Genomic DNA, 57671 nt, shown 5'->3' on the forward strand with positions numbered 1-57671 from the left:
CAGGCATGGCCCTTGGTAACACGCCCCCGCGCACACGGCAACGAAGCCCCACCCGTGAAGGGTGGGGCTTCGTCGATCTCGTTCCTAGGGCAGGAACTCGTAGTACGGGCCGTCAGGCGCGCGGTTGCGAGAACACAACGTCACGTCCCTCCCCTTGAGATAGGCCAGCAGCCACTCGCTGAACGTCATCTCGTAGAGAGTCCAGGACGGACTGTCCATTTCCTGGACGACGACGCGCCAGGGCGACGAGGATTCGTCGGGGACGCGAAGGAAAACCATTTCCCCGGTCGTGGCCGTCGCCACCGGCATCAACTCACCGGGGTTCGCCCCTGCCGCACTGGGCAGGAACTCGGCCATGTCCTCCTCGCGCCAGAACTCGAGATCCTCTCGGATGTTCTTTCCCAGGCTGTGCAGAAGATGGCCGGCGGGATGCTTCAGATACAACTGCCCGTTGATCGAGATCGAACCGTAGGCGTCCACGCACTCACGGAAGTCCGCAGGGAATTCGATTCCGAGTTCCTGCTCCAGTTCGATCCATGGAGCCGGATCCGACCAGTTGAACCGGGGTTCACCCAACAGGGCTCGTATCTCTGCAAGCGTTGCCACCACTAGGCCCCTTCTAGCACGTCGAACCGATGCCGGTACGGGAGTTGATCACAGTGCACGAGTAGGTCTCCTGGATGTCGCCCTGAGGTCCGTATGCGGTCATTCCCACCTGGACGGTGGTGGGAACAGCCGAATGTGGATCTCCGTAGACGGGAACGACCGACATGAACAGTTTGTTGTTCCCGGTCAAGTGCTTCCACCCGAAGGATTCGACCTTGCTGGCCATCCTTGCATTCGCCCTGCCATGCAAAGCCACCAGGTTCTTGACATCCTGGCCGGTGCCCTTCCCCCAGTAACCTATCAGGTGGCCTGCCTGCGGGTTCCCGCCTCCTGCCGCGATTTCACCCATTCCCTCCGGCTGCACGGACGGTTCGCATTCGGGGCACTTGGGCAGCCCGCCCGCCCCGGTGCGCGACCTGCGGTCGTCCTTGGTGAGGAACGCCCAGGCACCGATCGACCTGCAGCCCTTGTTCCCCTGGTGATCCGTGTATTCCTCGAGGCCGCCGTAGACCCGTCCTCCGTCGATCAGAGGCATCGGGTCGCACGAGGGGTTGTTGGTGTCGGTGGTCCGCGGCGCGGGCCTGGGCTGGGGGCCCGGCGACGGCTGGGGGGTGGGACCCGGACGCGGTTCGTCGGACGAATCGCTGGAACTGGTCGAGTCCGCGGACGGCATCAGCATGCTGCCCAGGGCCGTCCCCGCGTCCGCCAGGTTCTGCTGGCCCTCCGGAGTCGCCGCGTACAGGGCGGTGACGAGTGCTGCCCCCGCCCAGTAGATGGCCGGGATCGCGAAGACGAAGTGGCCGTCCAGCTCGACGAGGCTGGTGGGGTTGCCGCCGGTGAAGGCGTAGCGGTTGCTGGTGTACGGGTCCGCGCCCAGCTTCATGTCGGCGAGGGCGCCGTTGTACATGTCCCGGCTGGTGAAGCGGTTGAGGCCCGGGTTGTAGTCCCGGAAGCCCATGTCGTACGTGCCGGACTGGGCATCCCAGCGCTTGGCGTTGAAGCGGTACGGGTTGTACTCCTCCTTGTCCGGCTGGCCGGCCTCGGGCTTGTCGATGCCGGTGAACTCGGTGGCGTCGTTGTTGCCGTAGGCGGTGTAGCCGTAGGTGGCCTTGGCGTCGCCGTTCTTGTCGGTCAGCGTCTCGACGTCGGTGTGGCTGTTGTAGCCGTAGTAGCCGTCCTCGGTCGTGCCGTCCGTGTTGTGCTTGCTCTGCGACAGTCGCTCGCCCCACGGGCTGTACTGGAACGACTTGGTGAGCGCGCCGGCGACCTTCTCGTCGAGGACCTCGCCGGACAGGCCCAGGTACTCGAAGTCGGTGGTCTTGCCGTCCGACGTCTTCGACGCGGTGCGGTCCAGCGGGTCGAAGGTGTACGTCGTCGACTTCATCGCGCCGCCGGCGCCCGTCTTCTGGGCCTCCACGACGTGGTCGAAGCCGTCGTAGACGGTCCGTTCGATGACCTTGCCGCCGGAGCTGACCGACTGCTGACGCCCGAAGGGGTCGTAGGCGTAGCTTGCGCCGACGCCCCCCGTCGTCGCGGTCAGCAGCCTGTTCCGGTCGTACTGGAACGTGGTGCCGACACCCTTGACGGTCTGGCTGATGACGTTGGCGTTGTCGTCGTGGGTGTACGTCTCCGTGCCTGCGCCGTTGCCCGTCTTGACCGACTTGGTCAGCCGGTCGGCCGGGTCGTATGTGAAGTCGGTCGTGGAGTCGAGGTACGCCGAGCGGTTGTCGGCGTTCATCTTCTTCGCGGCGTCCTGCGCCTTGTTGCCGTTGGCGTCGTAGGCGTAGGTGTGGGAGGCGACGAGCGTGGTGCCGTCCGCCTTCTTCTCCGTCGTCGACTTCAGTGCGCCGTCGAGGTAGTAGGTGTAGTCGACGGTGTTGCCGTTGGCCTTGGTCTCCTTCAGCTTCTGGGCACGGTCCGTGTACGTGTACGACGTGACCTTGGGCGAGCCGTCCGTCGCGGACTTGCCGACGGACACCGTCCTGACCTTCTCGCGGAGGTCGTAGGTGTACGTGGAGAACTGGCTGGGGTGGGTGACCGTCTCCGCCTGGCCGTTGGCGTCGTACGTGTACGACGTCGCCTTCTTCTCCGTGCCGGACAGGGACTCCGTCACCTTCCGGACCTGGTTGAGGCCGGTGTAGGTGATGGCGTAGCCGTCGATCTTCGCCCCGGACGACGTGTCGCCGATCGACGTCAGGTTGCCGTTGACGTCGTAGGCGTAGTCGAAGGTCCGCTTCTCGGTGTCGGTCTCCGCGGAGTTGTCACGGACCAGCTTGACCCCGTCCGCGACCACGACTCCGGCGCTGTTCTGATCCAGCTTCAGCTTGGTGTCCTCGCCCTGCTTGAGGGCGTAGTTGCCGAGGCTGACCCAGGTACCGCTGCCGGCGTTCTGGTCCTTGGTGATCGCCGGTTCGGTGGTCGTGCCATGGCTGAGCGTGTACTTCGCGGTGGTCGCGGCACCCGTCACCTTCGGGTACTTCACGTACGCGGTGTACGTGCCGTCCTTGGGGATGTCGAGCGTCCACGTGAAGGCGTCCGTGCCCGCGCCGGCCGCGTGGGTGCGGTGGTCGTAGCCCTGCTGCCCGGTGATGTTCCCGGTGGCCCAGGTGCCCGTGGAGGAGGTGTGCTGGGTGTCGGAGTTGTCCACCAGGACCACCGACCTGCCCACCGGAACACCGTCGTCGGAGCGGGACCTGACCTTGCCGTCGGGGTAGAACGACCACGTCATCGTGCGGTTGGAGGAGCCGCCCGCCGACGTCAGGGTCCTGGCCGTCTGCTGGCCCGCGTCGTTGTAGTCGTAGGTGGTGGCGATGTCCCACGGATCCGTGGAGCTCTTCGTCCAGCCGTTGTCGAAGTACGCGAAGACGGCGTCGTTCCGGACCGTCTGGCCCTCCGAGGGCGGCATGGAGGTCTTGGCGACCCGGCCCACGGCGTCGTACACGGTCTCGGTGTAGACGTCGGGGTCGTTGTGGCGGGCGTCCGCCGGGTCGTACGGCTGGTACTGGCGCTTGGGCCGGTTCAGCGCGTCGTACTCGGTGCGGGCGGTGAACGCCGTGGTCGTCCCCGCCTCGACGGCACGCGGGGTGATGACCTTGGTCGTGTTGCCGACCTGGTCGTACTCGTACCGGGTGGTGCGGTAGGTGATCGGCGAGGTGCCGCTGCGCGGGATCCTGACCTCGGTCTGCTTGCCGCGCTCGTCGTAGCTGACGAGGGTGGTGTTGTTCTCGGCGTCCGTCGTGGAGACGACCAGGGAGTCCTTGTCGTAGGCCTTCCTGGAGGTCTTGCTGGCGGCGTCCGTGGCCGTGGTGACCCGGTGGTTCAGGTCGTAGGCGGACAGGGAGCTGTAGTCGGAAGTGTCGGCCGTGGCGTTCTTCTTCGGGTCGACGACCTTGGTGGTGTTGCCGACGTTGTCGTACTCGTAGCTGACCCTGTCGCCGTTCGCGTTGGTGACGGAGGTGAGCTGGTAGATCTCGTTGTAGTAGTTGGTCGTGACGAAGTCCGTCGCGTCCGCCGTGGTCAGTGTGCCCTTCGGCTCGGTCGTCGTCCTGAGGTTGCCGACCTTGTCGTAGGTGTAGGTGGTCCGCCGCTCGTCCGACGACGTGGTGTACTTCGGCGCGGTCGCCGAGGTCATCTGGTCGGTCGCGTCGTACACCGCGGTGGACACCGCGCCGGTGGGCGCCGTCGACGTGGTGACGTTGTCGTTGGCGTCGTACACGGGCGCCGGAGCGGAGATCAGGTCACCGGTGGCCTGGTCCTTGGGCTCGGTCTTGACCAGCGGACGGCCGAAGGTGTCGTACGTCTGCGTGATCTTCTTGCCCAGCGCGTCGGTCACCTCGGTGACCTGGCCGCGCTCGTCGTAGACGAACGTCGACGACTTGTTCAGCGCGTCCGTCATCGTCCTCGGGAAGCCCGTGGGCCCGAAGTCGCTGTTCGTGTCCGCGTTGCCGTTGGCGTCGGTCGCCCTGGTCAGCTGGCCGTACGCGTCGTACTCGTACGAGGTGGTGTAGTCACCGGCGACGGTGGTGGTGGCGACGCCCTTGGGGTCGGTGACGGTCTTCAGGTTGCCGAAGGTGTCGTAGCCGAACTGCCACTTCCGGCCCTCGGGAGAGCTCTTGGTGAAGAGATCGGCCGAGTAGCCGTCGGCACGGGTCTGGTACACGTACCGGGAGGAGTTCGCCGGGTAGACGCCCGGGGCGCAGTCCGAAGTGGGCGGCACACCCGCCTTGTTGTTCTCCGCGTCGCGCTTCCAGAGCGGGTGGCCCGTCTTCTGGTCGTAGCAGTACGCGGTCTTGGCGCCGTTGTTCTCCTCCGAGTACGTGACGTTGTTGTCCGCGTCCCACGACAGCTTCATCGACTGCGACTTGGCGTTCGTCGACTGGACGGCGCGGCCGAAGTCGTCGGTCACGTAGTCGGTGGCACGCGACTCCGCGTCGGTGACCCTGGTGTCGGTGAACTTGGGGTTGCCGGCGTTCACGGCGTACGTGAAGCCCGTGGCGCCCTGGAGACGGTCGGTGATCGTCTTCGTCCACCAGTGGTACTTCGGGTCGTCCCCGGTCTGCGGGAAGTTGTACACGAGCGACGTGGCGTTGCCGCGCGGGTCGGTGGCCTTGACGAGCTTGACGTTCTTGTTGCCCTGGGTGGCGTCGTACTCGAAGCCGAAGACCTTCGGCTGGGTGGACCCGGCGCCGTCGGTGATCTTGGTGAGCAGGCCCTTGTCGGAGTACTCGAAGGTGACCTTGCGGCCCGAGATGTCGGTCAGCGACTTGATGTGGTCGATGATCTTCGGGTTGTTGCCGTCGGCCTTGGAGTAGTACTCGACCGTCAGCGACTGGCGGCCCGCCGGGTCGGTGATGTACCTGAGGAACTTGGTCGGCTTGTTGTTGGACTTGCGTTCCTCGTACGTGTACGTCTGCGTGTTGCCGTTCTTCTCGACCAGCGACGTCATGTAGCCGTCACAGCCGAACACGAAGCGCGTGCCGTCCGGACGCGTCATCGTCCAGGCGTCGGGGACCGGGTCCTTCAGTGGCGTGCAGTCCAGACCGGGCTTGGCCGTCAGCTTGTAGTGGACGCCCGCCGGGGCCTTCCAGGAGCCGTCGGCCTGCTCACGGAAGACATGGGTCGTGCCGTCGCCGTCCGGGAGCTTGATCTCGGTCGGGTGCGGCTTGGGGTGGAACTCCAGCGGCGCGCCGAGCCGGACGGGTCCGGCGGCCTGGAAGGACCAGCCGGGCCCGGAGACCGTGTCCGAGGTGTCCAGGCTGTTGTAGGCGAACCGGGCGAAGGTGGTGACGCCGCGGCCCGGGTTGGTGAACGCGTTGTACTGCCAGACGGTGTTGCCGGACGCCAGGTTGTTCATGACGTTCGAGCCGGCACCGGTGTTCTTGCCCGTGTAGACGTAGAACTTCTCCATGCCGAGCTGGTTGGAGGTCGGGTCCTCCACCGCCACGTTCTGCTTCAGGCCGGGGATGCCCGCGGTGCCCGAGGCCCATGTGCCGGCCGTCTTGTTGTAGACGTCCCAGGTCAGGACGTAGTCGGTGCGCTTGTTGCCGTTGTCCGAGTTGATCGGCGTCTTCACCGTCGCCTGCAGGCCGACCGAGCCACCGGGCGCGACGTTCGACGGCAGCGCGGTCCGGACCTGGTTGCCGCCGTTGGTGACGTCGGTGCCGTCCGGCAGGGCCCACGTGTAGGTGAGGACCTGGTCGGCGGCGTTCCACGTCGACGCGGTGGTGTTGCTGAGGGTGAAGTCGACGGTGTAGTCGGTGTTCGGGGTCATCCGCGCCGGCGTCTGCGGCGCGTAGTAGGTCGACTCGGTGGTGGAGTCGATGTACGTGACGACGATCCTCGGGCGGAGGCGCTGCTCGGTGCCCTCGGAGGACAGGAACAGGGTCCGCTCCTGCGCGGCGGTCTCGTCGGCCATCCTGATGGCCACGCCCTGCTGGGAGGCGGGGGTGGTCACCCAGGACTGGGCCAGCGAGGTGACGTTCCAGTCGTGCCGGGCCGGGTCGTTGGTCTTCACCCCGGTGTCGGCCGCCACCGCTCCGAGGTCACCACCCGCGGTGGTCCAGTTCGTGGTGGCGGTCGCCTTGACCCAGGTCGCCGTGGACTCGTCGAAGTCGCGTGTCAGCGGCCGCAGTTCGTAGATGGCCCCGCCGGTGTCCTGCGCGGTCTGGGTGCTCCAGAGCCGCACGTTCGCGTCCAGCACCCGCGCCGTGGCGGGGATGCCGAGGGCCGGGAACTTCAGCAGCGCGCGGGTGTCGCCGTACGTCGCCGAGTTGTTGCCGACGCTGAGCCAGTTCTTCGGGCCGCCGTCGTCGATCGTGTCGTGCGTGAGCGTCGTACGGGCCGAGGACAGGGTGGTGTCCTGCGTCGCGTCGAGGACCTTCGTCGTACGGCCGGCCTTCGGCAGCCGTACGAGCTGGGTCGGGGCGGCGACGACCTGCCCGTCCTTCGTCTTGACCGCGACCATGTAGTAGTACGCGCGCCCGAACGGATCGGGGTCGTCGGCCTTCGTCGGGACACCCGTGGTGTCCGTGAACGACGTCACCGTCGACGCGACGGGCGAGACGAGCGTGACCGCGGACGGCGTGAACGTCTGGTTGATGGACCGGTGGACCTGGTACTCGACGATGTCGTCGCCGGTGCCGATCGGGTCCTTCTCCTGGTACGCCGACCAGGAGAGCTCCGCACCCGTGTCGTGGATCACCGTCGGGGCCGCCAGGTCCACGCCCTGACGGCCGAACGTCATGACCAGACGCGGGTAGTTGGCGGTCTCACCGCCGTACCCGAACTCGCTGCCCTCGTACCGCGGGCCGCCCTTGGGGCCGTTGGCGCTCTCGTCGCCGGCCTTGATGACGAAACCGTGGTTGCTGTTCGCGCCGTCGATCCAGGACTGGACGGTCTTGGTCACCGGGAAGGTGTGCCAGGTGTTCAGCTCGCCCGGCTGCTTGGTGACGACGCCGCCCTTGGTGAAGCGAACCGCGTCCGCGATCACCGACGTGGCCGTCGACGCGGGACCGTCCCCCAGGACGATCTTGCCCAGGGTGCCCGCCTTGAACGGGTGGGACCCCAGCGTCTTCCACACACCGGCCGTACCGGCCTGCTGGTCGACGGTGTACGCCTTGCTGCCACCGTCGTACGTGATGGTGTACGGGGCGTTCGTGGCACGGTCCGAGGCCGGGATGTTGTGCGCCTCGACCTGGTACGTGCCGTCCTCGGGGAGGTTCGGCTGCCAGGTGTACGTGTCACCGGCGACCGAGTCCTTGTTGTACAGGTAGTCCTGGTTCACCGCGTACTGCGTGTACGCCGTGTTCCCCGAGGCCGGCCAGGCACCGACGGCGGCCGTCCGTCCGGCGTCGCCGTCGTCCACCACGACCGCCGTGCCCGAGAGCTCGCCGGTGATCGCGTCGGCACTGTTCCACGTGGCCTGTTCCTCGGTCCAGGCCTGCGTGGCGCGGTGCGCCTCCAACTGGACCTCGGTGTCACCCGTGGTGTGCGTCTGGTCGTAGTACAGCTTCAGATCGGCCGAGTCCAGCTTGGTGCCGGCCGGGACGCCGGTCAGCGGGAACCGCAGCAGGGCACGGGAGGTGCCGGTGCTGGTGTTGCCGACCGAAAGACGCCAGTTGTCGTTGTAGTTCGTCGTCGGACCGTCCGACGAGATCATCACGTCCTGCGCCGTCGTCGGCGTAGGGGCGATCGAGATCGTCGGGTCGACGGTGACCGGGTACTGCCGCTCGGGCGCGGCCAGCCATGCCGCGTCCGGGGTGACGGTCAGCTTCCAGCCCTTGCCGGCCCTGGTCAGCTTCTGGGTGACCTTGTCGCTGTACGCGAGTCCGTACGGCGAGCGGGCGTCCTTCTTCGCGTCCGTCATGAACGCGGCCGGGATCACCAGGACCGGATCCGCGCCCTCACCGTAGAAGAGGACCGAGCCGTCCTTGCCGGACTTCGGCGTCAGGCCGCCCGCGTCCAGGGTGAACGTGAAGGAGACCGGGCCCGCGGGCTTCCGGTCGAGGACGATGTTCTCCTTCACCCGCCCCGGACCCACCTGGTACGACAGGTCGGCGCCGTGGACTGCGTCCTTGTAGGTCACGGTGTCGCCCTGGGCCACCGGGGCGAGCCCGGCAGCGCCCTGGAGGCCGAGCGTCACCGCGTGACCGCCGGCCTCGAAGCGAAGGAGGCCGCTCGGGTCAGTGCCGAACCAACTGCGGGCCGCGTTGGTCGCGTTGGTGAACGCGAAGCCCTTGGCGTCGGTCGGGGTGACCGTCGGGTCGATGTCCTTCCAGGACTTCCCCGCCCGGTAGCCCGTCGGTACGGCCGACACCTCGGCCTGCACCCGGCCGTCGGACAGCTGCCAGTACCGGGCGTTGGCCGTGCGCCTGCTCGTCAGCTCCCCGACGCGCTTCGGCTTCGCGGCCGCCTTGCCCTTCGGCAGCCTCTCCCGGCTCGGAAGCACCGGAGTACCACCGGTCGAGGGCTGTTCCGGTCCTTCGGGTTCGTCTTCCGAGAACCAGCCGGCGAAGGCATCGACAATGCCCTCGCCGTCATCAGGTGAAACCGGCGCCGCATAAGCGACTTGTGGCAGCATGGAGCCGGCGACAGCCGAAACCACGAGGCAGGCTATCGCCCGCCCGTACCTGAATTTCACGCGAATCCCTTCCTCTGCTCCCCTCGCGCGCGTACGCGGAGTGGAGCTCACCAACGCGCCGACGGGGGAGGATCCCTCGTCGGTCGCGGTGGACCCGACCTCGACCGGAGCACCTCGGGGCATGACAAACCAGGCCACGTCCCTGCACGGGGGAAGCGACCTCACAAGAGGTGTGCCGATCAAGGCGGGGGTGATTCTTATTCACAGACATGATGCTCCGTCAAGCGTTCGCTCATATAGGGCATTTCAGAGTTCACCTGACAGCGCCCCCTGCAACTTGCCTGATTTGTCGGCGGCCTGGCATTCGTCGATTCCGATGGTGTATAACCCAGGCGAATTTGCGTCTACAGAAAGCGCGGACATGCCGACGACCGAAGAAGCGGCAGCACCGGAAGGGCCCGGAATTCCGGGCACCACAGGGGTTCCGGGGAGCCCGGCCGACCGCCGTATCGACCGCAGCGGCATCGCCGTCGCCACTGTCCTGCTGCTCGCGTGCGGCGCGTTCGTGGGCTACGGCGTCCTCGGCTCCGAGGACGCCCCGGCGAACGTGCGGGCGACGGTGCCCACCGCCGAGGTGACCTACGAGGTGCTCGGCGAGGGCGCGGCCGACATCTCCTACCGGGGGGCCGGCGGCGAGGCACAGGTGGTCGTCGCGCATGTCGGCCTGCCGTGGCGGAAGACGGTGAGCCTTCCGTCCGGAGCGTCCCCGTCCGTCGGCGTCACCCTCGGCGAGAAGGGCGGTACGGCGAGCTGCACCCTGGTCGTACGGGGCAAGCACGTCCAACGCGCCACCGTCACCGGCGCCTTCGGCCGGACGACCTGCAGCAGTGAACTCCCCGCGCCCGAAGCCGTGACACCCGTCGAAGGAGCCGAATGACTCCACCCCGTTGACGTGATGCCGTCGGGGTTTCTGGGCATCGCCCCGCACGCTCTCCATGCGGAGCCGGGTGATCCAGGGGCGGGATCAAGCCCTTCACGGGGCGCGGCGCATGTCCCGGTGGGCGGTGGGGCACCGATGCCCGCGTGCCCAACTCAGACGAGACACATCGCTTCACCGCCCTCTCGGCGCGGCTGACCGGCTTCGACAGAGCGGACCTGGACGCCACCGGGCTGACCGAGGTGTACCGCGCGGTGGCCGCGGAGCGGCTCGGCACCCGAAGGTACGCCCGCCTCCTGCAGGAGACGGGCGAGGACGAGGGCGGCGCCCTGGAGGGCGACCTGCGGACGGCTGCCCGGGCGGTGACGTACCTCTGGTACACGGGCAGTTGGCCGGGCCCATCGCCGTTCGTGGTGTCCCCGCGCGCCTACGCCGAGGGCCTGATGTGGAAGGCGGCCGGTCTCAGGGCGCCCGCCACCGGGCCCGGAGGGTACGGAAGTTGGGCCGAGGCGCACGACCGGTCCGGCCCGGGCAGCGCGGTAGACCGGTCCGGCCCGGGCGGCGCGGTATCGCGGTCCGGCCCGGGCGGCGCGGCGGACCGGTCCGGCCCGGGCGGCGCGGTCGAATGGAGCGGCCCGTGACGCGCTACGACGTGATCGTCGTCGGCGCCGGTGTCGCGGGCTCGCTCGTCGCCCACCGGCTCGGCGGGCACGGCCGACGGGTCCTGGTCCTGGAGGCGGGCACGGCGGACCCCGGCGACACACCTGCCGACGATCCGCTCACCACCTACCTGGCGGCCTCGGCCAAGGTGCCCGGCTCACCCTTCCGGCCCCATCCCGCAGCCCCTTGGCCCGAGGTGACGGACCTCGCCGGCACGGTTGGGACTCCGGGGTACCGGGCGGCCGGCCATCTCCAGCAGGACGGCCCGCTCCCGTACGCCAGCGGCTACGTCCGCGCGAACGGCGGCACCGGCAACGTCTGGACCGGCCTCGCGCCGCGCATGCTCCCGGAGGACTTCGACACCGAGTCCTTCGGGTACGGGCGGCGGTGGCCGCTCACGTACGACGAGCTGGAACCCCACTACCGTGCCGCCGAGGAGGAGTTGGGGGTGGCCGCCGACACCGACGAGCAGCGCGAGCACGTGGGGCTGCCCTTCCCCGACGACTACGTGTTCCCCATGCGGCCGCTGCCGGCCGCGCGTCTGGACCGCGTCCTCGCCGCCCGCCTCGACGGGCGGCGCGTGAAGGATCCCGTGGCCCGGCGCGAGGTCGAGCTGAGGGTGGTCGGCACCCCGCACGCGCGCAACGGCGTCCCGGACCCCCGCTACGACGCCGGTCGTGGCTTCGTGCCGCGCGGCCGGCACGGGCGGCCGGACCCGGAGAGCCGGTGCGTGGGCAACGCGAGCTGCATCCCGCACTGCCCCTCGTACGCGAAGTACACTCCGCTCAAGACGCAGGGACGGTGGAGCACGACCGTCACCCTCCGGGACCGGTCGGTGGTGAGCCGCGTCCTCGTCGACGCGAGCGGTCGTGCCACGGGCGTGGAGTACCGCTCGTACGACGGGACGCGGTCCGTCGCGCACGCCGATGTCGTGGTCCTCGCCGCGCACGCCGTGGAGAACGCCCGGCTGCTGCTCCTCTCCGGGCTCGCCGAGGGAAGCGGCCAGGTCGGGCGCAACCTGATGGACCATCCCGTCCTGCTGACCTGGGGCCTGCTGCCCGAGGACACCGGGCCGTACCGGGGTCCCGGTTCGGTCTCCGGTTTCGAGGGCTTCCGCGCGGGCCCGGCGCGTCGGCTCCGGGCTCCCTTCCGCGTCGAGTTCGGGACGTGGGGCTGGGTCTGGGCGAAGGGACCCGTCGACACGGACGTGCAGCACTTCCTCGACGAACGGGGCCTCCTCGGAGCCGAGTTGAGGCGGGCGGTCGGCGACCGGATCCGCCGCCAGTTCACCCTCCAGTTCGAGATGGAGCAGAGCGCCGACCCCGCGAACCGCGTCAGCCTCCACCCGTACGAGCGCGACCCGCTGGGGCTGCCCCGCCCCCTCGTCACATACGACCTCGACGAGCACGTGAAGGAGGGAATGGCGGCGGCCCGGGCGGTCTCGGACCAGATCTTCGGGCTCCTCGGCGCCGAGGACCACACCGACTACGCCCCGGCGGCGGCCTGGCCCGGCCGCTTCGAGCACGGGGGCCGTACGTACGGCTACCGCGGGGCCGGCCATGCCGCCGGCACCCACATCATGGGCGATTCCCCGGCCACGTCGGTGGTGGACGCCTGGCAGCGCTGCTGGGACCACCCCGGCCTGTACGCGGTCGGCTGCGGCAGCATGCCCTCGGTGGCCACCTCCAACCCGACGCTGACCATGGCCGCGCTCGCCCTGCGCAGCGCGGAGCGCGTCGAGGCGGACCTGGCGTCCCGCGACCGGCCCGCGTCCCTCGGTTCGCCCCCGTCGTCCCCCGCGAGCAGCGAGACATCACCGACCCGAGGAGCCTCCGCATGACCGCCCCCCTGCCCCTTCCGCCTGTTCCCGAGCCGTTTCGACTCCCCTTCCACTACGGGTCGTTGCACCAGGTCGGCATCGACTGGCTGGTCGAGTCCGGACCGGTCCGCGAGCTGCTCGCCAAGCATCACCCGGATCTGACCGCGGCCGAGTTCGAGGACGGACGAGCGCTGGTATCGCTCAACTACCAGCTGTACTTCGCGCAGTACGCCTTCGGTGGCGGCGTCACCCAGGAGATCGAGTTCAACGTCATCGCGTTCCCGACGGCCGCGGAGGGGCGGCTGCCACGGCTGACCTACGCCCAGTACGCGCAGGGCTGGGATCAGACGAAGCTGCTCGGCATCGCGCGCCTCCACGTCGTCTGCGACAACCCGTTCGCGATCAGGGCCGGGCGCGAGCTCTACGCCGAACCCAAGTACCCGGGCCGGTTCGAGGTCGGACTGCCGTCGCTCAACGGGCCCGAGGGCGACACCTGGAACGTACGGTGCAGGGCGGCCACGGTCGGCCCGGACGACACGCTGGAGAAGGACCTCGGCCCGCTGCTCGACATCACGGCGGAGCTCGACGGCCTCACCCCCGTCGCCGCGAATTCCGCCCCGATCACCGGCTACGGCACCGACAGCGAGGGGCGCCTGCTCGCCGGCCCCATGAACGTCTACCAGCCTTACCGCTGGTACGACCTGGCCGCCCCCGAACACTCCGAGCGCACACGACTGGCGGTACACGCTCCCAACGACGACCTCGGCCGCGACATCCTCACCCTGCTGGGCACCGGGCCACAGGCCGCCGGCGCCTGGACGCACCAGTCGCCCCCGGTGGCCGCCCACAACCGCCCGTACTACGTACCGACGGAGCCACGCCTCTGACCGACGCCCGGGCATTGTGCAGGACCGGCCGCCTTCGGCCGGCTCGACGGCCGTAGACGGTCCTGCACGGACCGAACCGGTCGAGCGGGTCACGCCGCTGCGCTCGTGCCGTCGCCGTAAGGGCACGGCACGGCGACGGCGACGGCCCGGCAGCGGGATTACGCCTGTCGTGTGGACGTCATGCGTGGCGGGGAAGCGGTACGGGCGGGGCGCCGGTGGGGACCGTAGTCTCGGGCCGCCCCTACGGCGTACGCCCACCCCGGGGGCCCGCCCGCCACGGGCTACGCCTGCCTGGGAGTGGACGCCCCGCCCACACACATGAGGATCCGTCATGACCGCACAGGACACCTCCCCGCCCCTGCTCACACTCGACCGGCTCGACGAGGTCGAGGGATGGTTCTTCGACGCCGACCGGTTCGTCTTCGACTGGCTCCTGACCCACCAGCGCGACCACGGCATCCGCGGTGACCTGCTGGAACTCGGCGTCTACAAGGGCAAGAGCGCCATCGCCATCGGCTACCACGCCTCCGACGGCGAGCAGTTCACCGTCTGTGACCTGTTCGACGCGGGCGAAGCCCCCGACGACTCCACGGCCACCGAGATGCGGGTGTACTACCCGACCCTGACCCGTCAGGTGTTCGAGGCCAACTATCTGCGCTTCCACGGCCGGCTGCCCACCGTGATCCAAGGGTCCTCCTCCGAGGTCACCGGCCATGTGCCCGCCCGCAGCTGCCGCTTCGTGCACATCGACGCCTCGCACCTGTACCACCACGTCCGCGCGGACATCGCCGCTGCGCGCGAGCTGCTGACCGAGGACGGAGTGGTCTCCCTCGACGACTTCCGCAGCCCCCACACCCCCGGGGTCGCGGCGGCCACCTGGGAGGCGGTCCTCACCGCCGGCCTCAAGCCGGTGGTGCTCACCGAGAGCAAGCTGTACGGAACCTGGGGCTCCGCCGACGTCCTGCGCGACGCCCTCGCCGACCGCGTGACCACCCACCCCACCCTCTGGGGCGTCACCGAAGACGTGGCCGGCCACACCCTGCTACGGCTCCACTCCCGCTGACTCCACCGCCCCCACCGCCGGTCCAGGGGGACCCGGGTGGGAGTCCGGCCGGGGGAAGACGGCCGGACTCCGGCCGACGAGACGGTCGAGCGGGACGTCCCCCACGCGAAGGCCTGGGCTCGTCATCCTCGATGACGAGCCCAGGCCTTGTCCGAACTCCGTGATCCGCCTCGTCCGACGGCCCGGACGGCTCAGACGCCCAGTTGTGCGCGGACGAGCGAGTCGAGTCGCCGCCATGCCGGGGACGAGGCGGTGACCGTGCCCTGGATGAGGGCGGGAATCTCGGAGCCTGTGTCCAACTGGGGCACGTCGGCGGTTCCGTAGCGTTCCCGGGTTGCCTCGGTGATCCGGCGCGCGAGGTCGTCGATACGGGGGTCGCCGGGGTCGAGGTCGTGCGCCTGGTCGTAGTCGAGGAAGAGCCGCCGTAGCGCCGGGTCGGCCAGGCTCTCGGCCTGGTCGTGGAACAGGACGGTCGCCCGGTCCGGGTGGGTGGCGAACACGAGGATCCACAGGTCGCGTTGCAGGTCCACCCATCGCGGTGTGAATCCCCAGCGGGCGAGGTTCTCCAGGTGTTCGCCGACCTCGGTGGGCAGCGGGGACAGCTGACCGGCGGCGAGTCGGCGCAGGCGCCCCTGTGTCGCCCGTAGACCGTGGATGCGGGCGGTCATCTCGTCGTCGATCCCCCGCAGCGCCTGCTGGAACTCCTCGTCGGTCGCCGATCTCAGCTCCCGGATACGGGCCAGGGGGACGCCTGCTTCGGCGAGCGTCCGGATCTTGATCAGGTCGATGGCGTCCTGCGCGCCGTACCGCCGGTAGCCGGATGCGTCGCGGTCGGGCTCGGGGAGCAGCCCCTTGTCGTGGTAGACGCGGATGGTCTTGATCGACACACCGACGTGCCTGGCCAGCTGCCCGATGGTGATCATCCGGCCGTCCTTCCACTTGACCTTGCCCCTGGGGCAGGGTCGCACGATGGCGTCATGGAACACAGGAACGTGAATGTGGATCGTCAGACACTGCGCGAACTCGCCGACGAAGGTAACGAGACCGCTCTGGACCGGCTGTCCGACCTCGCCGACGCGGATGGCGACCTCGGCGGGCTGAGCGAACTGCTGGACGAGGGATCGATGCATGCCGGGTTCCTGCTCACTCGACGCGCGGTCGCGGCCGGTGACCTGCGTGAACTGCAGCGGATCTCCGACGCGGGGTACGACGAGGCCGGGAACGAGCTGGACCGGTTGCTGAAGGCAGCCGGCGGGCATCGCCCCTGAGGGTGCGATCTGCCGCCGGTGTTCAGTTCGCGGCAGCGGCCGCGAGCTCCCGCCGCAGTTGGTCGACACCGGGAGCTCCCGCCAGGCCCTCAGGCGTGCGGTAGACCCGGCACGCCAGTCCGGGCGGGCGGTCGGCGTCTGCGAACGGGTCGCGTCCGTCGACGAGGACGGTCGGGGAGCCGGTGAAGCCGTACCGCTCGGCCTCGGCCTGGGCCGTCAGGACCCGGGCGGAGACAACGGCGTCACGCAGGCCGACATCGGCCAGGGCCTGCCGTAGCCGCTCGATGACCAGCTTCTCGTTCGGGCAGTCGGGCACGACCAGCACGGTGATGTCCATCTCCCCAGGATCGCGCGCTTCCGCCCTCCCGACGTATCCCCCGACCGCGCCCCTCCTCACGCTCCCGCTCCGCCTGCCCCTGACCGCATGCGGCGCGTCGACTGGGCGGGACCTCCGACGGTGAGCCCCCACTGGCCTCTTCCTCCGCCCGGACCTGGAGTCACCGCTCACGCTCCTCAAGCTGGGCCTCGTCCTGGCCGTCACCGTGAACGGCCTCTACGCGCACGGGCTCGGTCAGCGCCTGGAGCCGTACCGGGGCACACCGCCACCGCGACGGTTGCTCGTCCAGGCGGGGGTCGCCGCCACCGTGAGCCAGACCGGCTGGTGGGGAGCGACGCTGATCGGCTTCCTCAACAGCCAGTCCTGAGGCTCGCGCCACGTGGCCGCACGGTGGCGCGACTTCGGCGAGCCTGGCAGCGGCGGCCCGGAGCGGCCGTCCGGGCAGCCAGGTCCATGTCGAGCTGCGGTGAGGGCCGAGCCATTACGCAGCCCTGGGAATCGCGAAGAAAGCCAGTGCCGCGACGGCCGCCACGCTCGCTGCGAGCACCAGAGCGCCGGGAAGGGACCAGGTCGCGACTGGTCCGGCAACCGCCGCCCCCACCGCGAATCCGGTGATCTTCAAACTGGCGCCGGTGGTGAAGATCTGGCCGCGCAGGTGTTCCGGGGCCTCCCGATGGCGGACGGCGAACAAGGCGGCCAGCTGGGGTCCTTCACCGATCCCGACCACGAGTACGGCCACGATGAGCACGACTGGTCGGCTCGACGCCGCCAAGGCCAACGCGGCGGCCTGGACAAGGGCACTGGCCCAGATGATCGCGCCGGGGGCGACCGCACGCGGAAACCGGGCGAGAACGGCGTTGGCCACCAGGGCGGAGATCGCCATGCAGGACAGCAGCACCGCGCCGCGGCCTGCTCCGCCCAGGACACGCGCGCCCAGGAGTGGGATGCACGCCATCAGCATCCCCTGGGCGACGCAGGAGACGACCGAGGTGACGGTCGCTCGGGCCAACAACGGCCTTCCGGCAATGACCCGGATTCCGGCAGCAAGGTCACTGATCACCGAGGATGTCCGAGCGCCCCGCGCCCGCCCCGGACGGGCAGGCAGCATCCAGGCCGCGGGCAGTGCCGAGGCGATGAGCACGACGGAGACCACCACGGCCGTGGGGGATCCCAGCGCCTCTGCCACGCCGCCGGCGAGAGCCGGACCGGCAAGACTCGCCACACTGAACGTCATGGCATCGAGCGCATTCGCGCGGGACAGGCGATCGCCGAGCACCACACGGGGCAGTTGGGCCGTCCACCCTCCTGACAGGGCCGGCCCCAACAGCCCTGTCAACACCGCGATCAGGATGGTGACAGCGAACGGCAACCGACCGAGTCCCACGAGAATCATCCCCAGTCCCGCCGCATACAGGACAAGGGCCCCGGCCAGCAGGCGTCCCGGCCGTCCTGCTCTGTCGAGGAGCGCCCCGAGCACCGGCCCTCCTACCGCGGCGGAGATCGTGATCCCCGCGAGCAGCGACGACGCGTCGACGGTCGATCCGGTCAGGGCGAATCCCGTCAGCATCAGCGCAGGTCCCGACATCTCGTCCCCGGCACGAGCTGCCACTGCCCCGGCCAGGTAGCGATGGAGTGAGTAACGCTTTCTCATCGTCAAGACGTTACTGATGTAACTCAAACCTCAGCAAGATGCGTTACATTCCACGGGTGTCCTCCCACAGCGACGACTGGTCCACCCGGCACTCCGTGCTGACCACGGCTCAGCGGACCGCCGCCCTGGTCAACACTCTCGCCGGCGAATCCCCCGACCCGACCGAAGTCGCCGACGTCCTCCGCGCGTACGGCGAGACAGACCCCATCGACCTCACCACCCGCGATGTCGCCGGAATGCGCGCCGCCGCCGCCCTGCTGCGGCAGGTCTTCGCCGCCGAGCACGCCGATGGCGCCGCCGCCATCCTCAACCGCCTTCTGCAGGAACACACCGGTCCGCTCCGCCTGACCTCACACGGCGGCAGCGCCCCCTGGCATCCTCACCTCGACGGAGACGACAACGCCCCCTGGGACGAATGGCTCCTCGCCTCGTCCTGCATGGCCCTGGCAGTCCTCGTCTGGGACCGCCAACGCCCGCCCGGCAGAATCTGCGCATCGCCCAGCTGCCAGAACGTCTTCATCGCCCAAGGCAGCGGTCCGGAACGCCGCTACTGCTCCCGCCGATGCGCGACCCGCGAACGAGTCGCAGCCCATCGACGCTCCCACGCCGCCGAGCAGCAGAGCGACATCAAGTAGGGCGCTCAGGATGCACCGCAGCATCGCGCAATCGGCCCCGGCGGCGACGAACGACGGTTGCCGTCCTCCGCACCGCCACCTGCCCCGGGACCTGACCCCGACTACTGCGCGTGGCCCTTTCGTGGGCGCGCCGCTCGGCGGGGGAGCGCGCCCACGACGGAGTGAATGGGACGTGGGGAGTACACCCCCCACTTGAATGGCCTGCGTAACCCCCCACTCACGTAAGGACCTTGCGGCATGCCTGCACTTCCGCCGATCGGCGCCGAGATCCCCTGCTCCCGCCTCGCTGTCAACACCCCGCTCCGGATCAAGGACGCCCTCGTCAGCGTCGACTTCCGGGGCGGCATCAAGCACCGCGTCGACGTCAACCCCGAAGACCCGATCAACTCCGTTCGCATGCGGACCGTCGGCCACCGGATGACCGCGGAGCTGCCGGGAGAGGACGGGACGAGCGGGGGCGTCATCACCATCGAACAGAACGACGTCGATGTCGACGCGCCCACCACCCTGCGCTTGACCCAGAAGTTCCCGCCCAAGTACGAGTTCCGCGAGGTCTCGACCTTCACGATGACCATCGACCAGCCCGGGGGCGGGGGCGAACCGCTGATTCTGACCACCAAGGAGCCGATGGTCCTCATCGGACAGCTGACCCAGTACCCGCCCCGCGGCGACCTCTACAAGCTGGAGAAGCCGGTCGAGCTCGTCGACCTGGACGACCCGACCAAGGTGCTCGCCGTCATCGAGAACTTCCCCGTCAAGGTCGGCGGCCTCTGACAGCGTCAGCGGGACCAGCTCAGGTGGGGCGCGTCGGGTGCACGACGGCTGCCCGGCAGCGCGTACGCGTTGCCGGGCAGCGCCCGGCGGTCCGGCTCGTTCCGGCACGGCGCCCCGAAAGGCTTGCCTGGGTCACGAACAACGAGGCCCCGGCAACCAGCGCCCCCATGAAGGCCTTTTCAAGGTCATGCGGACGCCTGCCGGTCGGACAGGGCATGCGCCAGGAGGAACTCGGTCGCCCCCGCGATGGCCTCGGCGTACGTGCCGTGAACGGCCTCGGACTCCTCGGCCTGCTCGTCCGCGGCAGTGGCGACGTACCACCAGGCATCGGCATCCGGATCGTGGTGAACCACGGCGGAGCCGCCCGCATATCGGAGCGGGATGGACTCGCCGGCGGGCCTCTTGACCACCGCGTGGGGCCACTTGAGACGGGCGGACTGTCGCTTGATGCCACCCCAGGCCGCACCGAGCTGGGCATAGCTCGCCCCGCTGCGGCCGGCGACAGTGGCGGCGCTCTCCGCCAGCCGGTCGACGGACTGCTTGGCTTCGTACAGCGCCCGCAGAGTCGTGACGAGTTCGCCGCCGGAGTCGGTGCGGCTCGCCGATCTCGACTGGACGTTCGTCACCACCGGATGGGGAGGCCGGCTGGGGCGGACTTCGGCGGGGCCAGGGCGCTCGCTCGCGCGTGCGAGGCTACGGCTACGCTCGTCGGCATGCTGAACCGTGTTCCGTTCAATGAGGCGCTCCTCTCCACCGTGGGCACCCCCAAGCAGGCCAAACTCCTGGACAGCAGTCCGCGGTCACGCGTGTGGCGGGTGCAACTGACCGACGGGCGGCTGGTGATCGTCAAGCAGATCACCGACGACGGGGACGCGGGCGCCGACGCGAACACGCGCTTCGCGCGGGAGGTCGCAGGGCTGCGCCTGGCGGGGCGGGCCTCCGGGCCCGCCGTGGCCCCCGCGGTGCTCGCCACGGACCCGCCCTCGCGGGTGATGGTCCTCGAGCACGTGGACGACCTCGGCAAGACGGACGACTGGATGCCGGGGTACGCCGAGTCGCTCGCTCGGCTGCACGCCCTGACCGGGCCCGCCGACGCGGGCGCACTACCGGTCTGGTCGGGGCCCACGGCCACCGACGCGGAGTCGTTCCTCACGCTGGCCAGGGCGCTCGACGTACCCGTACCGTCCACGGTTCCCGATGAACTCGCCGGTCTCCTGGAGCGGTTGGACCCCACCCCGCACCATGCGCTGCTGCACGGCGACCCCTGCCCCGGCAATGACCTGCGCACCGCCGACGGCGTCCGCTTCGTCGACCTCGAGCGGGCCTCGCTCGGCAACGGCCTGATCGAACTCGCCTACTTCCGCATCGGCTTCCCCACCTGCTGGTGTGCCATGTCGGTCACCGGGGCCCCGCTCACGGAGGTCGAGGACGTCTACCGGACCACCTGGCGCGGCCTCACCGGGCAGGACGTGCCGGGTGACCTCGCCGACGCGTGCGCAGCGTGGCTGATCCAGGGCGACGCGCTCGTCGAGCGGGCCCACCGCGGGACGGTCGACCAGCTCGCCCGGGTGCCCGCCGAGGACTTCGAGTGGGGTAACGCCTCCGCCCGTGAGCGGCTCGTCCACCGCCTGGGCGTGGTCGCCGACATGACCCGCGACCACGATCACCTGCACGCCGTCGGCCGTCTCAGCTCCGACCTGGCCGACCGCCTGCTCGTCAGCTGGCCGAAGCTGCGTCCGCTGCCCACGCAGGACGCCCGCCCCTGGTTCTGACGACCTCGGGTTCCTCCCTCGACCACCGTCTTGCCGAACCGGCAATGCGTTGGCATGGATGGGCGCGATGGGCGACGGTGGGCCCGTGACCGACGGCATCGCAGCGCAATCCCTCGCAACAGACGTGGCCGGTGGGGTCAGTCCCAAACCAGGTTGAGGGAGCGTTCGAAGTTGACGTATCCGGCGCGGGCGAAGGACTTCGCCATGGGGACGTTGCCGAGGTCCGTCGATGCCCTGATCCGGTCGACTCCCTCGGCGGCCAGGATGCGGGTGCCCTCGGCGAGGATCTCGTCGATGTAGCCGTTGCCGCGGTGTGCGGGCAGGACACCGATGTACGCGATGATCGGGTGGTAGCTGTTGCGAGCCGGGATCACGAAGCCCACCGGACCGCCACCGTCGGGGAGTTCGGCGATGCGCCACCACTCGTGCGGGCTCTTGAACCCGGCGAACTCTCCGTCGTAGTGCCGTTCCGCCGCCTCGCGCGGGCTCAGTCCGGATGCCAGATGCGCTCGGCCGTGGGCGTCGAGGGTGCCCTCCATGACCGGGGTCATCAGGGCGAGGAGGTCCTCACGGTCGGCCACCGGGCGGAAGACGAGACGCCCCTTGGACTCCGGGAGCAGGGACGACGGGGTCCACTGCAGCCGCAGCCGCTCGACCAGCAGCCGTGCGCCGGTGCTCTCCAGCAGGCGCGTGCGGGATTCGACCACCTCGCGGGCTGCGGGGTCCTCGTGCCAGTCGGGCGGGACGAAGCGGCCGAACTCCGGCAGCTTCACGCCCGCCGGGAAGACGGTTGCCGTCGCCGTCCTGAGCAGCCGCAGGCCGATCTCGTCGCGGTCGGCCCGGGGCAGCGTGTCGTCGACGTCGAAGAAGTCGAACTGCAGCGGGACGTCACCGCCCGGGGTCGTCCACCAGGCGAGCCGGGCGAGGAGACGGTCGCCGTCCAGGGCCACCCATGACCACTCCGGGCGGCGACAGCCGCCGGCGAAGTCGTCGGTCAGTTCGTGGTCGAGGACGTAGGAGAGCCGGCAGAAGAGATCGATCTCCTCGGGGCCGGTCAGAGGTCGGTAGCTCACCGATGTCAGTGTCAAGTCAACTCCTGTGAAGGGGTACAGCACTCCGGACCTGGGATGTCATGCTGGTCAGGCACGTCGGGTGTCCGAGCAGAAGGCGTCGCGGGCCGCATGCGGCTCAGGCCGATTCGAGGATCGGGCGGATTTCGAGCGCCTCCGGGGTGGGGAAGCCACGGGCCAGCTCGATGGCCTCGGCGTGGTCGGCAACTTCCAGCACGAACCAGCCTCCGAGGGTCTCCTCGCCGCTGTGCACGGGCCCCTCGGTCACCGCTGCGGACCCGTCCGCCGTCTTGCGCACGGTGACGGGGCCCTGATGCTCGGTGTCGAGGGCGTCGCCGCCCGCCAGCTTGCCCGCTGCCGCGAGCTCGCCGATCCAGGTCTCGTACGCCTTCCGGTAGGCGTCGCGGTCGGCCCGGATCCGGGCGCGTGACGCATGCGTCTCGAAGATCACGAGGGCGTATTTCATGAGGCGTTCCTCTGTTCGGTGTGCTTGGTGGTGATGGTGGTTGTGGTGGTGGTCGGTTTGATGCGGGCCAGTGCGCCTGTCTCCAGGGCCGTCCACAGGGCGCCTTCCGGCCCCACCGTGATCCCGTGCGGCTCGGAGGCCGGGGTGGGCAGTTCGTGGACGGCGACCGTGCCGCCGGAGGTGACCGAGCCGACGCGGTTGCCGCCCCACTCGGTGAACCACGCCGTGCCGCCGGCGTCGGTGGTGACGGCGTGCGGCCGGGCCGAGCGGTCGGGCAGCGGGTACTCGGTGATCCGACCGCCGGGTGCCATCCGGCCGATCTGACCGGCCGCGATCTCGGTGAACCAGACGCTTCCGTCCGGGCCCACGGCGATACCCACCGGCGCGGCCGCCTCGGTGGGCAGCTCGTGCACTGTGATGTGGCCGTTCATGCCGATGCGGCCGATGGCGTTGGCCTGGTTCATCGTGAACCACATCGCGTCCCCGGCCGCGGCGATGGCAGAGGGGAACGCTCCGGTACGTGGCAGCGGGTACTCCGTGGCCGTTCCGTCGGTGGTGAGGCGGCCGATGCGGTCGGCGGCGGTCTCGGTGAACCACAAAGCGCCGTCCGGCCCTGCGGCGATGCCGAAAGGCCCGCACTCCGCGGTCGGCAGCGTGAACTCGGTCACCCGGCCGGCCGTCGTGATCCGCCCGATCCGGTGCGCCCGGTACTCCGTGAACCACAGGGCGCCGTCCGGGCCGTTACAGATGACCGTCGGGCCGCTGTCCGGGGAGAGTCGGTGACTGGTCGGTTCCTGCCCGGGGACCAGCCGGCCGATGCTGCCGCTGTGCACCATGGTGAACCACAGGGCGCCGTCCGGGCCGGTCGTGATCGAGTACGGGCCGCTGTCGCGACCGGACACCGTGTACTCCTCGATGGCCGGGGGCGTCACTGCTGCTCCAGACCCTCGGTGGCGGCGATGCGCTCGATGTCCTGCGGGGATCCGGCCATGATGGTGCGGGCGTGCGTGGTCACCAGCTCGACGGGCCAGTCCCACCAGGCAGCCCGTGTGAGCCGTTCGATGTCGCTGTCGTCGAAGCGCTGTCTGATCGTCCGGGCCGGGTTCCCGCCCACGACGGTGTACGGCGGCACGTCGGCGGTGACCACCGCTCCGGCCGCGATCACCGCACCGTCGCCGATCCGAACCCCCGGCAGCACGGTGGCTCCGTATCCGAACCACACGTCGTTGCCGACCACCGTGTCCCCGCGGCTGGGCATACTGGTGACGAGGTCGAGGGTCTGCTCGGTCCACTTCCCGCCGAACATGGTGAAGGGGAAGGTGGACACCCCCATCGACGGGTGGTCCGCGCCCGCCATCAGGAACCGGGTGCCCGTGGCGATCGCACAGTACTTGCCGATGATCAGCCGTTCCGGACCGTAGGCGTACAGCACGTTGCGCCGCACGAAGTCGGTCGCCCCGTCGGGGTCGTCGTAGTAGGTGAAGTCACCCACCACGACGTTCGTCCCGGCGACCAGAGGCTTGAGGAAGACGACCCGCTCGTGGGCAGGCAGTGGATGGATGACGGCAGGGTCAGGCGCCTGGGCGGCGCTCGGGTCAGATGTCACGCGGGAATCTCTCCGTGGGAGTTCGTGCTCGGCGGGCGGAGCCCGGGCGGCGAGGCCCTGTGACCGATGTGGTACGCGCCTTCCGCGCCCGGTCCTGGCCTTTCGGGTCGTCGGCCGAATCGAGCGGGCCGGTCCTGCAACCTCATGCCGGCTCATGTCACCTGCGGGAGGCGGCCTCCCGGCCCGGTACCCAGCATGCGTACCGGGCAGCCCGGGAACAACGGCTGATCTTGATATGGTCGTTAACCCAGAGATTTACGAATCCGGGGGACCCGGATGGAACCGGGGACAGGATGGAACTGCGGGACATAGAGATCTTCCTGACGCTCGCGGAGGAGCTTCACTTCGGCCGCAGCGCCGAACGCCTGCATGTCTCCCCGGCCCGCGTCAGCCAGGCGATCAAGAAACAGGAACGTCTCATCGGCGCCCAGCTCTTCGAGCGAACCAGCCGCCAGGTCCGGATGACCCCCATCGGAGAGGTGCTGCTCCAGCGGCTGAAGCCGGCATACGAGGGCATCCAGGAAGCCATGGCGGAGGCGGCCGCCCTCGCCCGCAACTCGGCCGGGACGCTGACGTTGGGGGTCATGGGCGCGCAGATGCACGACATGAGGCCGGTACTGGACCGATTCCGGGCCCGGTACCCGTCCGCCGAACTCCGGTTCCGGGAAGTGTTCTTCAGCGATCCGTTCGGAGCCTTGCGGGCGGGCGAGGTCGACGCGGTGACCACCTGGCTGCCGGTCCGCGAGCCGGACCTGACCGTCGGAGTGGTGCTGCGCGAGGAACCTCTCCACCTGATGGTGGCCGCGGATCACCCGCTCGCCCGGCAGAAGTCGGTGAGCATGGAGGTCCTCGGCGACCACGTCGTGCCGCGCCTGAGCGGTTCCCTTCCCGCCTACTGGGAGGGTGCCGTCCTGCCGGCCCGTACTCCGGCCGGACGCCCCGTCCGCCGCGGCCCGGCCGTCGCCACCTTCTACGAGATCCTTGCCCTCGTCGCGGCAGGCGACGCGATCTGCACGGTCCCCGACGAGGGGCGGCGCTACAACGCGCAGACGGACGTCGTCTACCTGCCCCTCCACGATGCCCCACCCGTCCAGTGGGCCCTGATCTGGCGCACGGACCGCGCGACCCCACTCGTACGCGCGCTCGCCGAGGCGGCGACGGGCTGCGGGGACGCAACTGGGCGGTAGAGACGCGACACTTCGGCGCCGGCCGTCGGCGTCGTTGTCCCCAGCGCCGGTTTGAACTGTGTGCAGTCCGCTCGTGCGACCTGAGGTCACATGGCCATCGGACCGAGGTCTTCAACGACCTTGGCCAAGGCGCGAATCTGTGCGGTCTCGCTGCTCGTGTGCCAGCTCAAGGCCCAACGGCTGAGCGGGGCATCGTGGATGGGGATGTAGGCGATGTCAGGCCGCCCGTAGTAGCGCAGCGCGTGCGCGTGCACGGGGCACACCGCTTCCCCGCTGGCGACGATGGCGAGTAGTTGTGTGCCGTCGACTGCAGTCGGCCCTTTGGGGATCGGCCCGCTGGAGGTGTGGGCGGGGATCAGCGCCTCTCGCCAGTAGTCGGGCGCGGCGCCGGTCAGGACGGTCTCGTCAGCGAGGTCCTCGTAGGAGATGGAGTCTCGCTTCGCCAGGGGGTGGGCGGAGGACACGCACAACACGACGGATTCGGTGTAGGCGACCGGGCTCACCGTGAGGTCGGGTTCCCGGACAGGGAGCCAGGCGAGCAGTACGTCGATCGTGCCGTGGCGCAGTGCGGTGAAAGGGTCGTTGTATCCCACGGCGCGGATCTGCACCATGCAGGCGGGGTGGCGGGACGAGAATTCGTCGAGGACGGGCCTCAGGTCCTCGACGTTACTGGACGTCATGCCCAGGCGCAGCACCTCGGTCTTACCCTTCGCGGCCAGCGCGGCCCGCTCCAGACTCCGCTGAAGACCGCGGTGCACCGGGAGCAGGTCGTCGTGCAACTGCTGACCGAGCGGGGTAAGGCTGACGTGATGGCTTGTGCGGGCGAAGAGCGCGCCGCCGATCTGCCTTTCCTGCTTCTTGATGGCCTGGCCGACTCGCGCCGGGGTGACGTGCAGCCGTTCGGCGGTCCGGCCGAAGTGCAGCTCCTCGGCGAGCATCAGGAAGATCTCGATGTCTCTGATCTCCACGCGGGCCCTTCATCTGTCTTGTTAACCGTCAGGTTAACGCGCCTTACGGGAAGGGTCGTTGCCGGGAGCACCGACACCGACCGAGCCCGAACCCACGCTTGCGCTGACGGCAGGCAGGCGGGCCCGTCATGAAGTCCGGTGCCGGATCGCGGTGCGGACTGGCTCCGGCACCGGACCGAGCGCCGTCGACTCTGGCCTGAGTCGGGTCAACAGATGACACGGCAGGACGTCGTCCCGGCCCGAAGGGCTCGGTTCAGTCCGGGTCCGCGGCCCGTAGGGCTGCCACCAGGCCCGACTCGTAGGCCGCAATCACCGCCTGCGCCCGGTCACGGACGCCGAGTTTGTCAAAGATGCTGGTGATGTAGTTCTTGACGGTGGAGACACTGATCTCCATGGTGCGTGCGATCTGGTTGTTGTCCAGGCCGGTAGCCACCAGGCGCCAGACCTCCACTTCGCGCGGGGTGAGACCGGGGGTGTTCTCTGCGGCGGGCCGCCGACGGTTCGGGGGCGCAACCTGCTCGTTCCTGACATAGGCGGAGATCAGCCGGGTCAGCAGACGGGGAGCGACGGCGGCCTCGCCCGCACGGACGGTGCGGATCGCGGCCACGAGGTCCTCGGGCGAGCTGTCCTTGGGCAGGAAACCGTATGCGCCGGCGCGCAGTGCGGCGACCACGTACTCGTCCATGTCGAAGGTGCTGAGGGCGAGCACCCGGCACTCGGGAAGGTCACGAGCCAGTCGTTCGGTGGCGGCCACCCCGTCGAGGACGGGCATCCGGATGTCCATCACCACGACGTCGGGACGGTGCTCACGGGCGAGCACAAGAGCCTGCTCGCCATTTTCGGCCTCGGCAACCACGGTGATGGCCGGAGAGGGGCCGAGGATCAGGGCCAGCCCGCGCCGCACAAGCGGCTGGTCGTCCGCGATCAGTACCCGGATCATCCGCTCGCCCGCGGCCTCGTTTTCGGCGTCTGTCCCGCTCACCGGTCAGTCCTCCTCGTCCTCGCCCGTCGAAGCTTCCAGCGGCAGGCTGGCCACGACCCGGAAGCCGACCTCGGACACCGGACCGGCCTCCAGCACGCCGCCGTGCAGGGCGACCCGTTCACGCATGCCGACCAGACCGTATCCAGCACCACGCCTGATGCCGGGGGCCGAAGGAAACTCTGCCGCGTCCATCGCGCCTTGGTCGGTGACGGACACACGGACGCGCTCGGGTAGACATGTGAGGCGGACCTTCACCGGGACGTCGGGCCCTGCATGCTTGCGGGCATTGGTCAGTGCCTCCTGGACGACCCGGTAGAGAGTGAGACCGACCACCGGCGGCAGTCGTCCGGGCTCGCCATCCACGGTCAGCTCGGTGGGCTGTCCGGCCTGCCGAGATTCCTCGATCAGGAGGTCGAGGTCGGCCAGGCCAGGCTGCGGCGCCTCCGGGGTGCCATGCCGGTCGGTCGCCGTGTCCTCGTCGGTCCGCAGGACGTCGAGGAGCTGCCGCATCTCGCGCAGGGCCAGCCGCCCCGACTCCTCCAAGGTGACCAGGGCGTCGCGGGCGACACCGGGGTCTTGGTCGAGGTTGGCGCGGGCGCCGCCCGCCATCAGCTGCATGATGGTGATGCGGTGGGCGACGATGTCATGCAGCTCCCTGGCGATGCGGCGGCGTTCCTCGGCAAGCGCCCGGTCGGCGAGGAGCCGGCGGTTGGCCTCCGTCTCCTGGTGCCACCGATCGACCGCGAGGCCGGTGGCGGCAACGAGGCAGGCGGCGAGGCAGGCGCTGGTCACGTTCAGGAACCCGTGCGGGGCGGCGAGGTCCGGGGTGAGCAGGGTGACGCCGGTCGCCCCGATCGTCAGGGCGGCCGTCGCCCACGGACGGCCCGTCCGGGCAGCCGAGTAGAGGGCGACCGCGAGGGTGGCGCCGAAGTGATGGCTGATGGACGTCGTCAGGTTCAGCAGCGCAACGAGCACCAGGCTGACGGTCATGACGGTGAGCGGGAAGCGGCGCCTCATGAGCAGCGGCAGCGCGGACACCGTCAGGAGCAGGATGCCGACACTCGACATGGGCACGCCTGCGACCTGTGAGAACGCGGTATATCCGACGAGGTCCACGACGGCCGCACCGACGGTCAGCAGGGCGTCGTTGCGGGTCCAAGGCGACGTGTCGGCGTCCGGCGGGAAGAGACGCCCGCGCAGTTCCTGGCGCGACGGCACAGCGCTGCGACGCGTCGCCATTCGTTGGTCCCTTCTTGGCTGTTCTCCGCCGTGATGCCGGGCGGCCCGCCCGGCATCGATACCTGGCTTGTGCCATTGTCCCTGCGTGCCGCAGCGCCGGCTCCGCCCCTGGGCCGAGATCGGACCAGGACCAGGGTCCCGGTCCGGTGGACGGCCAGGTCCAGGGCCCCGTACGCCTTCTCGTCCCCCACTCCGACGATCTGCGCGAACTCCGGTGATGTGCTGGAAGGGAACTGTCCGAGAAGGCTTTCGAACCGGAGTCCCTGTGATTCGCACCCTGGCCGGATTCTCCACGAGAAATCCATGGAAAGTCATCACCCTCTGGGTGCTGCTGGGAATAGGACTGGCCGTAGTGGGTCAGGCGCTGATGTACCGGGTCACCGAGAGCCAGCTCGGTGACTTCCTGCCGGAGAAGTACGACTCGGCGGCGGCACTGAAGGTCGCCGAGGACAAGTTCGGGATCAAGCCGGATGCCGATGCGGTGACCATGCTGGTGAAGCGGTCCGACGGAAAGCCGCTCGGCGCGGCCGACCAGCAGCGTGCGGAGGCAGCGGCAGCGGCGCTCGGCAGGCAGCGGGTGACCATGCCGAAGTCCGAGGACGCCCCCGACTTCCTGGCGAAGGACTACTCCCAGACGCCGAAGGTGACGCCCGGCGCGGTCGCACCCCACCGTGCTTTCGTTCTCTTTTCTGTCGGCCTTTCCGGTAATTCGACCGACCCAGGCCTGCAGAATGTATTCAAGGAATTCCGGAATAGCGCTTCCGGCAGCTACGCGCAGTACGGACTGCGCACCGGATTCGCCGGCGGTCTGGCCGACCTCGTCGACAGCCACGAGGCGGAGAAGACCACGAGCACAGTGGCCGGGGCACTGACCATCGGCCTGATCGTGCTGCTGAACATACTGGTGTTCCGCAGTGCCCTGGCGGCTCTCCTGCCACTCCTGGCCGTCAGCCTCGTCGGCGGGGCCGCCGCGGGTACGGTGGTCGGCACGGCGCTGCTCACCGGGATCAAACTGGATCCGAGCACACCGCAGCTGATCAGCGTGGTGCTGCTCGGCATCGGGATCGACTACTTCCTGTTCCTGCTGTTCCGCTTCCGTGAGCGGCTGCGCGCGCAGCCGCAGCGCGGCGCCCGCGAGATCGCGGGTGAGGTGACGGGGCGGGTGGGCTCCGCGATCACCTCGGCGGCGCTCACGATCGTCGCCGCCTTCGCCACCCTCGGTGTCGCCAGCTTCGGGCAGTTCCGGGTGCTCGGCCCGGCCGTCGCGATCTCCGTGATGGTGATGCTGCTGGCCGGCCTGACCTTCATGCCCGCCCTGCTGGCGGTCACCGGACGCAGGATGTTCTGGCCCTCCCAAGCCCTGAAGCGCGCACCGCGCGAGGGTTCGGCCGGACGCTTCGGCGACACCGTCGCCCGGCGACCGCTCGCCGTCACGGTCGGCGCGATCGTTCTGCTGGGTGCGCTGGCCGCCGGGACGGCCGGCATGAAGATGGACTACAGCACCGGCAGCGGCGGCACTGGCACACCGGCCGCGGCCACCGCCGCGGAGATCTCCCGCGCCCTGCCCGCGGGGGTGTCCGACCCCACCGAGGTGTACGTCATCAGCGGCGACGGCGGCGCCCTCGACCGGCAGGGCGTCGACGTCCTGGTCAAGGCGCTCGGCCGCACGCAGGGCGTGGGCCAGGTGACTCCGGTCGTCTACGACAAGGTGGGCGACGCCGCCCGGATCGGCCTCTACCTGACCGCCGACCCACAGAGCCAGAAGGCACGCGACCTGGTGTCCGGGCCGGTGCGGGCGACCGTCGCCCAGCACACACCCGCGGGCGCCGAGGCACACGTCGGCGGCACGGCGGCGATCTTCGCGGACATCTCCACCGCCGTCTCCGGGGACCTGGAGCTGGTCTTTCCCATGGCCGCCGCGCTCATCGCGCTGATCCTGCTCGTCCTGCTTCGCAGCGTCCTGGCACCGGTGGTGCTCATGGTCTCCGTCGGGCTCGGCTTCGCCGCCACGCTCGGCGCCTCCGCCCTGGTGTTCCAGCATGTGCGCGGCGAAGCGGGCGTCAACTTCACCCTGCCGCTGGTGCTCTTCCTGTTCGTGGTCGCCCTGGGCACGGACTACAACATCCTGATGAGCGACCGCATCAGGGAGGAGATGGAGCGCCCGGGCCCGGCCCGGGCGGCGGTGGCCCGCGCCGTACGGCATACGGCACCGGCCATCGCCACCGCCGGGCTGGTGCTGGCCGGTTCCTTCGGCAGCCTCGCGGTGAACCCCGCCCCGTCCACCCAGCAGATCGGCTTCGCGACGGCCCTCGGCATCCTGCTGTCGGCGTCCGTTCTGTCCGTGGCGCTGATCCCGGCGCTCGCCGCCCTGCTCGGCCGCTCCCTGTGGTGGCCCGTCCGGCCACGCCGATCCGACAGACAGCCCTCGCCGTACGAGCCCGGGCGGCGGGCCGGCGAGCCGGGTCCCGCTGCGGTCCCGTACGACCGCGTCAGCACGAACTGAACGCCGCGCCGCCGCCTTCGTACTCCCGCACGACCACCACCGTGAAGAAGGCGCGAGCGAGCACCGCGAGCGTGGCTGCCGGCACAAGCCGCCACCACCGTCGGCGATCACCCCGGCTTCGGCGGTGAATGCCGCATCCCCCCGGGCCGGCGCTGCCCCGCGTGTGTGGGTCGCGGCCTCGGCAGTGAACGCCCGACTTCTCCACCTCCGCCCGATCAAACGCTCGGACGGCACAAGCGGCACCAGGTCTCGTCCACCTTCTGGGGCCGGCCCCCGGAAGAGTCCGGCGGCTGCCCTCAGCGCGCGGCAACGGGACCCCGGGCCTTCATTTCTCAAAACCCGAACGCACGTTGATCGAAAGGTACAAGCAGATGACCACTCACAAGAAGCGGATCAGCCGCCCGCGGCTCCTCGTGGCGGCGGCGATCGCGGCAGGGGCGGTCCTTGCTCCCGTGGCGGTCAAGGCGGCCACCGTCGACACGGTCCCCACGGCCAGGGGGAAGCAGGACCCCGTACACGTACTGGAACGGGCTGCTCATCCGCTGCGTGCGACCGAGCCGGGTGGAAGCACGGCCGACCTGCGAGCCCTGTCCGCGATGATCGGCGACGCCAAGGTGGTCGGCCTCGGCGAGGCCACCCACGGCTCCCACGAGTTCTTCACCATGAAGGAGCGGGTCTTCCGCCACCTGGTGGAAAAGCAGGGCTTCACCACCTTCGCCCTGGAGCTGAGCTGGTCCGCGGGGCTCCAGATCGACGACTACCTCCAGACCGGCAAGGGCGACGCCCGTGAGATCGCCGCACAGACGCTGGCCAACTCTCCTTGGGAACGCGAAGAATTCGTGAGTCTCATCGAGTGGATGCGCGACTACAACCGCAACCACCCCGACCGTCCCGTGCACTTCATGGGCGACGACATCGGCGCCCCCTCGTTGAATGACGCGTTCTTCGAACGAGTGACCGGCCATGTGAAGAGGAACCACCCCGAGGCGCTGCCGCGACTCAATGAGCTCTACACCGGCCTGCGGCCCATCGACGACGCCTTCGCCTATCTGGCCAAGCCGCTCGCGGAGCGGCAGCAGCTCGCCGCCAAGGCGCAGCAGGCCCTAGAACTGGTCAGCAGCCACAAGGGCTCCGGCGGAGACGCTTTCGACTGGGCCGAGCAGAACGCCCGCTCAATCGCCCAGACCGCCAAGTTCTTCACCTTGAACCCTGCCGACCGGGAGTCCCTGAACAGCCTTCAGCGCTTCCGCGACGAGGTGATGGCCCAGAACGTCACGTGGTGGCAGAAGCACACCGGCGACAAGATCCTGATGTCGGCGCAGAACAACCACGTCGGCTACGTCTCCGACAACCCCGAGCTGTACTCCAAGACGCAGGGGTCGTTCCTGCGCGACACCATGGGCAGGAACTACCTGCCCATCGGCTTCACCTTCAACCAGGGCTCGTTCCTGTCGAAGGACGCCGCCCTCGGCGGCGAGTGGAAGAAGTTCACCGTGGGCGCCGCCGAGCCCGGCAGGAATGAGCACACCCTCGACCAGGTCCGTTACCGGGACTTCTACCTCGACGTCCGCAAGGCCCCGGCCGCCGCGCGCGCCTGGCTGAACGTCGCCCGGCCCACGCTCAACATCGGCACGCAGTTCCCCGAGAAGCCCCGCGACATCGCGATCGTCAGGTCCTTCGACATTCTCATCCACCTCCACGAAATCCGGGAGGCCGAAAAGATGAAGCCGTGACGACCGCGCCGCCCCGCCTGGACGAGCCGCGAGAAGATGCTGGTCAACGGCTCACCGTCCACAGCCCGCAACGCTGTCATCCGCCTACGCGGAACCGACCCCGCCCGCTGGGGGGGCCGTCACGAACACCCCTCCCCCAGCCCGGCCGGCCTGTGCGTGGGACGACCTCCGCAGCCCCATCGCCGCAGCGCGCCCGAAGGCCGGTTCGAAGGCCGCCGCACCGTAGCGGGAGAGACCGGCACCGGCCCGGCGGGCGCTGACACGCCCGCCCGACGCCTACGACCCGCACCTGGACGTCGACTTCGCCCCGATCTGCAGCGACGGCACGCCGACCGACGGATTCAGCCAGGCCGCATGAGCCGGCCATGGGCCGGGTGCCGAGCGGGCCGGGCGGGCCGGGCGCGTGTCGGCGAGCACCTCACTGTGCCGTGGCACCGCGTCCGAGGGCTGATCGCGGGAACCGGGTTGAGGTCACAGCAATCGGTCGACCAGCCCGTCGATGTAGTCCGGGGTGAGCGGGCCCATGCCGAACAAGACGCGGATATACATCGGGGCCAGGACGTGGTCCAGCACGCCGAACGCGTCGGGTGCCTGCTCGCCACGGTCGCGGGCCCGGTCGAGCATGGACTGCAGTTGCCGCATGCGTTCGGCGCGGAGGTCGTCACCAGCCTGCAGGCCCTGCTGGCCGTTGCCCGACAGGGCAACGGCCAGGCGCACCACCGCCAGACCGTCGGGTCCGGTGATCTCGCGCGCCACGTTGGCCGCGTAAGTGCGCAAGTCGCCGGCCAGGCTCCCGGTGTCAGGCATCGGCGACTGCGCATTGAGGCGGGTGAGCGCCACGTCGGTGAGCAGGGTTTCCAGGCTGCCCCACCGGCGGTAGATGCTGCTGTCGGCCACACCCGCGCGGGCTGCGACCTCGCCGACGGTGAAGTTGCCGTAGCCGCGCTCGCTGATCAGGTCGGTGACGGCCTGGTGCACCTCCGCGCCGACGCGGGCGCTACGCCCGCCGGGCCGCCGGGCTCGCTGTCGCTCGTTCATGCCCCCCACCTTAACGCAGTAAGGACTTGCGTTTATGGGGCGAGCCTCCCTATGGTCACCTAACGCAGCCACTGACTGCTTTAGAACGCTCAGGTGTATCGCCTCCCGCGTCCACCGTGGCCGGGCTCAACTACCGATCGAGGGGGATCCCCATGGCTCCATCGCATGCGACCGCAGGCAGTCGATCAAACCGGGCCGTGCTGCTCGCGGTGACCTGTCTAGGCCAATTCATGGTCCTGCTCGACAACACGATTGTCGGAGCGGCGCTGCCCGATATGCAGCACCGGCTGCACACTCAGTTGACCGGTCTGCAGTGGATCGTCGACGCGTACGTACTGCTGGTCGCCATGCTGCTGCTGCCCGGCGGTGTCTTCGCCGACCGGTTCGGCCGCAAGCGGGTGTACCTGACCGGCGTGGCGGTATTCACCGCCGCGTCGCTGCTGTGCAGTCTCGCGCCCTCGGCCGGATGGCTGGTCGCCGGCCGGGTGCTGCAGGGCATCGGGGCCGCGGCGCTGAGCCCCGCCTCGCTCGCCCTGCTCGCCGCCGCCTGTCCCGCGCCGCAGGAACGAATCAAGGCGATCGGGCTGTGGGCCGGATTCAGCGGAATCGGTCTGGCCGCAGGCCCCGTGGCCGGCGGAGTGCTGACAGAGGCCTTCGGCTGGCCCGCCATCTTCCTGGTCAATCTGCCCATCGGCGTGATCCTGCTGCTGGTCGGCCTGCGCCATCTCGGCGAGTCCCGCAATCCGAGCGCCCCCGCGATCGACATCCCGGGCACGGTGCTGTCCGTTCTGGCGGTGGGGGCACTGACCTACGGGCTGATCGAGGGTGGCGCCCACGGCTGGACCTCACCGGCCATCCTGGGAAGCTTCACCGCCGCGGCGATCCTCCTCGCCGCCTTCGTCGCCGTCGAAGCGCGTCGCTCCGCACCGATGCTGCCGCTGCGGCTGTTCCGGCAGCGCCTGTTCACCGTGTCCAACACCGCCATGGTCGTGGTGGGGTTCGCGCTCATGGGCTCGTCGTTCTTCTTCTCCCAGTTCTTCGTCTACGTCCAGGGCAGCTCGATCCTGCGCGCCGGCCTGCAGACCCTGCCGGTATCCCTCGCCATGGTGGTCGTCAGCCCGTACGCGGGCCGGCTCGCCGCCCGGTACGGCTTCCGAATCGTGGTCACCACCGGCCTCGCCCTGGCCGGCCTGGGACTGCTGGCGCTCGGCATGGTGCACGCCGACACCGGCTACGGGAACGTGTGGTGGCGGCTGGGACTCGCCGGCATCGGCTTCGCCCTGACCATGTCCCCACTGACAGGCGCCGCCATCCAAGCAGTCAGCCCGCAGGAAGGCGGCCTCGCCTCAGGCATCAGCAGCACCACCCGGCAGATCGGCGCGGTACTCGGCGTGGCGGTACTCGGAGCCATCGTCCGCACCCGGCAATCCGGCGGCGCCTCCTTCGAGACCGGCATCACCAGCGCCTTCCTCGCTGCCGGCACCGTCACCTTGGCCACCGCCGTGTTCACCGGCCTGTGGCTGGCGAGGTCCAAACCCGCGAAAGGCTCCGCGGCCCCGCAACGTTCCACCGATCCGGATGCGGTCACCACCTCGAACGAGGCATCCGTGAACAGCCGTTGACCTGCGCATCCACGAAGCCCACCCTCGCGAGACCGCTGGACCGTGTCTGCGTACGAGACACCCGTCTCCGACCGCACATGACACCTCAGCACGACCGGCGCCACCCCGGCGCCCGTGCTCCAGACCCTGCTGCATCACCTGGCCGAGGGCGACGGCTGGGACACAGCCGTCGGCGGTCCGGTCGACGAGAAGACCGTCACCACGGCCACCAGGCCCCCTGACCCCCACCCTGTCCCGGGCAAGTGGCATCGATCGAGCCGGAGATGAATGACCTCCGCCGGCCGCACGGCCGCGGCGTACATGCAGCCGAGGAACGCCTCCAGGTGTACGTGGTGCACAACTTCGGCGATGGAGGGTCGTTCACAAAGAGCGGCCGGTCGGCCGCGGTACCGGCAGTTTGGGCTGGGGGGTGTGGCCGTGGGTATGCCGCCAAGCAGGCGCAGCGTGTTGGTGACGGGGGCAACGGGCGGGATCGGCCGGGTGACGGTGCTCCGTCTCGCGGGCGCGGGATGGGACGTGATCGCCGGGGTCCGTGACCCGGAGAAGGCCCGGGGGCTGGAGGCGGACGCGGCCGCCCGCGGCCTGTCACTGCGCACGGTGGTCCTTGATGTGGCATGTGAGGATTCCTGCCGACGGGCGCTGGCCGAGGCGCGGGAGATGACTGATGGCGGTCCGTGGGCGCTGGTGAACAACGCCGGTATTCCGCAGGCGGGACCCGTCGCCGACGTCGATGACGAGCGGGCCAGGCGGCTGCTCGAAGTGAACCTGCTCGGTCCGGCCCGGCTGTGCCGGCTCGTCCTGCCGGGTATGGCCGAGCGAGGCAGCGGGCGGATCGTGAACATCTCCTCCGGACTGGGCCGTGTGCCCTGGCCGATGGGTGCCTGGTACAGCGCGGGCAAACACGCCTTGTCCGCCCTCACCCACTGTCGGCGCGTGGAGGCCGCACACCTGGGCGTACGGGTCTGCCTGGTGGAGCCCGGGGCGTTCGCCACACCCATGCTGGGGCGTGCCCTCGCAGACCTCGACTCCGTCCGCGGGCTGCACGGCGCCGGTTACGACTCCACCGTACGGCTGTTCACCGGCGTCGACCGCCGGGTGCCGACACCCGAGCCCGTGGCCCGAACGGTCGAGTTGTGCCTGACGGCCCGCCGCCCGCGGCCCCGCTATGTCGTGGGGCGCGAGGCCCGTCTCCTGGTTCCACTCCATATCCTGCTGCCGCTGTCCTGGACCGATCGGATCAAGCACACCCTCACAGGGCTGCCCCGCAGGCCCGTTGCGGCCGCCGACACAACCGGGCTCGCGCAGACGCCCGGCCCGTCGACCGCACCGGTCCCGCAACCGAGCCGGCGTGCCCGCTCCGGGCAAGGGGAGGAGCAGGCGTGAACACCTACAGCCGCATCACCCACGTCGCCGTCCACCTGCCCGCCCGTAGGCAGAGCTCCGCGGAGATCGAACACCTCCTGCGCCGCAGCAGCCCGTCACTCAAGCTGCCCGAAGGCCTCATGCGGCGCACCTTCGGTCTGCACGAACGCACCGTCGCCGACCCCGGCGACCTGCCCTCGGACCTCGCCGCCCGCGCCGCCACACGTGTGCTTGACGCAACCCGCCTGCATCCGGCCGACATCGACCTGCTGCTCTTCGCGGCGGTCAGCGCAGACGTCCGCGAACCCGCCAACGCCCACATCGTGGCGGCCAAGACGGGCCTGTCGTGCCCCGCCTTCGACGTCGGCAACGCCTGCAACGGCGTGATCAACGCCCTCCAGGTCGCCGACGCCCTGATCCGCACCGGTCAGCACCGCCGCGTCCTGATCGCCTGCGGGGAATCCCTCACTCGCCTGTCCCGCTGGGAACTGACCCGTGAGCAACTCCGTACAGGACTGACGTCCCTGACCGGAGCCGATCTCGGCGTCGCCCTGCTCGTTGAGGTCTCCCCCGAACCGGGCATCACCGGGTCGGTCTTCATGGCCAACTCCGCCGGCTGGCAGGCCGCCACCCTCTACGATCCCCACCACGCCCCCGACAGCCCCCAGGGCTTGCACGTGGACTCCGACGCTCTGCTCGGCTCCTTCCTCGGCCTGGACGATCAGGCAGCCCAGTGGCTCAAGGATCAGGACGTCGACCTACAGGCCGTCGACCTCGTCTGCCTCCACCAGCCGTCCACACCCTTCGTGCACACCTTCTGTCGCCGCATGGGCATCGACCCCGCCCAGGTCATCCTCACCTTTCCGCACACGGGGAACGCCGCCGCCGCGACCCTGCCGCTCCAGCTCGCCCAGGCCGCTCACCGGGGCCGTCTGGCCCGCGGCCAGACGGTCGTCCTCTTCGGCATGGCCAGCGGAGCCAGCGCCGCGGTGATGCTGCTGCGCTGGTGAAGGACGTCGTGGGTTGGCGTCGGGCAGCACGGGGCGGTGCACCTCGATCAGCCGCGCCCCTGCACCTCGCGCGTGCCTTGCCGCCGACACCCGTTCGACGCAGCGTAGTCAGCACCAAGTCAGCACGGGAGAGGTGGGAAGGAGTGCCGGCATGGGGCTTCAGTCAGCACGAAACCAGCACGGGAGTCAGCACCGAACCACCAAAACGTGCCCGACCAACACAACCCGGGCAGCCTCTCTCCAGGCCCTTCGAAAGCCTTCGGCAGGGTCACAACGGCAGGCCATGGAGGCCGGGTGCACACGAGCGGCCTGAACTATGGTGTCCCACCACATACGCCGCTGACCTGCGACTTCCTACGGTGTGGCGACACGGAAACGTCCCCGCACATGCCTGGAAGTGGTGCACATGGCCGCCGCAACGCCCTCCCCGACCCCACCCGGTTCCCTCAAGCGCATCGTCGCCGCCAGCCTGATCGGCACCACCATCGAGTGGTACGACAACTCATCCGATCAGGGCTAGGACCTGCGCCTTTCTCGTCTTCAACCCCCCGAATTCGGCACCGAACCAGCACGGGAGAATTGCCGTGCTGACCGCGGGTGCGAAGCAACCTCTCCCCCGCCGAGCTCGCCGAGGACGAGCTGTACGCGGCGGTACGGGCGGCCGACGACGGCACAGAGGTGCTGCGCACCGGGTGGGGGTCACCCACCCGGACATCAAGCCCGCCAACATCCTGCTCGAAGGGGACCGGGTCGTCCTTACCGACTTCGGGATCGCCGCGCTCGAGGGCCCCGAGCGCGGTCCTGGCGCCGTCGTGACGGAGGAGCCGGCCCCGGCGGTGCGGGCGGGGGCGCTCGGTCCTGTACTCGACGGACTGCTGCACAAGGATCCCGCCGCGCGCCTGCCCATGGAGCAGCTGCAGGCCCAGCTGGACGGAACCGCCATCGCGGCGCCGGCTCGCGACGTAGCGAAACCCGTTGTGCCCCGAACCCCCACGACCCCGGCGCGAAGCCCCACCGTGCAGCGGCCGGCGGCGCGGCCCACCGCAGGGCCGGGGCCCGCACCGCGCCGGCGTTTCTCACCATGGGCCAAGCTGGGCAGGACAATACTGGTGATCGGGCCGGCCTTGAGTGCCGCGGAGATCCTTGACCAGCGGGCCGGCGACGACAGCACGTACGAGGCCAACCGGAGTGTGGCCGAGAACCGGGGCACCCCGTCAGGCTTCGCCCGAACATCCGTGGCCCGCACCTCGGGCGCTCTGGCGCGGGTGACGTACGGGAAGGCTGCCCCACCCGGCGCCGAGTGCAGTGAACGACCCCGGGAGATCCACCACTGGTGCGCGGCGATGCCGGGTGTGAAGCAGACCGCGGAGATGCCGGGCTGCCTGATCGAGGTCATCCCGAAGCCGTTGTACACCGACCCGATGCCCCAGCGCGCCCGCGTCCGCGTGACGGACGGCCGGTTCATCGTCGAAGTCGACGTAGGCCGCCCCTCGCCCTAGCTGGTGCCCACCCCGTGAGGTGACGTGTCGGTGTCGAGGTTCGAGAAGCTTGCTCCGCGGCTACCCGCGACTGCAGGCCGTCCAGGCCCGTCCCGCTGCCTGAGCCCACTGTCGGTACCGGCGCAGTTCGGCAACGCCCTGCTGGGCGCGCTCGGCCTGACGCGCGGGGGCCCGGCCGTCCGGCCCGGGCCCCCGCGGACGGCGTCAGCCCGCGGCCACGACCTCGGGCGTGCCCGTGCCGAGGGCAGCGGTGTCGAAGGTGTCGGCGAGCCGCAGCGCCTCCTCGATCAGGGTCTCGACGATCTTCGACTCGGGGACGGTCTTGATGACCTCGCCCTTCACGAAGATCTGGCCCTTGCCGTTGCCGGAGGCGACGCCGAGGTCGGCCTCGCGGGCCTCGCCGGGGCCGTTGACGACGCAGCCCATCACGGCGACGCGCAGCGGGACCTCCATGCCCTGCAGGCCGGCGCTCACCTCGGCGGCGAGCTTGTAGACGTCGACCTGGGCGCGGCCGCAGGACGGGCAGGAGACGATGTCCAGCTTCCGCGGGCGCAGGTTGAGCGACTGGAGGATCTGGGTGGCGACCTTGACCTCCTCGACCGGGGGCGCGGAGAGCGAGACCCGGACGGTGTCGCCGATGCCCTGGCGCAGCAGCGCGCCGAAGGCGACGGCGGACTTGACGGTGCCCTGGAAGGCCGGGCCGGCCTCGGTGACGCCGAGGTGCAGGGGGTGGTCGCAGGCCTCGGCGAGGAGTTCGTAGGCGCGGACCATGACGACGGGGTCGTTGTGCTTCACGGAGATCTTCAGGTCGTGGAAGTCGTGTTCGGCGAAGAGGCTCGCCTCCCACAGCGCCGACTCCACCAGGGCCTCGGGGGTGGCCTTGCCGTACTTCTTCAGCAGCCGGGCGTCCAGGGAGCCGGCGTTGACGCCGATGCGGATGGGGGTGCCGTGGTCCTTGGCGGCCCGGGCGATGTCCTTGACCTGGTCGTCGAACTTCTTGATGTTGCCGGGGTTGACGCGGACCGCGGCGCAGCCCGCCTCGATGGCGGCGAAGACGTAGCGCGGCTGGAAGTGGATGTCGGCGATCACCGGGATCGGCGACTTGGCGGCGATCGCGGGCAACGCGTCCGCGTCGTCCTGGGAGGGGCAGGCCACCCGCACGATGTCGCAGCCCGCGGCGGTGAGCTCGGCGATCTGCTGGAGGGTGGCGTTGACGTCCGAGGTGAGCGTGGTCGTCATGGACTGCACCGAGATCGGGGACCGGCTGCCCACGCCGACCTTGCCGACCTGGAGCTGGCGGGTGGGGCGGCGGGCGCCGAGGACCGGGGCAGGCATCGACGGGATGCCGAGCGCGACCGTCATGGGGTGTCTCCTGCTCTGGTACGGGTGAGGGGCGGGCGGTTCACTGGTCGGCGCCGACGGGCTGCGGGGCCAGGTCGCCGATCGAGACGGAGTCGTCGCGGCCGGCGAGGGCTTCGACGACGGCGCGGGCGATGTGACGCCCGGTCAGGCCGTGGGCGGCGAGGATGTCGTCGCGGCGGCCGTGCTCCAGGAAGCGCTGGGGCAGTCCGAAGGTACGGACAGGGGCGCGGGCGCCCGCGTCGGCGAGGGTCTGGGCGATCGCGGCCCCGGCTCCGCCGCTGCGGCCGCCGTCCTCGACCGTGGCGACCAGCGAATGGCCGAGGCCGAGCTCCACGAGGGCGGCGGGGACGGGCGCGATCCAGCGCGGGTCGACGACGGTGACGCCGAAGCCGTGCTCCGCGAGGCGGTCGGCCGCCTCCAGGCAGACCCCGGCCATCGCGCCGACGGAGACGAGCAGGACGTCCCGGGCGCCCGAGCCCGCGCGGCGCAGGACGTCCATGCCGTCGAGGGTGGCGACGGCGGGAATGTCGCGGCCCGCGGAGCCCTTGGGGAAACGCAGCGCGGTGGGGCCGTCCTGGACCGCTAGGGCCTCGCGCAGGGCGCGGCGCAGGGTGGCGGCGTCGCGCGGGGCGGCCACGCGCAGGCCGGGGACCATCTGGAACAGCGACAGGTCCCACATGCCGTTGTGGGAGGCGCCGTCGTCGCCGGTGACGCCGGCCCGGTCGAGGACGAAGGTGACCGGGGCGCGGTGCAGGGCGACGTCGAGCAGCATCTGGTCGAAGGCCCGGTTGAGGAAGGTCGCGTACACCGCCACGACGGGGTGCAGTCCGCCGAGGGCGAGGCCGGCGGCGGAGGTGACGGCGTGCTGCTCGGCGATGCCGACGTCGAAGGTGCGGTCGGGGAAGCGCTCGGCGAAGGCGGTGAGGCCGGTGGGAGCGAGCATGGCCGCGGTGAGGGCGACCACGTCGGGGCACCGGGCGCCGAGTGCGGCAAGCTCCTCGCCGAACACGTCGGTCCAGGCGGGTTCCGGGGCGGGGCGGGGCGCGGTTCGGGCGGCGGGGCGGGGGCGTACGGCGTGGAAGCGGTCGGCCTCGTCCTGTTCGGCGGGAGCGTGGCCGCGGCCCTTCTCGGTGAGGCAGTGGACGACGACGGGCCGGCCGAGTCCGGCGGCGTGGCGGAGGGCCTCTTCGAGGGCCGCGATGTCGTGTCCGTCGACGGGTCCGACGTAGGCGAGGCCGAGGTTCTCGAAGACGGAGTGCGGGGGGCGGTCCTCGGTGCGCAGCTGCGCCAGGTGGGCGGGGATGCCGCCGACGGTGGGGGCGTAGGAGCGGGTGTTGTCGTTGAGGACGACGACCACCGGGCGGTCGGCGCCTTCGGCGAGGTTGTTCAGGGCCTCCCAGGCCATGCCGCCGGTGAGGGCGCCGTCGCCGATGACGGCGACGACGGCGCGGTCGGTGGCGCCGGTCAGCCGGTGGGCCTTGGCGAGGCCGTCGGCGTAGGACAGGACGGTGGAGGCGTGGGAGTTCTCGATGAGGTCGTGCGCGGACTCGGCGCGCGAGGGGTAGCCGGAGAGCCCGCCGGGTTGGCGCAGGGTGCCGAAGGCGGCCGCCCGTCCGGTGATGATCTTGTGGGGGTAGGTCTGGTGCCCGGTGTCCCACAGGATCTGATCGCGCGGGGACTCGAAGACCCGGTGCAGGGCGAGGGTGAGCTCGACGACGCCGAGGCTGGGGCCGAGGTGGCCGCCGGTGCGGGTGACCTCCTCGACGAGGAGGCGCCGGATGTCCGCGGCGAGCTCCTCGGTCTGCGGGAGGGTGAGCGCGCGCAGGTCGTCGGGTCCGTGGACCGATGCGATCGACGTCATGACAGATCCTGTTCTGGTCACAGGGCCTCATCGGCCAGGGGGGTCCGGGGTACTCGGCCGGTGACGGGGTCGGCGAGCCGGGCGGGCATGGAGAAGACGACGTCCTCGGCGATGCCGTCGTCCAGTTCGACGTCCTGCCAGCCGAGTTCGGCGAGCCGGTCGACGAGTCCGCGGACGAGGATCTCCGGAGCGCTGGCGCCGGAGCTGACGCCGATGCTCGACGCCCCGGCGAGCCAGGTCTCGTCGAGATGGCCGGCGTCCGGGACGAGGTACGCGGCGCTGCCGTGCTCCCGGGCGACCTCGACCATGCGGATCGAGTTGCTGGAGTTGCGGGAGCCGACGACCAGGACGAGGTCGTTGCGGCGGGCGAGGGCCTTGACGGCGTTCTGGCGGTTCTGGCTGGCGTAGCAGATGTCGCCGTCGGCGGGGCCGGCGAGGTCGGTGAAGCGGGCGCGCAGCGCGTCGACGACCCGCCGGGTCTCGTCGAAGGACAGGGTGGTCTGGGTCAGGTAGGCCACCGGCGCGTCGTCCGGCAGGTCCAGGGCGGCGACGTCGTCCTCGTTCTCGACGACGATGGTGCGCTCGGGGGCCTCGCCGCGGACGCCCTCGACCTCCTCGTGGTCGGCGTGGCCGACCAGCAGGATCGTCCGGCCGTCGCGGGCGTAGCGGACCGCCGCCTGGTGGACCTTGGAGACCAGCGGGCAGGTGGCGTCGATGACTTCGAGGCGGCGCTCCGCCGCGCCGCCGCGCACGGCGGGCGAGACGCCGTGGGCGGAGAAGACGCAGACGGCGCCCTCGGGCACGTCCTCCTCGCTGTCGACGAAGCGGGCACCGCGCTTCTCCAGCTCGGCCACGACGTGGTGGTTGTGCACGATCTCCTTGCGCACGTACACCGGGGCGCCGTGGAGGTCGAGGGCGCGTTCCACGATGCCGATGGCACGGCGCACCCCGGCGCAGAAGCCGCGCGGCTGGGCGAGGACGACGCGCGGGGGCCGGTCGTCGGCCGGGGCGTCCTGGCCGGCCGGCTGGATGGTGGCGCTCATGAAGCGTTCCGTTCGTAGGAGTCGTGGGTGAGGGTTGCGGGCGGCGGGACGGTGGCCGCGGGCGGGCGCCCCTGCGAGGCGCGCCACAGAGCGGCGTAGATCCCGTCCAGGGCGAGGAGTTCGTCGTGGGCGCCGTCCTCCCGGATCCGGCCGTCGTCGACGACGACGATGCGGTCGGCTCGGGAGGCGACGCTGAGGCGGTGGGCGACGATCAGGGCGGTGCGGCCGCTGACGAGGCGTTCGGTCGCCCGGTTGACCAGCGCCTCGGTGGCGAGGTCGAGGGCTGCGGTGGCCTCGTCGAGCAGGAGGACGTCGGGGCGGACGAGTTCGGCGCGGGCCAGCGAGATCAGTTGCCGCTGACCGGCGGAGAGGTTGCGTCCGCCTTCGGTCACGCGGTGGTCGTAGCCGCCGTCGAGGGCGCTGAGGGTGTCGTGGGCGCCGACCCGACGGGCCGCGTCGGCCGTCTCGGCGTCGGTGGCGTCGGGCCGGCCGTAGGCGATGGCCTCCCGGACGGTTCCGGCGAAGAGGTACGGCTCCTGGGGAACGACGCCGAGCCGTTTCCGGTAGCCGGTGAGGTCCAGGTCGCGCAGGTCGGTCCCGCCGATGCGGACGGCCCCGCGGGTCGGGTCGTGGAACCGGGCGGCGAGCTTGACGAGGGTCGACTTGCCTGCGCCGGTCGTGCCGACGAACGCGACGGTCTGGCCCTGCGGGATGCGCAGCCGGATCCCGGTCAGCGCCGGACGGCCGTCGCGGTAGTGGAAGTCGACGTCGTCGAAGACGAGTTCGCCGCGCAGGGAACGGACGGGGAGTGCGTCGGCGGCGGCCGGGGTGGTGCTGCGCAGCCGGAGCAGGTCCCGGATCCGCAGCAGGGACACCCGTGCCTGCTGGTAGCCGTCGAAGAGCTGGGAGAGCTGCTGCACCGGGACGAAGAACAGGTCCAGGTAGAGGAGGTACGCGACGAGGGCGCCGACCGTCATGGCGCCCTCGGCCACCCGGTGTGCGCCGACGGCGAGGACCACGGCGGTGACGCAGGCGGCGAGGAACTGGATGAACGGGAAGTAGCGGGCGGACAGGAGCTGGCCGCGGACCCGGGCGCGCCGGTAGGCGTCGCTGTGCCGGGCGAAGGCGGCGACGACGAACTCCTCGCGGCGGAACGCCTGGACGGTGTGCATGCCGGCCGCGCTTTCCTGGAGTGCGCCGTTGACGACGGCGAGCCGTTCCCGGGCGTCGGTGTAGCTGCGGGCGGAGGCCCGGCGGAAGACGACGGTGGCGAGGGCGATCGGCGGCAGGACGGCGAGGACGACGAGGAGCATCCCGGCGTCGGCGGCGCCGAGCGCGACGAGCACGCCGAGCAGGGTGAGGACGCTGACGAGGACGCTGAGCAGGCCGGTCTGGAGGAAGGAGGAGAGCGAGTCGACGTCGGTGGTCATCCGGGTGAGGGTGCGGCCGGACGCCTCGTTCTCGAAGTGGTCGAGCCCCAGGCGGTGCAGGTGCGCGAAGACCCGGATCCGCAGCCCGTACAGCAGCCGCTCCCCCGTGCGTCCGGTGACCCGGACCGCGGCCCACTGGACGGCGTACTGGGCGAGGACGAGGGCCAGTGCGGCGAGGGAGGCCGTGGCGACGGCGGTGAGGGCGAGGTGCTGGGCGCCGCCCTCGATGCCGTGCCGCAGTACGAAGGGCAGGGTGAGTCCGGCGAGCGCGTCGGCGACGACCAGGGCGAGGCCGAGGGCGAGCGGCAGGCGGTAGCCGCGCAGCAGGTGGCGCAGCCCGAACTCGCTCGTGCCGTCGGCCCGGGGGTCGCGGGCGGCCTCCGCCTCGTCGACGCGGGGGAGATCGAGGGCCGGCGGCAGTGCCGCGACCCGGGCCTGCATGCGCGCGGCTGCGGAGCGCGGGGCGGGGGCGGGTTTCGGGGCGTTCGGGGCGGGGGCCCGCCGGTCCCCTGCGGGGGCCGGAGGCTCGGCGGCGGCCGTGGCGACGGCGGCTTCGGCCGGAGGGTCGGCGGGGTGGTGCTGGAGGATCGTACGGTAGAGCGGGCAGCGGGCGGTGAGTTCGCGGTGGGTGCCGAGGTCGATGATCCGGCCGTGGTCGAGGACGGCGATCCGGTCGGCGAGCGCGAGGGTCGAGCGGCGGCGGGCGACGATCAGGGTGGTGCGGCCGCCGGCCTGGGCGCGCAGCGCGTCGTGGATGCCCTGCTCGACGCGGGCGTCGACGGCGGAGGTGGCGTCGTCGAGGACGAGGACGCGGGGCGCGGCCGCGAGTGCCCGGGCGAGGGCGATGCGCTGGCGCTGTCCGCCGGACAGGGCGCCGCGTTCGCCGAGCACCGTGGCGTAGCCGTCGGGCAGGGCGGTGACGAAGGCGTGCGCCTGGGCGGTGCGGGCCGCGGCGTGGATCTCCGCGTCGGTGGCGTCCGGCCGGCCGTAGGCGACGGTCTCGCGGACGGTTCCGGCGAGGAGGGCGGTGTCCTCGGGGACGCCGGCGACCGCGCCGCGCAGGGAGTCGAAGGTCAGGTCGCGGACGTCGGCGCCGCCGATCCGTACCGCGCCATCGGAGACGTCGTGGAACCGGGAGAGCAGCAGGGCGAGGGTGGACTTGCCCGATCCGGGGGCGCCGACGACAGCCAGGGTCTCGCCGGGCTCGATGCGGAGGGAGAGGTCGGTGAGCACGGGCCGGCCGGGGCCGTACGCGAAGGTGACGTGGTCGAACTCGACGCCGAGGGGGCCGTCTTCGGGCAGTCGGCCCGCGCCCTCGGTCAGCAGCGGGCGGGTGTCGATCACTTCGAGGACCCGCTCGATCCCGGCGCCGGCCTGCTGGCCCATGGTGAGCAGTGCGGCGAGGGTCTTGACGGGGCCGACGAGCTGGGCGAGGTAGGCGGAGAAGGCGAGGAGGGCGCCGAGGCTGAGTTCGCCGTGGGCCGCCAGCCAGCCGCCGACCGCGAGGGCTCCGACCTGTCCGAGGGAGGGCACGCACTGGAGCGCGGGCCCGTAACGGGCGTTGAGCCGTACGGCGCGCATGCGGCCGGCGAAGAGCCGCCGGGCGGCGCGGGCCAGCCGGTCCATCTCCCGCTGTTCCTGGCCGAATCCCTTGACGACCCGGATGCCGGCGGTGGAGCTGGCGACGACTCCGGCGACGGCGGCGGCCTGGTTCTGGGCGTACCAGGTCGCGGGGTAGAGCCAGGTGCGGCTGCGCCGGCCGATGAACCAGAGTGCGGGGACCAGGGCGAGCGCGACCAGGGCGAGCAGCGGGGAGAGCGTGGCGATGAGGACCAGGGAGACCACCAGCAGGGCTGCGCTGGAGATCGCGGTGGGCAGGGTGGAGACGAGTCCGAAGACCATGTTGAGGTCTCCGGAGGCCCGGCCCAGGAGCTGACCGGTGCTCAGTTCGTCGCGACGTACACCGTCCAGGCGGGAGAGCGAGCGGAACAGGTCGACCCGCAGATCGTGCTGGACGTCGGCGGCGAGCCGTCCGGCGTACAGGCGGCGCAGGTACGCGGCGAGGTAGCCGAGCGCGGCGACGGCGAGCAGCGCTCCGGTCCACAGGGCGGCGGAGCGGGCGGGGCGCAGGACGACGTCGTCGACGATCACCATCGTGACGAGGGGGACGAGGGCGCTGGTCGCGGTCCCGAGGAGCGCGGCGAGGACCGCCGCGAGCACGCTGCGCCGGTGCCGCAGACAGCGGCGGGTCAGCCGCCCGGTCCAGGAACCCCGGTCGGTGTCGTCGGTGGGGTGGGTCATTCCGGGGCCTCCTCTCGTGAGGGTGGTGGGTGGGGTGCGGTGGGGGGTCATGCGTCGCAGTGGCGCAGGTCGACCGGTGCGCCCGGGGCGCCGAGGCCGGCGACCGCGAGGACGTGTGAGCCGTACGGGCCGGCGCCGGTCGGCAGGACCGTGCAGGCGGCCCCGGTCCCGCCCGGCAGGGCGCTCAGGGCGGGCGTCCTGTCTGCGGCGGAGGGCGGGGGCCAGTGCGGGGGGTGGGGCAGCGGCTGGGTGAGCCCGCCGTGGGCGAGTCCGTGGCCGTGGGCCTTGCCGACGGCCTCCTTCTGGGTCCAGAGCCAGTAGAAGGCGGGGACCCGGTCCGCCGCGGGGAGGCGGCCGAGCCACTCGGCGTCGGCGGGGGCGAGCCAGCGCCGGGCCAGTGCGAGGGCGGGCAGGGGGCGTACGGTCTCGATGTCGACGCCGACCGGGGTCCCGGAGAGCGCCACGGCTCGGGCTCCCGGGCTGTGGCTCACGCTCACGTGGAGCCGGGCGGCGGGTCCGGTGAGCCGCGGGCGGCCGCCGGGTTCGTGGGCGAGCCCGATCCGGTGGAGCGGGCTGCCGGTCAGCTCCGCGGCGGCGCGCAGCAGCGTGGTGTGCGCCGCGCGCCGTTCGCCGGAGGCGACGGGGCCCCAGAGCACCGTGACGGCGTCGGGGCCGGTCACCGGGTCAGGCCGCCATCGCGCGGACGAGACTCTTGGGACGCATGTCCGTCCAGTTGGCCTCGATGTGGTCGAGGCAGGCCTGGCGGTCGTTCTCCGGGAAGGCGACCTCCCAGCCGGCCGGGACCTCGGCGAAGTCGGGCCACAAGGAGTGCTGGCCCTCGTCGTTGACGAGGACGAGGTAGCGGCCGTCGGCGTTCTCGAACGGGTTCGTCATTTCTTTTCCCTTTTCCATTTCCCGAGGCGATTTCTTGCTTCCGTCGCCGTTCTTTCTAACCAACAGGAGAGAAATCGGCAACCTTTTCGAAAAGATTTCAGCGCATATCCGTGAGGCCCGGTTCCGGCGCGTTCACGAGGACCGCCACATTTCCGGGAGGCTGCTTGTTCTCGTAGACCATCTGGTGCGCCCGGCCGATCTCGGCGAACGGCAGGGCGAGGCTGAGGCAGGGGTCGATGTGGCCGGCCGCGACGAGCTCGATGATCGCCGCGGTCTGGCGTACGTTCGCGGCGTGCGAGCCCTGGAGCCGCTTCTGGAACATCCAGAGGAACCGCAGGTCGATGTCGCCGTTGTAGCCGCTGGTGCCGGCGCAGGTGACAACCATGCCGGCCCGGTCGCAGACGTAGACCGAGGTCGGCAGGGTGGCCCGTCCCGGGTGTTCCAGGACGATGGCGGGGTCTCTGCGCTCGCCGAGCGCGTCCCAGAAGGCCCGGCCGAAGGAGCGGACCCCGGAGAGCCATTCCCGGTAGGCGACGGTGTCGCTCGAATCGGGCAGCCGACCCCAGTGGTCGAAATCATTCCGATTGATGACGCCGTGCGCTCCCAGGCGCTTACAGTAGTCGAATTTATCGTCGTCCGAAACCACGGCGACCGGAATTCCGCCGAAGTATTTCACGATCTGTATCGCCATGGATCCGAGACCGCCGGCGCCGCCCCAGACGAGGACGGGATCGCCCGGCCGGACCGTGTGCGGGTGCCATCCCATGAGCATGCGGTACGAGGTGGAGCCACCGCCGAGGAAGCAGCCGGCCTCCTCCCAGGTGAGGTGCGGGGGCTTCTTGTGGCACTGGTACTCGTCGGCCACGGTGAACTGCGCGAAGGAGCCGTGGTTCGACTCGTAGCCCCACGCCCGCTGGGAGCGGGAGGCGGTCGGGTCGGTGCCGAGGCGGATGTCGGGGGCCGACTCGTCCCAGGCGACGCCGCCGACGATCACGTGGTCGCCGACCTTGAGCTGCTTGACCCCCTCGCCGACGGCCCAGACCACTCCGGCGCCCTCGGATCCGGCGATGTGGAAGTCGAGCGGATCGCCGGCCCGTTGGCGGTCGGCGATGACATCGGCGGGGGTGCCGAGTCCGGCCCAGACGCCGTTGTAGTTGATCCCGGCGGCCATCACCCAGATGAGGACCTGCCCGCGGCCGACCGGCGGCACGTCCACGGTCTCGACCTGGATCGACTGCTCGGGCGGGCCGTACCGCTCGCGCCGGATCACGCCGGCGTGCATGCGACGGGGCACCTCGCCCAGGGGCGGTGTCTCCCCCAGTGCGTACAACTCCTTCTTCATCAGCTGTCCTTCCGTGTGGTGCGGGCGTTCAGATGGGCGGCGAGCGCGCCGCCGACGACGGCCAGCGGCTCGGGCCGCAGCATGTCCTCGTGGCGGCAGTCGACCGGGTGGACGGCGATGGCGCCGCCGACGTACGGGCGCCAGCGGTCCGCCTTCTCGGCGACGGCGTCCGCGGGGACCTGCCCGGAACCGTGCCGGGAGTCGCTCCCTCCGGAACCGCCGTTCGCGACGAACAGCAGCAGGTCGCCCGTGAACCGGCGCGGGGCGAAGCCCGCGCGCAGCTCGACGCCGGTGCGGTACGCGTCCACGAGGGCGCCGACCCGGTCGGCGAGCAGCGCCGCGAGCGGTCCGCCGCGGGCCCGCAGCAGCGCGGCGCCCGCCTCGGGGGTGAGCTCCTCCTCGCCGCGGTCGGGGCCGACGCCGGCCGCGTCGAGGAGGGCGCCGAGGACCTGCGCCGCCGGGGGCACGACGACCGGGTCGCCGGGCCGCGCCGGGTAGGAGTCAAGGACCGCGACGGTCGCGACCTCCTCTCCGGCCTCCTCCAGGAGGACCGCGGCCGCCTGGGCGACCAGGCCGCCGAGCGACCAGCCCACCAGGTGGTAGGGGCCGGACGGCTGGACGGAGCGGATCCGCTCCACGTAGTCCGAGGCGGCCTCCTCCAGGCTCGCCGGGCGGTGGCCGGGCTCGGCGAATGCGCGGGCCTGGAGGCCGTACACCGGGTGGCCGGCCGGCAGGTGCCGCAGCAGGGCCGCGTACCGCCAGCTCAGGCCGCCGGCGGCGTGGAAGCAGAACACCGGCGGAAGGTCACCGCGGGTGCGCAGCGGCAGCAGGACGTCCAGCGCTCCGGCGGCGTCCGCGTCCTCGTCGTCGTCGTCGAGGGCGGCTACGAGTCCGGCGACCGTGGGCGCCAGGAACAGCGCCTGGATGCCGAGTTCGACGCCGAGGACGGCGCGGATCCGGCTGACGAGTCCGGCCGCGAGCAGCGAGTTGCCGCCGAGGGCGAAGAAGTCGTCGTCGATGCCGGCCGCGTCGACGCCGAGGACGTCGGCGAACAGGCCGCACAGCAGCTCCTCGCGGGGGGTGCGCGGGCCGCGTCCGGTGCGCGCGGCGCCGTCGGCGGGGGCGGGGGCGGGCAGCGCCGCCCGGTCCAGCTTGCCGTTCGCGGTGAGCGGCAGCGCGTCGAGCAGGACGACCGCGGCCGGGACGAGGTAGTCCGGCAGCGTCTCGGCGAGCCGGGCGCGCATCTCCGCCGCGCCCGGGGCGGGTTCGCCGGGCACGGGCACCGTGTAGGCGACGAGGCGCTTGTCGCCGGGCCGGTCCTCACGGACCAGGGAGACCGCGTGCGCCACGCCGGGCAGGGCCGCGAGCGCGCCGTCGACCTCGCTGAGCTCGATCCGGAAACCGCGCAGCTTCACCTGGTCGTCGGCCCGGCCGACGAACTCAAGGGCGCCGTCCGGGCGGCGGCGTGCCAGGTCGCCGGAGCGGTACATCCGCGTCCCCGGATCTCCGAACGGGTCGGCCACGAACGAACGGGCGGTGAGCGCAGGGTCGTTCTCGTAGCCGCGGGCGAGCCCGGAGCCCGCGAGGTACAGCTCGCCGACGGCCCCGGCGGGGACCGGCTCCAGCTCCGGGGAGAGCACATAGGCCGCCATCCCGTGCAGCGGGACGCCGATCGGCACGTTGTCCGGGACCGGGTCGCCCGCCCCCATGATGTGGTGGGTGGCGAACACGGTGGTCTCGGTGGGCCCGTAGCCGTTGCTGACGACGGTGCCGGGGCAGGCGACGAGGACCTTGCGGACGGCGTCGGCGGGGACGACGTCACCGCCGGTGCGCACCTCGCGGACTCCGGCGAAGCAGTCCGGCTCCTCCTCGGCCAGCCAGCGGAACAGGCCGGCCGTCAGCCAGAGTCCGGTGACGCACTCGGCGACCAGCAGCCGGGCCAGGTCCCTCAGATCGGTCTCACCGGGCGGGGCGACGACGACCGTGCCGTGGTTCAGCAGCGGCCCCCACAGCTCCAGCAGGGCCGCGTCCCAGGCGTGCGACGAGTGGAACAGCATCCGCTCCCGAGCGCCCGGGGCCCAGCAGGGCTCGTCGGCGAGCTCGACGACGTCGCGGTGGGTGACCGCCACGCCCTTGGGCGCGCCGGTGGAGCCGGAGGTGAACAACACGTACGCCAGCCGGTCCGCCTCGACGGGCGTGCCGGGGTCGGTGGGGTCCAGGCGGGCCGGGCGCGGGTCGGTGTCCACGGCGACGGTCGTGACGCCGTCGTCCGGGCCGCCGGCCCGGTCGGCGGCGCGGGCCGCGTCGGTGAGCAGCACGCGCGCGCCTGCCCGGTCGAGGACGGTCCGCTGCCGCTGTGCGGGGTGGGCGGGCGCCAGCGGGACGCAGACCGCGCCCGCCTTGAGGACGGCGAGGAAGGCGACGACCAGCAGCAGCGACCGGTCGAGCAGGATGCCGACCCGGTCCTCCGGGCCGGTGCCCAGCTCGTGCAGCAGCCGGGCCAGCCGGTTGGCCCGCTCGTCCAGTTCCCCCCATGTGAGCCGCTCGTCTCCGAGGGACACCGCGACGGCGTCCGGGGTGCGGGCGGCGAGGGCGGCGACCCGGCCGTGGATCGTGTCGCCGGTGCCGCCGTGCGCGCCTGCGGCGAGCGGGGTCCGCGTGCCGCCGGCGGCGAGCGCGCGGCGCTCCTCGCGGGACAGCGCCGAGACGCGCCCCACCGGCTGTTCCGGGTCGGCGGCCACCGCCTCCAGGACGCGGGTCAGCCGCTCCAGCAGGGTGGGGGCGGTCGTCGCGCCGAGCACCTCGGGCCGGTGGTCGAGACGGAACCGCAGGCCCTGCGAGCGCAGCGACGCAACCAGCAGCAGCGGGTAGTGGGCCGCGTCACGGCCCTGGACCGCGGTGGCGCGCAGCCGGGACGGGGAGCGCTCGGTGTCCTCGGGCAGCGGGTAGTTCTCGTACACGAGCGCGGTGTCGAACAGCGGCCGGACGCCCGCGATCCGGTGCACGTCGGCGAGGCCGAGGTACTGGTGGGTGCGCAGGGCGGTCTGTTCGTCCTGGACGCGGGCCAGGGCGGCGCTCCAGCTTTCGGAGCGGTCGAACCGGACTCGTACCGGCAGGGTGTTGATGAACAGGCCGATCATGTTCTCGGCGCCGGGCAGCTCCGGCGGCCGGCCGGAGACCGTGGTGCCGAACAGGACGTCGTCGCGTCCGAGGTGACGGCCGAGGACGAGCGCCCAGGCCGTCTGGACCACGGTGTTCATGGTGACACCGGCCCGGGCCGCCTGCGCCTGGAGGGTCGCGGTGAGCTCCGGCGACAGGTCGTGCACGAGCTGCTCGGGCAGCGCGGGTCCGGCCGGTTCCCGGCCGGGGGCTAGCAGGGTGGGCTCCTCGATCCCGGCGAGGGTGTCGCGCCAGGCCCGTTCGCTCACCGTGCGGTCCTGTGCGGCGAGCCAGTCGACGTACGAGCGGAACGGGGCGGGGGCGGGCAGCGTCGCCGCGTCGCCGCCGTTCTCGTACAGGGTGACCAGTTCGCGCAGGAACAGCGGCATGGACCAGCCGTCGAGCAGGATGTGGTGCTTGGTGATGACCAGCCGGTGCCGTTCGGCGCCGAGGCGGATCAGCAGGAAGCGGACCAGCGGCGGCTGGCTCAGGTCGAACCGGCGGCCGCGGGCGGCCTCGGTGAGCGCCGTGAGTTCGCGCTGCGCGGTGTCGTCGGGCAGCGCGCCGAGGTCGGCCTCGTCCCAGGGCAGGGCCGCGGTGCGCGGCACGACCTGGACGGCCGCTCCGTCCGCGCGGTGGTGGAAGCCCGCCCGCAGGTTGGGGTGCCGGTCGAGGACGCTCTGTCCGGCGGTGCGCAGGGCGGCCGGGTCCAGCGGGCCTTCGAGGTCGAGGACGAGTTGGACGGTGTAGACGTCCGTGCCGCTGTCGTCCGCCTGGAGGGCGTGGAAGAACAGGCCCTCCTGGAGCGGGGTGAGCGCGAATGCGTCGTCCAGTCCGCCGGGTGCGGCGGCGAAGTCGTCGATCTCGGGCTGGGTCAGCCCGGACGTCGGCAGGTCGCCGGGGGTGAGCCCGTCACCGCGCTCGGACTGGCCGGGGTCGGCGAGGGCGCGCAGGGCGGTGAACCACAGCTCGGCGAGCTCCTCCATCTCGGCGCGGTCGAAGAGTCCGGCGGGCCAGGAGTACGTGACGTGGAGCCGGGGCCCGCCGTCGCCGTCCCGGGTGACCGCGTTGATCTCGACGGAGTGGCCGAACGGCATGCCCGGATCGGCGGGGAGCAGCGGGATCCGCAGGTCGGACGCGCTGGACCAGCCGGCGGGTCCGGCCTCGCCGAGGGTGTCGCCGCCGCTGCCGACCCGGCCGAGGTAGTTGAAGCCGATCTGCGGGGCGGCGGCGCCCGCCAGGGCGAGCGCGGTGTCCGCGTTGAGGTAGCGGAGCAGGCCGTAGCCGAGTCCGTTGTCGGGCAGCGCGCGCAGTTGCTCCTTGATCTGCCCCAGCGCGGCGGCGGTCGCGGCGCCGCCGTCCAGCGCCTCGTCCAGGTCGAGCGGGCCGGGATCGAGCCGGACGGGGAAGCGGCTGGTGAACCAGCCGACCGTGCGGGACAGGTCGAGGGTCTCGTCGAGTTCCTCGCGGCCGTGGCCCTCCATGTCGACGAGGACCGCGTGGGACGCGTCCTGGGTCCAGCGGCGGCGCCAGCGGGCGACCGCGAGGGTCAGGCCGGTGAGCAGCACGTCGTTGATCTGGGTGCGGAACCGGGCCGGAACGTCGGTCAGCAGCGCCGTCGTCAGGTCCGCGGGGAGGGCGGCCGTCAGGTGCTCGGCGGTCTCCCGGGTGTCGACGGCGGGGTCGAGAGGGCGCGCGCCGAGGAGCGGGTCGCGGCCCTGCGTCTGCTGCCGCCACAGCGGGAGTTCGGCGATCCGGGCCGGGTTCTGCGCCTCCATGACGAGGGCCTGCGCCCAGCGGCGGAAGGTCGTGCCGACCGGGGCGGGCCGCGGGTCGCGGCCGTCGCGGGCGGCCTGCCAGGCGGCGGCGAGGTCCGGCAGCAGGATCCGCCACGACACGCCGTCGACGACGAGGTGGTGCAGGAGGACGAGGAGGAGGCCCTGCTCGTCCGGGCCGGCGTCGAACCAGACGACCTGGAGCAGGACGCCGTTCTCCGGGTCGAGCCGGCGCCGGGCCTCCTCGCCGTGCGCGGAGACCGCGGCGGCGACGTCGCCGGCGTCGGCCGCGGCGTCCCGGACGTCGACACGGCTGACGCAGGCACGGGCGTCGACCGTGCCGCGCGGCGCGGTCTCCAGATTCCACGGCAGGCCGAGTGCGGCACCGGTGAGCCGTGCGCGCAGCACGTCGTGGTGGTCGACGACGGCCTGGACGGCCCGGGTCAGCTCGTCCTGTCCGAGGCCGCCGGGAACCCGGAGCAGCACGGACTGGTTGAGGCCCTGGAACGGGCCGCCGAGCTGGTGCAGCCAGCGGACCACCGGGGTGCCGGGGACGGCGCCGACGCCGTCGTCGGCGACGGGCGCGGCCTCGGCGGCGGCGGGGCGGATCGCGGACACCAGCTCCGCGACGGTCTGGTGGCGGAAGATGTCCCGCGGTGTGAGGACGAGCCCGGCCTGGCGGGCCCGGCCGGCGACCTGGATGGCGTTGATGCTGTCGCCGCCCAGGGCGAAGAAGTTGTCGTCGGCGCCGACGCCGGCCAGGCCGAGGACCTCGCCGACGATCCGGCAGAGCAGAGCCTGCGGGTCGTCGTCGGCGGACGGCTCCGGGGACCGTTCCGCCGCCGGGGCGGCCGGGGCGGTCCCGGGCTGCTCGGGGGCGGGCAGCGCGGCTTTGTCGGTCTTGCCGTTGACGGTCAGCGGGACCCGGTCGATCTCCATGAGGACGGACGGCAGCAGGTGCGCAGGCAGGGCGGCCCGCAGGTACGTCCGTACCGCTCCGAGGTCGAGTCCGGCACCCGCCTCCGCGACGAGGTAGCCCACGAGCTGCCGAACGCCCGGACGGTCCTCCCGTACGGTCGCCACGGCGCGCGCGACGCCCGGCGCGCCCGTCAGGGCGGCCTCCACCTCGCCGAGTTCGATCCGGAAGCCGCGCAGCTTCACCTGGCCGTCGGCCCGGCCGACGAACCGCAGCCGGCCGTCGCGCATCCGGCTGACCACGTCGCCGGTGCGGTACATCCGGCTGCCGGCCGGCCCGAACGGGTCGGCGACGAACCGCTCGGCGCTCAGGCCGGGCCGGCGGAGGTAGCCCCGGGCCACGCCGATCCCGGCGACGTAGAGCTCGCCGGGGACGCCGACCGGGACCGGCCGCAGCCGGTGGTCGAGCACGTGGACGCGGGTGTTGGGCAGCGGGCCGCCGATCGGCGGCACCCCGGCCTCGGGGGCGAGCGGCCCGGCCATGGTGCACGAGACCGTGGTCTCGGTGGGGCCGTACGCGTTGAACATGCGCCGCCCGGGCGCCCAGGTGGCGACCAGACCGGCCGGGGCGGCCTCGCCGGCCGTCACAAGGGTGCGGACGGTGCGCAGGCTCGCGGGCGAGAGCTGGGCGAGCACCGCGGGCGGCAGCGTCGCGTGGGTCACGCCCTGCTCGCGCAGCAGCGCGGGCAGTTCGGCGACCTGGAGCAGCATGTCGGCCGGGCCGAGCACCAGGCACGCGCCGGCGGACAGCGGGGTGCAGATCTCCGACATCGCGGCGTCGAAGCTGAGCGACGCGAACTGCAGGGCCCTGCTTCCCGGGCCCATCGCGTACGGACCGGTCCGGGCCAGGACGATGTTGGGGATGCCGCCGTGCTCGACGACGACGCCCTTGGGGCGGCCGGTGGAGCCGGAGGTGTAGATCACGTACGCGGGCGTGCGGGCCGTCAGCGAGGCGGTCCGGTCGGCGTCGACCGGGTTCCGCGCCTGCTGGGCGGCGAGTGCGGCGACGGTGTCCGGCGCATCGACGACGATCCGCCCGGCGGCGACCGCGGACGGCACGCGCTCCTCGGCGTCGGCGCTGGTGACGACCAGGCAGGGCCGGGCGTCCTCGAAGAAGTACGCGATGCGGTCGGCCGGGTATTCGGTGTCGACCGGCAGGTAGGCCGCGCCGGACTTCAGCACGGCGAGCACGGCGACGATCATCTCCGGCGACCGCGGCACCGCGATCGCCACGATCGACTCCGGACCCGCGCCCCGCCCGATCAGCAGATGCGCCAGCCGGTTCGCGCGCTCGTTCAGCTCCGCGTACGTCAGGGTCACATCGCCCGCGGACAGGGCGGGCGCGTCGGGGGTACGGGCGACCTGGGCCTCGATCAGCTCGGGGACGAGGAGGTCCGGGAGCGGGCGGGTGGTGTCGTTCCAGCCGTGGAGCAGCAGCTCGCGCTCGGCGGCGTCGAGGATGTCGAGGTCCTCGATCCGCCGGTCGGCGTCCGCGACCACGGCCTTCAGGACGGTGACGAGACGCTGCGCCATCGCCTCGACCGTCGCGCGGTCGAAGAGGTCCGCCGCGTAGGCCACGGTGCCGTGCAGGCCGGCCGGTCCGTCCTCGTCGGAGCGCTGCTCGGAGAGCCGCACCGACAGGTCGAACTTGGCGCGCCCGGCCCCGTCGCCGGCCGGCTCGCCGACGGCGTCGACGGCCAGTCCGGCGAGGCGCACATCGGCCCGCGAGACGTTGTCCAGGGAGAGCATGACCTGGAACAGCGGGTGGTGGGCGGCCGACCGGCGCGGCGCGACCGCGTCCACGACCCGCTCGAACGGCACGTCCTGGTGGGCGTAGGCGGCGAGGTCGGTCTCCCGGACCCGGGCCAGCAGGTCACGGAAGGACGGGTTCCCGGAGGTGTCCGTGCGCAGCACCAGCGTGTTGACGAAGAAGCCGACCAGGTCGTCGAGTGCCTCGTCGCCGCGCCCCGCGACCGGTGTGCCGAGCGGGACGTCCGTACCCGCGCCGAGGCGGGTCAGCAGGCTCGCCAGCGCCGCCTGGAGGACCATGAAGACCGTGGTCCGGCTGGAGCGGGCGAGGTCGAGCAGCCCGGCGTGCAGCTCGCCGTCGAGCGTGAGCGGCACGAGTCCGCCCTCGTGGCCTGCCTCCTCCGGGCGGGGCCGGTCGGTGGGCAACGCCAGCACTTCGGGCAGGCCCGCGAGGGTCTGCGTCCAGTGGGCGAGCCGGCGGGCGATCTCGCTGTCCGGGTCGGCCTCG

At 71.4% G+C, this 57671-nt stretch carries 39 protein-coding genes and 2 pseudogenes (2 of these 41 running past the window's edge); 18 read left to right on the forward strand and 23 right to left on the reverse strand.

The features are described 5' to 3' along the window. From OG462_RS07405 to OG462_RS07415, 3 genes are all read right to left on the reverse strand, one after another. Nucleotides 1-7 carry the 5' end (the start) of a phytoene desaturase family protein gene (locus OG462_RS07405; RefSeq protein ID WP_406055646.1) on the reverse strand. 1568 nt of this gene lie to the left of the window's left edge, so 7 of the gene's 1575 nt are visible here — the first part of the coding sequence; the start codon lies at nt 5-7; its stop codon lies off the left edge, out of view. A 77-nt stretch (nt 8-84) separates the two neighbouring features. Next, complete coding sequence (locus OG462_RS07410; protein WP_406055648.1) at nt 85-606, reverse strand: SMI1/KNR4 family protein; 522 nt, start codon at nt 604-606, stop codon at nt 85-87. Nucleotides 607-619: 13 nt separating this feature from the next. Then, nucleotides 620-9184, reverse strand: coding sequence for a DNRLRE domain-containing protein (locus tag OG462_RS07415; protein ID WP_406055650.1), 8565 nt, complete (start codon nt 9182-9184; stop codon nt 620-622). Nucleotides 9185-9605: 421 nt separating this feature from the next. Between OG462_RS07415 and OG462_RS07420 the strand changes: the two genes are divergently transcribed. The 5 genes from OG462_RS07420 (at nt 9606) to OG462_RS07440 (ending at nt 14550) form a co-directional block, all read left to right on the forward strand. Continuing rightward, nucleotides 9606-10121, forward strand: a complete 516-nt coding sequence (locus OG462_RS07420) for a hypothetical protein (RefSeq protein WP_406055652.1) — start codon at nt 9606-9608, stop codon at nt 10119-10121. A gap of 146 nt (nt 10122-10267) precedes the next feature. Next, nucleotides 10268-10762: a hypothetical protein gene (locus OG462_RS07425; protein WP_406055654.1), complete on the forward strand. Its 495-nt coding sequence runs from the start codon at nt 10268-10270 to the stop codon at nt 10760-10762. Beyond that, complete coding sequence (locus tag OG462_RS07430; RefSeq protein ID WP_406055656.1) at nt 10759-12621, forward strand: GMC family oxidoreductase; 1863 nt, start codon at nt 10759-10761, stop codon at nt 12619-12621. The genes OG462_RS07425 and OG462_RS07430 overlap by 4 nt, the downstream gene beginning before the upstream one ends. Continuing rightward, complete coding sequence (locus OG462_RS07435; RefSeq protein WP_406055658.1) at nt 12618-13487, forward strand: hypothetical protein; 870 nt, start codon at nt 12618-12620, stop codon at nt 13485-13487. The genes OG462_RS07430 and OG462_RS07435 overlap by 4 nt, the downstream gene beginning before the upstream one ends. Nucleotides 13488-13818: 331 nt before the next feature. After that, nucleotides 13819-14550: a class I SAM-dependent methyltransferase gene (locus tag OG462_RS07440; RefSeq protein WP_406055660.1), complete on the forward strand. Its 732-nt coding sequence runs from the start codon at nt 13819-13821 to the stop codon at nt 14548-14550. Between the two features lie 191 nt (nt 14551-14741). Here the strand turns inward: OG462_RS07440 and OG462_RS07445 are convergent, their stop codons facing one another. After that, nucleotides 14742-15473, reverse strand: coding sequence for a MerR family transcriptional regulator (locus tag OG462_RS07445; protein WP_406055662.1), 732 nt, complete (start codon nt 15471-15473; stop codon nt 14742-14744). A gap of 75 nt (nt 15474-15548) precedes the next feature. Here OG462_RS07445 and OG462_RS07450 point away from each other — a divergent pair, with 75 nt between their 5' ends. After that, entirely contained in the window at nt 15549-15818 is a 270-nt protein-coding gene (locus OG462_RS07450; RefSeq protein ID WP_406055664.1) for a hypothetical protein, read from the forward strand. A 22-nt stretch (nt 15819-15840) separates the two neighbouring features. Here the strand turns inward: OG462_RS07450 and OG462_RS07455 are convergent, their stop codons facing one another. After that, the gene (locus tag OG462_RS07455) at nt 15841-16155 is read right to left on the reverse strand and encodes a hypothetical protein (protein ID WP_406055666.1); all 315 of its coding nucleotides are present in this window, start codon (nt 16153-16155) and stop codon (nt 15841-15843) included. A 205-nt stretch (nt 16156-16360) separates the two neighbouring features. Here OG462_RS07455 and OG462_RS07460 point away from each other — a divergent pair, with 205 nt between their 5' ends. Beyond that, complete coding sequence (locus OG462_RS07460) at nt 16361-16522, forward strand: hypothetical protein (RefSeq protein ID WP_406055668.1); 162 nt, start codon at nt 16361-16363, stop codon at nt 16520-16522. A gap of 114 nt (nt 16523-16636) precedes the next feature. On the opposite strand, the gene OG462_RS07465 is transcribed toward OG462_RS07460, so the two are convergent. Continuing rightward, nucleotides 16637-17806, reverse strand: a complete 1170-nt coding sequence (locus tag OG462_RS07465; RefSeq protein ID WP_406055670.1) for an MFS transporter — start codon at nt 17804-17806, stop codon at nt 16637-16639. A gap of 38 nt (nt 17807-17844) precedes the next feature. On the opposite strand from OG462_RS07465, the gene OG462_RS07470 reads away from it, so the two are divergent. Together OG462_RS07470 and OG462_RS07475 are read left to right on the forward strand one after the other, a co-directional pair. Beyond that, nucleotides 17845-18441: a CGNR zinc finger domain-containing protein gene (locus OG462_RS07470; RefSeq protein WP_406055672.1), complete on the forward strand. Its 597-nt coding sequence runs from the start codon at nt 17845-17847 to the stop codon at nt 18439-18441. 237 nt (nt 18442-18678) lie between these two features. Then, nucleotides 18679-19215 (forward strand): hypothetical protein, encoded by a 537-nt coding sequence (locus OG462_RS07475; RefSeq protein WP_406055674.1) that lies wholly within the window; start codon nt 18679-18681, stop codon nt 19213-19215. 185 nt (nt 19216-19400) lie between these two features. Here OG462_RS07475 and OG462_RS07480 read toward each other — a convergent pair. After that, nucleotides 19401-19778, reverse strand: a pseudogene (locus OG462_RS07480) (hypothetical protein); the annotation flags it as partial. A gap of 1 nt (nt 19779) precedes the next feature. Between OG462_RS07480 and OG462_RS07485 the strand changes: the two are divergent. Both OG462_RS07485 and OG462_RS07490 read left to right on the forward strand, forming a co-directional pair. After that, a pseudogene (locus OG462_RS07485) lies at nt 19780-19848 on the forward strand (dihydrofolate reductase); the annotation flags it as partial. 80 nt (nt 19849-19928) lie between these two features. Next, nucleotides 19929-20987 carry a phosphotransferase gene (locus tag OG462_RS07490; RefSeq protein ID WP_406055676.1) on the forward strand — a complete coding sequence of 353 codons (1059 nt, stop codon included), beginning with the start codon at nt 19929-19931 and terminating at the stop codon, nt 20985-20987. Between the two features lie 137 nt (nt 20988-21124). Here the strand turns inward: OG462_RS07490 and OG462_RS07495 are convergent, their stop codons facing one another. The 4 genes from OG462_RS07495 to OG462_RS07510 form a co-directional block, all read right to left on the reverse strand. Then, on the reverse strand, nt 21125-22060 hold the full coding sequence (locus OG462_RS07495) for a GNAT family N-acetyltransferase (RefSeq protein WP_406055678.1): 936 nt from the start codon (nt 22058-22060) through the stop codon (nt 21125-21127). A 115-nt stretch (nt 22061-22175) separates the two neighbouring features. Then, nucleotides 22176-22523 carry a YciI family protein gene (locus OG462_RS07500; RefSeq protein ID WP_406055680.1) on the reverse strand — a complete coding sequence of 116 codons (348 nt, stop codon included), beginning with the start codon at nt 22521-22523 and terminating at the stop codon, nt 22176-22178. Further along, nucleotides 22520-23455 carry a virginiamycin B lyase gene (locus OG462_RS07505; protein WP_406055682.1) on the reverse strand — a complete coding sequence of 312 codons (936 nt, stop codon included), beginning with the start codon at nt 23453-23455 and terminating at the stop codon, nt 22520-22522. Before OG462_RS07505 ends, OG462_RS07500 begins: the two co-directional genes overlap by 4 nt. Beyond that, nucleotides 23452-24129, reverse strand: coding sequence for a CatB-related O-acetyltransferase (locus tag OG462_RS07510; RefSeq protein WP_406055684.1), 678 nt, complete (start codon nt 24127-24129; stop codon nt 23452-23454). Before OG462_RS07510 ends, OG462_RS07505 begins: the two co-directional genes overlap by 4 nt. A gap of 293 nt (nt 24130-24422) precedes the next feature. On the opposite strand from OG462_RS07510, the gene OG462_RS07515 reads away from it, so the two are divergent. After that, nucleotides 24423-25316, forward strand: a complete 894-nt coding sequence (locus OG462_RS07515; protein ID WP_406055686.1) for a LysR family transcriptional regulator — start codon at nt 24423-24425, stop codon at nt 25314-25316. Between the two features lie 86 nt (nt 25317-25402). Here OG462_RS07515 and OG462_RS07520 read toward each other — a convergent pair whose 3' ends face one another. The 3 genes from OG462_RS07520 to OG462_RS07530 form a co-directional block, all read right to left on the reverse strand. Continuing rightward, a complete protein-coding gene (locus tag OG462_RS07520) occupies nt 25403-26284 on the reverse strand; it encodes a LysR substrate-binding domain-containing protein (RefSeq protein WP_406055688.1) in 882 nt (293 codons plus the stop codon). A 253-nt stretch (nt 26285-26537) separates the two neighbouring features. Continuing rightward, nucleotides 26538-27224, reverse strand: coding sequence for a response regulator (locus OG462_RS07525; RefSeq protein ID WP_406066410.1), 687 nt, complete (start codon nt 27222-27224; stop codon nt 26538-26540). A 45-nt stretch (nt 27225-27269) separates the two neighbouring features. Beyond that, nucleotides 27270-28505 (reverse strand): sensor histidine kinase, encoded by a 1236-nt coding sequence (locus tag OG462_RS07530; protein WP_406055690.1) that lies wholly within the window; start codon nt 28503-28505, stop codon nt 27270-27272. Between the two features lie 352 nt (nt 28506-28857). On the opposite strand from OG462_RS07530, the gene OG462_RS07535 reads away from it, so the two are divergent. Together OG462_RS07535 and OG462_RS07540 are read left to right on the forward strand one after the other, a co-directional pair. Continuing rightward, nucleotides 28858-31008, forward strand: a complete 2151-nt coding sequence (locus tag OG462_RS07535) for an MMPL family transporter (RefSeq protein ID WP_406055692.1) — start codon at nt 28858-28860, stop codon at nt 31006-31008. Nucleotides 31009-31379: 371 nt separating this feature from the next. Beyond that, nucleotides 31380-32741 (forward strand): erythromycin esterase family protein, encoded by a 1362-nt coding sequence (locus tag OG462_RS07540; RefSeq protein ID WP_406055694.1) that lies wholly within the window; start codon nt 31380-31382, stop codon nt 32739-32741. A gap of 471 nt (nt 32742-33212) precedes the next feature. Here the strand turns inward: OG462_RS07540 and OG462_RS07545 are convergent, their stop codons facing one another. Then, nucleotides 33213-33779 (reverse strand): TetR/AcrR family transcriptional regulator, encoded by a 567-nt coding sequence (locus OG462_RS07545; RefSeq protein ID WP_406055696.1) that lies wholly within the window; start codon nt 33777-33779, stop codon nt 33213-33215. A 152-nt stretch (nt 33780-33931) separates the two neighbouring features. Here OG462_RS07545 and OG462_RS07550 point away from each other — a divergent pair, with 152 nt between their 5' ends. The 4 genes from OG462_RS07550 (at nt 33932) to OG462_RS07565 (ending at nt 39272) form a co-directional block, all read left to right on the forward strand. Next, nucleotides 33932-35401 (forward strand): MFS transporter, encoded by a 1470-nt coding sequence (locus tag OG462_RS07550; RefSeq protein WP_406066412.1) that lies wholly within the window; start codon nt 33932-33934, stop codon nt 35399-35401. A 423-nt stretch (nt 35402-35824) separates the two neighbouring features. After that, nucleotides 35825-36784, forward strand: a complete 960-nt coding sequence (locus OG462_RS07555) for an SDR family oxidoreductase (RefSeq protein WP_406055698.1) — start codon at nt 35825-35827, stop codon at nt 36782-36784. After that, nucleotides 36781-37773: a 3-oxoacyl-ACP synthase III family protein gene (locus OG462_RS07560; protein ID WP_406055700.1), complete on the forward strand. Its 993-nt coding sequence runs from the start codon at nt 36781-36783 to the stop codon at nt 37771-37773. The genes OG462_RS07555 and OG462_RS07560 overlap by 4 nt, the downstream gene beginning before the upstream one ends. Nucleotides 37774-38465: 692 nt before the next feature. Beyond that, a complete protein-coding gene (locus tag OG462_RS07565) occupies nt 38466-39272 on the forward strand; it encodes a hypothetical protein (protein WP_406066928.1) in 807 nt (268 codons plus the stop codon). Between the two features lie 204 nt (nt 39273-39476). On the opposite strand, the gene ispG is transcribed toward OG462_RS07565, so the two are convergent. The 8 genes from ispG to OG462_RS07605 form a co-directional block, all read right to left on the reverse strand. Then, nucleotides 39477-40634 carry a flavodoxin-dependent (E)-4-hydroxy-3-methylbut-2-enyl-diphosphate synthase gene (gene ispG, locus OG462_RS07570; protein WP_376403905.1) on the reverse strand — a complete coding sequence of 386 codons (1158 nt, stop codon included), beginning with the start codon at nt 40632-40634 and terminating at the stop codon, nt 39477-39479. Between the two features lie 40 nt (nt 40635-40674). Beyond that, a complete protein-coding gene (locus tag OG462_RS07575; protein ID WP_406055702.1) occupies nt 40675-42495 on the reverse strand; it encodes a 1-deoxy-D-xylulose-5-phosphate synthase in 1821 nt (606 codons plus the stop codon). Nucleotides 42496-42512: 17 nt separating this feature from the next. After that, nucleotides 42513-43538, reverse strand: a complete 1026-nt coding sequence (ispH, locus tag OG462_RS07580; RefSeq protein WP_406055704.1) for a 4-hydroxy-3-methylbut-2-enyl diphosphate reductase — start codon at nt 43536-43538, stop codon at nt 42513-42515. Further along, complete coding sequence (locus OG462_RS07585) at nt 43535-47269, reverse strand: ABC transporter ATP-binding protein (protein ID WP_406055706.1); 3735 nt, start codon at nt 47267-47269, stop codon at nt 43535-43537. The genes ispH and OG462_RS07585 overlap by 4 nt, the downstream gene beginning before the upstream one ends. Before the next feature lie 47 nt (nt 47270-47316). After that, nucleotides 47317-47949 carry a 4'-phosphopantetheinyl transferase family protein gene (locus OG462_RS07590; RefSeq protein WP_406055708.1) on the reverse strand — a complete coding sequence of 211 codons (633 nt, stop codon included), beginning with the start codon at nt 47947-47949 and terminating at the stop codon, nt 47317-47319. Nucleotides 47950-47953: 4 nt separating this feature from the next. After that, nucleotides 47954-48163 carry an MbtH family protein gene (locus OG462_RS07595; RefSeq protein ID WP_376403915.1) on the reverse strand — a complete coding sequence of 70 codons (210 nt, stop codon included), beginning with the start codon at nt 48161-48163 and terminating at the stop codon, nt 47954-47956. A gap of 97 nt (nt 48164-48260) precedes the next feature. Next, on the reverse strand, nt 48261-49505 hold the full coding sequence (ccrA, locus tag OG462_RS07600) for a crotonyl-CoA carboxylase/reductase (protein ID WP_187621330.1): 1245 nt from the start codon (nt 49503-49505) through the stop codon (nt 48261-48263). After that, nucleotides 49505-57671, reverse strand: the 3' portion of a protein-coding gene (locus tag OG462_RS07605; RefSeq protein WP_406055711.1) for a non-ribosomal peptide synthase/polyketide synthase. The gene runs 10043 nt beyond the window's last position; 8167 of the gene's 18210 nt are visible here — the last part of the coding sequence; its start codon lies beyond the right edge, outside the window; it ends in the stop codon at nt 49505-49507. The genes ccrA and OG462_RS07605 overlap by 1 nt, the downstream gene beginning before the upstream one ends.

Origin of the sequence: Streptomyces sp. NBC_01077 (assembly GCF_045162855.1) — a bacterium.
Lineage (GTDB): Bacteria > Actinomycetota > Actinomycetes > Streptomycetales > Streptomycetaceae > Streptomyces.

Coding starts and splice junctions, on each gene's coding strand:
- OG462_RS07415 (WP_406055650.1), bottom strand. CDS start 9,184: ATGCTGCCACAAGTCGCTTATGCGGCGCCGGTTTCACCTGATGACGGC.
- OG462_RS07420 (WP_406055652.1), top strand. CDS start 9,606: ATGCCGACGACCGAAGAAGCGGCAGCACCGGAAGGGCCCGGAATTCCG.
- OG462_RS07435 (WP_406055658.1), top strand. CDS start 12,618: ATGACCGCCCCCCTGCCCCTTCCGCCTGTTCCCGAGCCGTTTCGACTC.
- OG462_RS07440 (WP_406055660.1), top strand. CDS start 13,819: ATGACCGCACAGGACACCTCCCCGCCCCTGCTCACACTCGACCGGCTC.
- OG462_RS07445 (WP_406055662.1), bottom strand. CDS start 15,473: ATGATCACCATCGGGCAGCTGGCCAGGCACGTCGGTGTGTCGATCAAG.
- OG462_RS07455 (WP_406055666.1), bottom strand. CDS start 16,155: ATGGACATCACCGTGCTGGTCGTGCCCGACTGCCCGAACGAGAAGCTG.
- OG462_RS07465 (WP_406055670.1), bottom strand. CDS start 17,806: ATGAGAAAGCGTTACTCACTCCATCGCTACCTGGCCGGGGCAGTGGCA.
- OG462_RS07470 (WP_406055672.1), top strand. CDS start 17,845: ATGCGTTACATTCCACGGGTGTCCTCCCACAGCGACGACTGGTCCACC.
- OG462_RS07475 (WP_406055674.1), top strand. CDS start 18,679: ATGCCTGCACTTCCGCCGATCGGCGCCGAGATCCCCTGCTCCCGCCTC.
- OG462_RS07490 (WP_406055676.1), top strand. CDS start 19,929: ATGCTGAACCGTGTTCCGTTCAATGAGGCGCTCCTCTCCACCGTGGGC.
- OG462_RS07500 (WP_406055680.1), bottom strand. CDS start 22,523: ATGAAATACGCCCTCGTGATCTTCGAGACGCATGCGTCACGCGCCCGG.
- OG462_RS07515 (WP_406055686.1), top strand. CDS start 24,423: ATGGAACTGCGGGACATAGAGATCTTCCTGACGCTCGCGGAGGAGCTT.
- OG462_RS07525 (WP_406066410.1), bottom strand. CDS start 27,224: ATGATCCGGGTACTGATCGCGGACGACCAGCCGCTTGTGCGGCGCGGG.
- OG462_RS07530 (WP_406055690.1), bottom strand. CDS start 28,505: ATGGCGACGCGTCGCAGCGCTGTGCCGTCGCGCCAGGAACTGCGCGGG.
- OG462_RS07540 (WP_406055694.1), top strand. CDS start 31,380: ATGACCACTCACAAGAAGCGGATCAGCCGCCCGCGGCTCCTCGTGGCG.
- OG462_RS07545 (WP_406055696.1), bottom strand. CDS start 33,779: ATGAACGAGCGACAGCGAGCCCGGCGGCCCGGCGGGCGTAGCGCCCGC.
- OG462_RS07550 (WP_406066412.1), top strand. CDS start 33,932: ATGGCTCCATCGCATGCGACCGCAGGCAGTCGATCAAACCGGGCCGTG.
- OG462_RS07555 (WP_406055698.1), top strand. CDS start 35,825: ATGCCGCCAAGCAGGCGCAGCGTGTTGGTGACGGGGGCAACGGGCGGG.
- ispG (WP_376403905.1), bottom strand. CDS start 40,634: ATGACGGTCGCGCTCGGCATCCCGTCGATGCCTGCCCCGGTCCTCGGC.
- OG462_RS07575 (WP_406055702.1), bottom strand. CDS start 42,495: ATGACGTCGATCGCATCGGTCCACGGACCCGACGACCTGCGCGCGCTC.
- ispH (WP_406055704.1), bottom strand. CDS start 43,538: ATGAGCGCCACCATCCAGCCGGCCGGCCAGGACGCCCCGGCCGACGAC.
- OG462_RS07585 (WP_406055706.1), bottom strand. CDS start 47,269: ATGACCCACCCCACCGACGACACCGACCGGGGTTCCTGGACCGGGCGG.
- OG462_RS07595 (WP_376403915.1), bottom strand. CDS start 48,163: ATGACGAACCCGTTCGAGAACGCCGACGGCCGCTACCTCGTCCTCGTC.
- ccrA (WP_187621330.1), bottom strand. CDS start 49,505: ATGAAGAAGGAGTTGTACGCACTGGGGGAGACACCGCCCCTGGGCGAG.